The 57,671-nt window shown below is 39.0% G+C and carries 65 protein-coding genes and 1 riboswitch (1 of these 66 cut by a window edge); of the genes, 53 read left to right on the top strand and 12 right to left on the bottom strand.

Annotated features, from left to right (window positions below; translation table 11 throughout):
- From rpsC to truA, 26 genes are all read left to right on the top strand, one after another.
- Positions 1 to 620: the 3' portion of a 30S ribosomal protein S3 gene (gene rpsC, locus LI954_RS07220; protein ID WP_202069146.1), read on the top strand. 37 nt of this gene lie to the left of the window's left edge; only the last 620 of its 657 coding nucleotides appear in the window; the start codon falls outside the window, past its left edge; its stop codon occupies positions 618 to 620.
- A 2-nt stretch (positions 621 to 622) separates the two neighbouring features.
- Positions 623 to 1,057, top strand: a complete 435-nt coding sequence (rplP, locus tag LI954_RS07215) for a 50S ribosomal protein L16 (protein ID WP_202069147.1) — start codon at positions 623 to 625, stop codon at positions 1,055 to 1,057.
- The gene (gene rpmC, locus LI954_RS07210) at positions 1,047 to 1,235 is read left to right on the top strand and encodes a 50S ribosomal protein L29 (protein WP_202069148.1); all 189 of its coding nucleotides are present in this window, start codon (positions 1,047 to 1,049) and stop codon (positions 1,233 to 1,235) included. Before rplP ends, rpmC begins: the two co-directional genes overlap by 11 nt.
- A gap of 23 nt (positions 1,236 to 1,258) precedes the next feature.
- Positions 1,259 to 1,525 (top strand): 30S ribosomal protein S17, encoded by a 267-nt coding sequence (gene rpsQ, locus LI954_RS07205; RefSeq protein ID WP_202069149.1) that lies wholly within the window; start codon positions 1,259 to 1,261, stop codon positions 1,523 to 1,525.
- A gap of 58 nt (positions 1,526 to 1,583) precedes the next feature.
- Positions 1,584 to 1,952, top strand: a complete 369-nt coding sequence (rplN, locus tag LI954_RS07200) for a 50S ribosomal protein L14 (RefSeq protein ID WP_086349668.1) — start codon at positions 1,584 to 1,586, stop codon at positions 1,950 to 1,952.
- 34 nt (positions 1,953 to 1,986) lie between these two features.
- The gene (gene rplX, locus LI954_RS07195) at positions 1,987 to 2,298 is read left to right on the top strand and encodes a 50S ribosomal protein L24 (RefSeq protein WP_202069150.1); all 312 of its coding nucleotides are present in this window, start codon (positions 1,987 to 1,989) and stop codon (positions 2,296 to 2,298) included.
- Positions 2,299 to 2,324: 26 nt separating this feature from the next.
- Positions 2,325 to 2,864, top strand: a complete 540-nt coding sequence (rplE, locus tag LI954_RS07190; RefSeq protein WP_202069151.1) for a 50S ribosomal protein L5 — start codon at positions 2,325 to 2,327, stop codon at positions 2,862 to 2,864.
- A gap of 18 nt (positions 2,865 to 2,882) precedes the next feature.
- Positions 2,883 to 3,068, top strand: a complete 186-nt coding sequence (locus tag LI954_RS07185; protein ID WP_002356214.1) for a type Z 30S ribosomal protein S14 — start codon at positions 2,883 to 2,885, stop codon at positions 3,066 to 3,068.
- A 35-nt stretch (positions 3,069 to 3,103) separates the two neighbouring features.
- Entirely contained in the window at positions 3,104 to 3,502 is a 399-nt protein-coding gene (rpsH, locus tag LI954_RS07180) for a 30S ribosomal protein S8 (protein ID WP_202069152.1), read from the top strand.
- 31 nt (positions 3,503 to 3,533) lie between these two features.
- A complete protein-coding gene (gene rplF / locus LI954_RS07175; RefSeq protein WP_229441614.1) occupies positions 3,534 to 4,070 on the top strand; it encodes a 50S ribosomal protein L6 in 537 nt (178 codons plus the stop codon).
- A gap of 232 nt (positions 4,071 to 4,302) precedes the next feature.
- Positions 4,303 to 4,659 (top strand): 50S ribosomal protein L18, encoded by a 357-nt coding sequence (gene rplR, locus LI954_RS07170; protein WP_202069156.1) that lies wholly within the window; start codon positions 4,303 to 4,305, stop codon positions 4,657 to 4,659.
- A 20-nt stretch (positions 4,660 to 4,679) separates the two neighbouring features.
- Entirely contained in the window at positions 4,680 to 5,180 is a 501-nt protein-coding gene (rpsE, locus tag LI954_RS07165; protein ID WP_086349674.1) for a 30S ribosomal protein S5, read from the top strand.
- Between the two features lie 14 nt (positions 5,181 to 5,194).
- Complete coding sequence (gene rpmD, locus LI954_RS07160; protein WP_202069159.1) at positions 5,195 to 5,374, top strand: 50S ribosomal protein L30; 180 nt, start codon at positions 5,195 to 5,197, stop codon at positions 5,372 to 5,374.
- Positions 5,375 to 5,411: 37 nt separating this feature from the next.
- The gene (rplO, locus tag LI954_RS07155; protein ID WP_202069161.1) at positions 5,412 to 5,852 is read left to right on the top strand and encodes a 50S ribosomal protein L15; all 441 of its coding nucleotides are present in this window, start codon (positions 5,412 to 5,414) and stop codon (positions 5,850 to 5,852) included.
- The gene (gene secY, locus LI954_RS07150; RefSeq protein WP_202069163.1) at positions 5,852 to 7,150 is read left to right on the top strand and encodes a preprotein translocase subunit SecY; all 1,299 of its coding nucleotides are present in this window, start codon (positions 5,852 to 5,854) and stop codon (positions 7,148 to 7,150) included. Before rplO ends, secY begins: the two co-directional genes overlap by 1 nt.
- 201 nt (positions 7,151 to 7,351) lie before the next feature.
- The gene (locus tag LI954_RS07145; protein WP_202069165.1) at positions 7,352 to 8,002 is read left to right on the top strand and encodes an adenylate kinase; all 651 of its coding nucleotides are present in this window, start codon (positions 7,352 to 7,354) and stop codon (positions 8,000 to 8,002) included.
- 201 nt (positions 8,003 to 8,203) lie between these two features.
- Positions 8,204 to 8,422 carry a translation initiation factor IF-1 gene (gene infA / locus LI954_RS07140; protein WP_067395111.1) on the top strand — a complete coding sequence of 73 codons (219 nt, stop codon included), beginning with the start codon at positions 8,204 to 8,206 and terminating at the stop codon, positions 8,420 to 8,422.
- A 32-nt stretch (positions 8,423 to 8,454) separates the two neighbouring features.
- Positions 8,455 to 8,571: a 50S ribosomal protein L36 gene (gene rpmJ, locus LI954_RS07135; protein ID WP_002288710.1), complete on the top strand. Its 117-nt coding sequence runs from the start codon at positions 8,455 to 8,457 to the stop codon at positions 8,569 to 8,571.
- An 18-nt stretch (positions 8,572 to 8,589) separates the two neighbouring features.
- Positions 8,590 to 8,955 carry a 30S ribosomal protein S13 gene (rpsM, locus tag LI954_RS07130; protein WP_202069167.1) on the top strand — a complete coding sequence of 122 codons (366 nt, stop codon included), beginning with the start codon at positions 8,590 to 8,592 and terminating at the stop codon, positions 8,953 to 8,955.
- Between the two features lie 27 nt (positions 8,956 to 8,982).
- Entirely contained in the window at positions 8,983 to 9,372 is a 390-nt protein-coding gene (gene rpsK, locus LI954_RS07125) for a 30S ribosomal protein S11 (protein ID WP_202069169.1), read from the top strand.
- Positions 9,373 to 9,452: 80 nt separating this feature from the next.
- A complete protein-coding gene (locus tag LI954_RS07120) occupies positions 9,453 to 10,391 on the top strand; it encodes a DNA-directed RNA polymerase subunit alpha (protein ID WP_202069171.1) in 939 nt (312 codons plus the stop codon).
- Between the two features lie 27 nt (positions 10,392 to 10,418).
- A complete protein-coding gene (gene rplQ / locus LI954_RS07115) occupies positions 10,419 to 10,799 on the top strand; it encodes a 50S ribosomal protein L17 (RefSeq protein WP_229441613.1) in 381 nt (126 codons plus the stop codon).
- 687 nt (positions 10,800 to 11,486) lie between these two features.
- Positions 11,487 to 12,326 carry an energy-coupling factor ABC transporter ATP-binding protein gene (locus tag LI954_RS07110; RefSeq protein WP_202069173.1) on the top strand — a complete coding sequence of 280 codons (840 nt, stop codon included), beginning with the start codon at positions 11,487 to 11,489 and terminating at the stop codon, positions 12,324 to 12,326.
- Positions 12,302 to 13,165, top strand: a complete 864-nt coding sequence (locus LI954_RS07105) for an energy-coupling factor ABC transporter ATP-binding protein (protein ID WP_229444064.1) — start codon at positions 12,302 to 12,304, stop codon at positions 13,163 to 13,165. Before LI954_RS07110 ends, LI954_RS07105 begins: the two co-directional genes overlap by 25 nt.
- Complete coding sequence (locus LI954_RS07100) at positions 13,162 to 13,959, top strand: energy-coupling factor transporter transmembrane component T family protein (protein WP_202069175.1); 798 nt, start codon at positions 13,162 to 13,164, stop codon at positions 13,957 to 13,959. Before LI954_RS07105 ends, LI954_RS07100 begins: the two co-directional genes overlap by 4 nt.
- A gap of 20 nt (positions 13,960 to 13,979) precedes the next feature.
- Complete coding sequence (truA, locus tag LI954_RS07095) at positions 13,980 to 14,726, top strand: tRNA pseudouridine(38-40) synthase TruA (protein ID WP_202069176.1); 747 nt, start codon at positions 13,980 to 13,982, stop codon at positions 14,724 to 14,726.
- Between the two features lie 829 nt (positions 14,727 to 15,555).
- Here truA and brnQ read toward each other — a convergent pair.
- From brnQ to LI954_RS07080, 3 genes are all read right to left on the bottom strand, one after another.
- Positions 15,556 to 16,908 (bottom strand): branched-chain amino acid transport system II carrier protein, encoded by a 1,353-nt coding sequence (gene brnQ / locus LI954_RS07090; protein ID WP_202069408.1) that lies wholly within the window; start codon positions 16,906 to 16,908, stop codon positions 15,556 to 15,558.
- Positions 16,909 to 17,300: 392 nt separating this feature from the next.
- Positions 17,301 to 17,789 (bottom strand): GNAT family N-acetyltransferase, encoded by a 489-nt coding sequence (locus LI954_RS07085; RefSeq protein ID WP_229441609.1) that lies wholly within the window; start codon positions 17,787 to 17,789, stop codon positions 17,301 to 17,303.
- Positions 17,790 to 17,856: 67 nt separating this feature from the next.
- Positions 17,857 to 18,189, bottom strand: a complete 333-nt coding sequence (locus LI954_RS07080) for a MazG nucleotide pyrophosphohydrolase domain-containing protein (RefSeq protein WP_202069404.1) — start codon at positions 18,187 to 18,189, stop codon at positions 17,857 to 17,859.
- A 130-nt stretch (positions 18,190 to 18,319) separates the two neighbouring features.
- Here LI954_RS07080 and LI954_RS07075 point away from each other — a divergent pair, with 130 nt between their 5' ends.
- On the top strand, positions 18,320 to 18,949 hold the full coding sequence (locus LI954_RS07075) for a histidine phosphatase family protein (RefSeq protein ID WP_229441608.1): 630 nt from the start codon (positions 18,320 to 18,322) through the stop codon (positions 18,947 to 18,949).
- Positions 18,950 to 18,974: 25 nt separating this feature from the next.
- The gene (locus LI954_RS07070) at positions 18,975 to 19,562 is read left to right on the top strand and encodes a TIGR00730 family Rossman fold protein (RefSeq protein ID WP_229444063.1); all 588 of its coding nucleotides are present in this window, start codon (positions 18,975 to 18,977) and stop codon (positions 19,560 to 19,562) included.
- Positions 19,563 to 19,628: 66 nt separating this feature from the next.
- Here LI954_RS07070 and LI954_RS07065 read toward each other — a convergent pair whose 3' ends face one another.
- Together LI954_RS07065 and LI954_RS07060 are read right to left on the bottom strand one after the other, a co-directional pair.
- Entirely contained in the window at positions 19,629 to 20,366 is a 738-nt protein-coding gene (locus LI954_RS07065) for an amino acid ABC transporter ATP-binding protein (RefSeq protein ID WP_202066709.1), read from the bottom strand.
- 11 nt (positions 20,367 to 20,377) lie between these two features.
- A complete protein-coding gene (locus LI954_RS07060; RefSeq protein ID WP_229444077.1) occupies positions 20,378 to 21,937 on the bottom strand; it encodes an ABC transporter permease subunit in 1,560 nt (519 codons plus the stop codon).
- A gap of 141 nt (positions 21,938 to 22,078) precedes the next feature.
- A riboswitch (Lysine riboswitch) is annotated at positions 22,079 to 22,251 on the bottom strand.
- Between the two features lie 271 nt (positions 22,252 to 22,522).
- Between LI954_RS07060 and LI954_RS07055 the strand changes: the two genes are divergently transcribed.
- Positions 22,523 to 23,131, top strand: coding sequence for a YczE/YyaS/YitT family protein (locus LI954_RS07055; RefSeq protein ID WP_229441606.1), 609 nt, complete (start codon positions 22,523 to 22,525; stop codon positions 23,129 to 23,131).
- A gap of 161 nt (positions 23,132 to 23,292) precedes the next feature.
- Positions 23,293 to 24,477 carry a tRNA epoxyqueuosine(34) reductase QueG gene (gene queG / locus LI954_RS07050; protein ID WP_229444062.1) on the top strand — a complete coding sequence of 395 codons (1,185 nt, stop codon included), beginning with the start codon at positions 23,293 to 23,295 and terminating at the stop codon, positions 24,475 to 24,477.
- A gap of 218 nt (positions 24,478 to 24,695) precedes the next feature.
- On the opposite strand, the gene LI954_RS16325 is transcribed toward queG, so the two are convergent.
- Positions 24,696 to 24,869, bottom strand: coding sequence for a transposase (locus LI954_RS16325; RefSeq protein ID WP_420705971.1), 174 nt, complete (start codon positions 24,867 to 24,869; stop codon positions 24,696 to 24,698).
- A gap of 156 nt (positions 24,870 to 25,025) precedes the next feature.
- Positions 25,026 to 25,238, bottom strand: coding sequence for a hypothetical protein (locus LI954_RS07045; protein WP_202066714.1), 213 nt, complete (start codon positions 25,236 to 25,238; stop codon positions 25,026 to 25,028).
- 790 nt (positions 25,239 to 26,028) lie between these two features.
- Here LI954_RS07045 and LI954_RS07040 point away from each other — a divergent pair.
- From LI954_RS07040 to LI954_RS06965, 16 genes are all read left to right on the top strand, one after another.
- Entirely contained in the window at positions 26,029 to 26,598 is a 570-nt protein-coding gene (locus LI954_RS07040) for a LysM peptidoglycan-binding domain-containing protein (protein ID WP_202066715.1), read from the top strand.
- A gap of 727 nt (positions 26,599 to 27,325) precedes the next feature.
- A complete protein-coding gene (locus tag LI954_RS07035; RefSeq protein WP_202066716.1) occupies positions 27,326 to 27,865 on the top strand; it encodes an HdeD family acid-resistance protein in 540 nt (179 codons plus the stop codon).
- Positions 27,866 to 28,782: 917 nt separating this feature from the next.
- Entirely contained in the window at positions 28,783 to 29,799 is a 1,017-nt protein-coding gene (locus LI954_RS07030) for a lipoate--protein ligase (protein ID WP_202066718.1), read from the top strand.
- Between the two features lie 6 nt (positions 29,800 to 29,805).
- Entirely contained in the window at positions 29,806 to 30,540 is a 735-nt protein-coding gene (locus tag LI954_RS07025; protein WP_202066719.1) for a methionine ABC transporter ATP-binding protein, read from the top strand.
- Positions 30,533 to 31,207 (top strand): methionine ABC transporter permease, encoded by a 675-nt coding sequence (locus tag LI954_RS07020; RefSeq protein ID WP_202066720.1) that lies wholly within the window; start codon positions 30,533 to 30,535, stop codon positions 31,205 to 31,207. Before LI954_RS07025 ends, LI954_RS07020 begins: the two co-directional genes overlap by 8 nt.
- A gap of 11 nt (positions 31,208 to 31,218) precedes the next feature.
- A complete protein-coding gene (locus tag LI954_RS07015) occupies positions 31,219 to 32,052 on the top strand; it encodes a MetQ/NlpA family ABC transporter substrate-binding protein (protein WP_202066721.1) in 834 nt (277 codons plus the stop codon).
- 586 nt (positions 32,053 to 32,638) lie between these two features.
- A complete protein-coding gene (locus LI954_RS07010; RefSeq protein WP_229444061.1) occupies positions 32,639 to 34,348 on the top strand; it encodes a glucosaminidase domain-containing protein in 1,710 nt (569 codons plus the stop codon).
- 286 nt (positions 34,349 to 34,634) lie between these two features.
- Complete coding sequence (locus LI954_RS07005; RefSeq protein ID WP_229444060.1) at positions 34,635 to 35,990, top strand: metallophosphoesterase; 1,356 nt, start codon at positions 34,635 to 34,637, stop codon at positions 35,988 to 35,990.
- 202 nt (positions 35,991 to 36,192) lie between these two features.
- Positions 36,193 to 37,308: a hypothetical protein gene (locus tag LI954_RS07000; RefSeq protein ID WP_229444059.1), complete on the top strand. Its 1,116-nt coding sequence runs from the start codon at positions 36,193 to 36,195 to the stop codon at positions 37,306 to 37,308.
- 18 nt (positions 37,309 to 37,326) lie between these two features.
- Entirely contained in the window at positions 37,327 to 38,571 is a 1,245-nt protein-coding gene (locus LI954_RS06995) for a hypothetical protein (RefSeq protein WP_202066725.1), read from the top strand.
- A 213-nt stretch (positions 38,572 to 38,784) separates the two neighbouring features.
- On the top strand, positions 38,785 to 39,465 hold the full coding sequence (locus tag LI954_RS06990; protein WP_202066726.1) for an ABC transporter ATP-binding protein: 681 nt from the start codon (positions 38,785 to 38,787) through the stop codon (positions 39,463 to 39,465).
- Complete coding sequence (locus LI954_RS06985) at positions 39,466 to 40,737, top strand: ABC transporter permease (protein ID WP_229441599.1); 1,272 nt, start codon at positions 39,466 to 39,468, stop codon at positions 40,735 to 40,737.
- Between the two features lie 368 nt (positions 40,738 to 41,105).
- Complete coding sequence (locus LI954_RS06980; RefSeq protein WP_202066728.1) at positions 41,106 to 41,702, top strand: nitroreductase family protein; 597 nt, start codon at positions 41,106 to 41,108, stop codon at positions 41,700 to 41,702.
- 133 nt (positions 41,703 to 41,835) lie between these two features.
- On the top strand, positions 41,836 to 42,012 hold the full coding sequence (locus LI954_RS06975; protein ID WP_202066729.1) for a hypothetical protein: 177 nt from the start codon (positions 41,836 to 41,838) through the stop codon (positions 42,010 to 42,012).
- Positions 42,013 to 42,963: 951 nt separating this feature from the next.
- Complete coding sequence (locus LI954_RS06970) at positions 42,964 to 43,470, top strand: DNA-3-methyladenine glycosylase I (protein WP_229441598.1); 507 nt, start codon at positions 42,964 to 42,966, stop codon at positions 43,468 to 43,470.
- A 193-nt stretch (positions 43,471 to 43,663) separates the two neighbouring features.
- Positions 43,664 to 44,500 carry a hypothetical protein gene (locus LI954_RS06965; RefSeq protein WP_229441597.1) on the top strand — a complete coding sequence of 279 codons (837 nt, stop codon included), beginning with the start codon at positions 43,664 to 43,666 and terminating at the stop codon, positions 44,498 to 44,500.
- Between the two features lie 181 nt (positions 44,501 to 44,681).
- On the opposite strand, the gene LI954_RS06960 is transcribed toward LI954_RS06965, so the two are convergent.
- Complete coding sequence (locus LI954_RS06960) at positions 44,682 to 45,413, bottom strand: MerR family transcriptional regulator (protein ID WP_202066731.1); 732 nt, start codon at positions 45,411 to 45,413, stop codon at positions 44,682 to 44,684.
- A gap of 160 nt (positions 45,414 to 45,573) precedes the next feature.
- On the opposite strand from LI954_RS06960, the gene LI954_RS06955 reads away from it, so the two are divergent.
- Positions 45,574 to 47,796: an ATP-binding cassette domain-containing protein gene (locus LI954_RS06955; RefSeq protein WP_229444058.1), complete on the top strand. Its 2,223-nt coding sequence runs from the start codon at positions 45,574 to 45,576 to the stop codon at positions 47,794 to 47,796.
- A gap of 140 nt (positions 47,797 to 47,936) precedes the next feature.
- On the opposite strand, the gene LI954_RS06950 is transcribed toward LI954_RS06955, so the two are convergent.
- The 4 genes from LI954_RS06950 to LI954_RS06935 all read right to left on the bottom strand — a co-directional run bounded on the left by LI954_RS06950 (position 47,937) and on the right by LI954_RS06935 (position 53,733).
- A complete protein-coding gene (locus LI954_RS06950) occupies positions 47,937 to 49,367 on the bottom strand; it encodes a 6-phospho-beta-glucosidase (protein WP_229444057.1) in 1,431 nt (476 codons plus the stop codon).
- Between the two features lie 193 nt (positions 49,368 to 49,560).
- Positions 49,561 to 50,889: a PTS sugar transporter subunit IIC gene (locus LI954_RS06945; protein WP_229444056.1), complete on the bottom strand. Its 1,329-nt coding sequence runs from the start codon at positions 50,887 to 50,889 to the stop codon at positions 49,561 to 49,563.
- Positions 50,890 to 51,172: 283 nt separating this feature from the next.
- Positions 51,173 to 51,931 carry a MurR/RpiR family transcriptional regulator gene (locus LI954_RS06940; protein WP_229444055.1) on the bottom strand — a complete coding sequence of 253 codons (759 nt, stop codon included), beginning with the start codon at positions 51,929 to 51,931 and terminating at the stop codon, positions 51,173 to 51,175.
- Positions 51,932 to 52,242: 311 nt separating this feature from the next.
- Positions 52,243 to 53,733 (bottom strand): amino acid permease, encoded by a 1,491-nt coding sequence (locus LI954_RS06935; protein ID WP_229441594.1) that lies wholly within the window; start codon positions 53,731 to 53,733, stop codon positions 52,243 to 52,245.
- A gap of 107 nt (positions 53,734 to 53,840) precedes the next feature.
- Here LI954_RS06935 and LI954_RS06930 point away from each other — a divergent pair, with 107 nt between their 5' ends.
- The 6 genes from LI954_RS06930 to LI954_RS06905 form a co-directional block, all read left to right on the top strand.
- Positions 53,841 to 54,275 (top strand): GAF domain-containing protein, encoded by a 435-nt coding sequence (locus tag LI954_RS06930; RefSeq protein ID WP_229441593.1) that lies wholly within the window; start codon positions 53,841 to 53,843, stop codon positions 54,273 to 54,275.
- Position 54,276: 1 nt separating this feature from the next.
- Complete coding sequence (locus LI954_RS06925) at positions 54,277 to 55,317, top strand: sensor histidine kinase (RefSeq protein ID WP_229444054.1); 1,041 nt, start codon at positions 54,277 to 54,279, stop codon at positions 55,315 to 55,317.
- A complete protein-coding gene (locus LI954_RS06920) occupies positions 55,295 to 55,939 on the top strand; it encodes a response regulator (protein WP_202066739.1) in 645 nt (214 codons plus the stop codon). Before LI954_RS06925 ends, LI954_RS06920 begins: the two co-directional genes overlap by 23 nt.
- Positions 55,940 to 55,950: 11 nt before the next feature.
- Complete coding sequence (locus tag LI954_RS06915) at positions 55,951 to 56,694, top strand: sirohydrochlorin chelatase (protein ID WP_229444053.1); 744 nt, start codon at positions 55,951 to 55,953, stop codon at positions 56,692 to 56,694.
- A complete protein-coding gene (locus LI954_RS06910) occupies positions 56,675 to 57,118 on the top strand; it encodes a precorrin-2 dehydrogenase/sirohydrochlorin ferrochelatase family protein (protein ID WP_229444052.1) in 444 nt (147 codons plus the stop codon). The genes LI954_RS06915 and LI954_RS06910 overlap by 20 nt, the downstream gene beginning before the upstream one ends.
- Before the next feature lie 284 nt (positions 57,119 to 57,402).
- Positions 57,403 to 57,671, top strand: a 269-nt coding sequence (locus LI954_RS06905) for a hypothetical protein (RefSeq protein WP_229444051.1), incomplete at its 3' end; no start/stop codon positions are given.

The following is a 57,671-nucleotide window of genomic DNA, read 5'->3' as shown; positions in this document are numbered from 1 at the left end:
GCATCATCCGCGACTGGGATGCAAAATGGTATGCTGAAAAAGAGTATGCTGAATTCTTGCACGAAGATTTGAGAATCCGTAAATTTATCGCAACAAAACTTGCTGATGCCGCTGTGTCTACAATTGAGATTGAGCGCGCTGCAAACCGTGTGAACATTTCAATCCACACAGCTAAACCAGGCATGGTTATTGGTAAAGGCGGATCTGAAGTTGAAAACCTTAGAAAAGAATTGAACAAACTATCTGGTAAAAGAGTTCATATCAACATTATTGAAATCAAAAAACCAGATTTAGACGCTAAATTAGTCGGCGAAGGAATTGCACGTCAGTTAGAAAACCGTGTGGCATTCCGTCGTGCGCAAAAACAAGCAATCCAACGTACAATGCGTTCTGGTGCTAAAGGAATTAAAACCCAAGTATCAGGTCGTTTGAACGGTGCGGATATTGCTCGTTCAGAAGGATATTCAGAAGGAACTGTTCCTCTTCATACATTGCGTGCAGATATTGATTACGCATGGGAAGAAGCAGACACAACTTACGGAAAATTAGGAGTAAAAGTGTGGATCTATCGTGGAGAGATTCTTCCAACGAAAAAAAACACTGAGAAAGGAGGGAAATAAACATGTTAGTACCTAAACGTGTAAAACATCGTCGTGAGTTCAGAGGTAAAATGCGCGGTGAAGCAAAAGGCGGAAAAGAAGTCGTGTTTGGTGAATGGGGATTACAAGCAATTGAATCTCACTGGATTACAAACCGTCAAATCGAAGCTGCCCGTATCGCTATGACTCGTTATATGAAACGTGGCGGGAAAGTGTGGATCAAAATTTTCCCTCACAAATCTTATACAAGTAAAGCGATTGGTGTTCGTATGGGTAAAGGTAAAGGAGCTCCGGAAGGCTGGGTTTCTCCAGTAAAACGTGGGAAAATCATGTTTGAAATCGCCGGTGTACCTGAAGAAGTGGCCCGTGAAGCTCTTCGTCTTGCATCCCACAAATTACCAGTTAAAACTAAAATCGTAAAACGTGAGGAAATGGGTGGTGAATCGAATGAAGGTTAAAGATATCAGAGAATTAACCACTGCCGAAATGCTTGATAAAGAAAAACAGTTCAAAGAAGAATTGTTCAATCTTAGATTCCAATTAGCAACAGGACAATTAGAAAATACTGCACGTATTAAAGAAGTACGTCAATCGATTGCACGCATCAAAACAGTATTGCGTGAACAAGCTAACTAATAGTGGAAGGAGGCCAAACGCGTATGACTGAAGAAAGAAATCAGCGCAAAGTTTATCAGGGACGTGTTGTTTCAGACAAGATGGATAAAACAATCACTGTTGTCGTTGAAACAAAGAAAAACCATCCTGTTTATGGTAAACGTATCAAATATTCTAAGAAATACAAAGCTCATGATGAAAACAACACAGCCAAAGTTGGAGACATCGTAAGAATCATGGAAACTCGTCCATTATCAGCTACAAAACGTTTCCGCTTACTAGAGGTAGTCGAAGAAGCAGTTATTATCTAATAAAACGAGATTTTCCTATATAGATTGAAGTACAAAATCTGAAAGGAGGATACACATCGTGATCCAACAAGAAAGCCGATTAAGAGTTGCTGACAACTCAGGTGCACGTGAAATTCTAACGATCAAAGTCCTTGGTGGTTCTGGTCGTAAAACTGCTAATATTGGTGACGTAATTGTTGCTACGGTTAAACAAGCAACGCCAGGTGGTGTTGTCAAAAAAGGTGAAGTAGTTAAAGCCGTTATCGTTCGTACAAAATCAGGAGCTCGTCGCCCGGACGGTTCTTATATCAAATTTGACGAAAATGCTGCGGTAATTATCCGTGACGATAAAAGTCCGCGCGGTACACGTATCTTCGGACCTGTTGCACGTGAATTACGTGAAAACAACTTTATGAAGATCGTTTCTCTTGCACCAGAAGTATTATAATCGAAACACTTATCAAAGGAGGTGCGAAACAGTAATGTTTGTTAAAAAAGGCGATAAAGTAAAAGTTATCACTGGTAAAGATAAAAACAAAGAAGGCGTTGTATTAGCAGCGTTTCCTAAAAAAGACAAAGTTATCGTTGAAGGTGTCAACATCATGAAAAAACACCAAAAACCAAACCAGGCATCACCACAAGGTGGTATTCTGGAAGTAGAAGCACCGATCCACATTTCGAATGTAATGGTGATCGATCCTTCAAACGGAGAAGCTACTAAAATTGGTTATAAAGAAGTAGACGGTAAAAAAGTACGTGTTTCTAAAAAAACAGGTGAAGTTTTAGATAAATAGAAATTGAGGAAGGAGGGGCTTGTTGAATGAACCGCCTGAAAGAAAAATATATTAAAGAAGTAACACCATCATTGATGGAAAAATTCAATTACAGTTCAATCATGCAAACACCAAAAGTTGACAAGATTGTTATCAACATGGGTGTAGGTGACGCTGTTTCAAACGCAAAAAACCTTGATAAAGCTGTGGAAGAACTAGCTTTAATCTCTGGTCAAAAACCAATTATTACAAAAGCTAAGAAATCAATCGCTGGATTCCGTTTACGTGAAGGAATGCCGATCGGTGCGAAAGTAACACTGCGCGGAGAAAGAATGTATGAATTCTTGGATAAACTGGTATCAGTTTCTCTACCTCGTGTACGTGACTTCCACGGTATCAGTAAAAAAGCCTTTGACGGACGCGGTAATTACACTTTAGGTATTAAAGAACAATTAATCTTCCCGGAAGTTGATTACGATTTAGTAGATAAAGTACGCGGTATGGACATCGTTATTGTGACAACTGCAAACACTGATGAAGAATCTCGTGAGCTATTGGGACAATTGGGAATGCCATTCCAAAAATAATAAAAGGAGGCGAACTACGTGGCTAAAAAATCAATGATTGCTAAAAACAAACGCCCTGCTAAACATTCAACACAGGCTTATACTCGTTGCGAACGTTGCGGACGTCCACATTCAGTTTATCGTAAATTTCATCTTTGCCGTATTTGCTTCCGCGAACTTGCCTATAAAGGACAAATTCCCGGCGTGAAGAAAGCTAGCTGGTAAACAAGTAAACTTGCATAAAGGAGGTAACTAGTTCAATGGTCATGACAGATCCAATTGCAGATTTTCTAACTCGCATTCGTAATGCGAACATGGTTAAACATGAAAGTTTGGAAGTGCCTGCATCAAAAATCAAACGTGATATCGCTGAAATCCTGAAACGTGAAGGATTCATCCGCGATGTAGAATATATTGAAGATGACAAACAAGGCGTGATTCGTGTTTTCCTTAAATATGGAAAGAACGACGAGCGTGTTATCACTAACTTAAAACGTATCTCTAAACCAGGTTTACGTGCTTATGTAAAAGCAGACGAAGTACCAAAAGTACTGAATGGTTTAGGAATCGCAATCATCTCGACTTCTGAAGGTGTCGTAACAGACAAAGAAGCAAGATCAAAAAATATCGGCGGCGAAGTAATCGCCTACGTATGGTAATTTAAAAGAATACACAAGGAGGTGTCTCTAAGTGAGCCGTATTGGTAATAAAGTAGTTGTTCTTCCTGCTGGCGTTGAAGTGAAGCAAGACGGAAACAACATAACTGTAAAAGGACCTAAAGGTGAATTAACTCGTGAATTCTCTTCAGATATTACAATGAATATCGAAGGAGCAGAAGTAACTTTCACTCGTCCAAATGACAGCAAAGAAATGAAAACAATCCACGGAACAACCCGTGCAAACTTCAACAACATGGTTGTTGGCGTAAGTACAGGTTTCGAAAAAGCTTTGGAGCTTATCGGGGTTGGGTACCGTGCACAAGGACAAGGCAACAAATTAACATTAAACGTTGGATACTCTCATCCAGTTGAAATGACTGCTCCTGAAGGTGTAACGTTTGAAGTGCCTACAAATACTCAGGTAATTGTAAGAGGTATTAATAAAGAACACGTTGGCGAATTAGCAGCGAATATCCGCGGCGTTCGTCCTCCAGAACCTTATAAAGGCAAAGGTATCCGCTATGTTGGTGAATATGTACGCCGTAAAGAAGGTAAAACTGGTAAATAATAAAAGATGTGTAGGAAAATCGCTTAGAAGCGAGCAACAAGAGAAATCAACTTTGTTGAAACGAAGTTTCAATCAAGTGATTTGCTTGTGCCGCAGCTTCTATTTTCCGGAACTCGTTACTCTCGGGTTTTAGAGAAAATCGCTTAGACTGATTTTTCAACGGTCATTTATTTACAGTTTCTGGTCTAAAACTGCTGAACAGGCAGTTTATTAAAATTAAGAGGTGACAATTGTGATTACAAAACCAGATAAGAATAAAACACGTCAGAAGAGACACAATCGTGTTCGTAATAAAATCTCTGGTACTGCTGAGTGCCCACGCTTGAACGTTTTCCGTTCTAATAAAAACATCTACGCTCAAATCATTGATGACGTAGCGGGTGTGACGCTAGCAAGTGCCTCTGCCTTGGATAAAGATATTTCAGGTGGAACAAAAGTTGAGCAGGCTGCTGCAGTTGGTAAACTGGTTGCAGAACGTGCTGCTGAAAAAGGTATTAAAGAAGTAGTCTTTGACCGTGGTGGATACCTTTACCATGGCCGCGTGCAGGCTCTAGCAGAAGCTGCACGTGAAAATGGACTGGAATTTTAGGAGAAGGAGGAACACCATTCATGGTTTATATTGATCCAAAGCATTTGGAATTAGAAGACCGCGTTGTTGCAATCAATCGTGTAACAAAAGTTGTTAAAGGCGGACGTCGTCTGCGTTTTGCGGCTTTAGTGGTTGTCGGTGACAAAAACGGGCATGTTGGTTTTGGTACTGGTAAAGCTCAAGAAGTACCGGAAGCAATTCGTAAAGCGATTGAAGATGCGAAGAAGAACTTAATTGAAGTTCCTATGGTTGGTTCTACCATCCCTCATGAAGTAATCGGAGTATTTGGCGGCGGCCGTATTCTAATGAAACCTGCAGTAGAAGGTTCTGGAGTAGCAGCTGGCGGACCAGTTCGTGCCGTATTGGAGTTAGCTGGGGTAGCTGATATCACATCTAAATCACTAGGTTCAAATACGCCAATCAATGTTGTTCGTGCAACAGTTGATGGATTAACTCAATTAAAACGCGCTGAAGAAGTGGCAGCACTTCGCGGCAAATCTGTAGAAGAAATTATCGGTTAAGGAGGACAACAATAATGGCTGAATTAAAAATTACTTTAAGACGCAGTGTTATCGGACGTCCTCAAAACCAACGTGATACAGTAAAAGCGTTGGGATTGAAAAAAATGAACAGTTCGGTTGTTAAACCAGCTAATGAAGCTATCAAAGGTATGGTTAACACGATCTCTCATTTAGTGGACGTAGAAGAAGTTTAATTTACTCAAGTAGATTGTAAGGAGGTGCCAAACCACAATGAAACTTCATGAATTGAAACCCGCTGAAGGTTCCCGTAAAGTACGTAACCGTGTTGGACGTGGTACTTCATCTGGTAATGGTAAAACAGCAGGCCGTGGACAAAAAGGGCAAAAAGCTCGTTCAGGCGGCGGTGTACGTTTAGGATTTGAAGGGGGTCAAACTCCATTGTTCCGTCGTTTACCAAAACGCGGATTTACAAATATTAACCGTAAAGACTATGCAGTAATCAATTTAGATGTGTTAAATCGATTCGAAGATGGAGCTGAAGTAACACCTGTTGTCTTGAAAGAAGCAGGATTCGTTAAAAACGAAAAGGCAGGAATCAAAGTTCTTGCAAGCGGTGAATTAACGAAGAAATTGACTGTTAAAGCAGCAAAATTCTCTAAAGCAGCGCAAGAAGCTATTGAAGCTGCTGGTGGATCTATCGAGGTGATCTAATGCTTAAACTATTAAAGGATGCTTTTAAAGTCAAAGACATTAGATCAAAGATATTCTTTACATTGTTTATCTTATTAATATTTCGTTTAGGGGCTCATATTACTGTGCCGGGTGTTAATGCCAAAGGGTTGCAGGAATTGAGTGGTCTGCCATTTCTAAATATGTTGAATATTGTCAGCGGTAGTGCAATGCAGAATTTCTCCATCTTTGCGATGGGGGTTTCTCCATACATTACTGCATCGATTATTATTCAGCTGCTGCAAATGGACATTGTACCAAAGTTTGTTGAATGGTCGAAACAGGGAGAAGTCGGTCGTAAGAAGCTGAATCAGATGACTCGTTATCTGACAATCGGTTTGGGTATTGCCCAGTCGTTTGCTTTAACTTATGGGTTCAACTCCTTGAGCCAAATAGGAATTGTAAAAAATCCTACGACCTCAACGTATGTTATGATTTCCGTTGTTTTAACTGCGGGTACACTTTTCGTTACCTGGATGGGAGAGCAAATTACAGAAAAGGGAATTGGTAATGGTGTGTCAATGATTATCTTTGCCGGGATTATTTCAGGCTTGCCTGGAGCTGTCAAAGAAATTATTGAAGATTACTTCATTAACATTAATTCATCTGATCTGGTGAACTCTATCATCTTTGTAACAGTATTGGTTATTGCAATTTTACTGATCGTAACTGTTGTTACATTTGTACAGCAGGCAGAAAGAAAAATTCCAATTCAATATACAAAACGTGTATCTGGAGCTCCAACCAGCAGTTATCTGCCATTGAAAGTGAATGCCGCTGGGGTAATCCCGGTTATCTTCGCCAGTTCATTAATTTCAACACCTAATGCAATTTTGCAGGGCTTTGCTTCTAATTATACTGGGGAGACATGGTATGAAATCATGACAGAAATTTTCAACTACAACACAGTACCCGGTGCAGTCATTTATACTGTACTGATCGTTGCTTTTACATTCTTCTATGCATTTGTTCAGGTTAATCCGGAGAAACTTGCGGAAAATCTGCAAAAACAGGGAAGTTATATACCAAGCGTACGACCAGGTAAAGGGACAGAGGATTACGTGTCCGGAGTGTTGATGAGACTGAGTGTCGTTGGTTCTATATTCTTGGGTATCATTGCTTTGCTGCCAATTATTGCGCAAATGCTTTGGAACCTGCCTCAATCAATTGGGTTGGGCGGAACCAGCCTGCTGATTATCATCGGTGTTGCGTTGGAAACAGCGAAGCAACTAGAAGGTTTAATGTTGAAACGTCAATATGTTGGCTTTATCAATAAGTAAGAATCGTGTGTTGAGGATCTTCCTCAGCACCATTCTCACATATTTTCTAGATTGATTCAGCTTACTCAGATTTATCTAGCTTTACAGGTCAGCATTTAGAGAATGACAGATGAGTACTTTAAAGGAAGCAGCTCATTGTTTCTGTTTTTCAACTGTTGCTGTTTTAAACCTGTTCAGCTTTTAAATTTAGGAGGAAAACAAATGAACCTCATTTTAATGGGACTTCCCGGAGCAGGGAAGGGAACGCAGGCAGAAAAGATTATCGACAAATATGGGATTCCTCATATTTCTACTGGTGATATGTTTCGAGCTGCAATGAAGAACGAAACTGCTCTTGGAGTTAAAGCAAAATCGTTTATGGATAAAGGTGAACTGGTTCCGGATGATGTAACAAATGGAATCGTAAAAGAACGTCTTGCTGAACCGGATACAGAAAAAGGCTTTCTGTTGGACGGGTTTCCAAGAACGATTGATCAGGCTAAAGCTTTGGATAAAATGCTTAAAGAGTTAGACAAAAAAATTGATGCTGTAATTGACATCCATGTAGAAGAGAATGTGCTGATCGAACGGTTGGCGGGGCGCTATATGTGTAAAAACTGCGGAGCGACCTATCACAAACTTTTCAACCCTACAAAAGTAGAAGGAACATGTGATCGATGCGGCGGACATGAGTTCTATCAAAGAGAAGATGACAAACCTGAAACGGTGAAAAATCGTTTAGCGGTAAACATCGAAAGCAGTGCGCCGATTTTGGCTTACTACAAAGATAAGAACTTGCTGCACACAATCGATGGAAATCGTGAAATCGCTGATGTATTCTCCGATGTAGAAAAAATTATTGAAGAGAAATAGTCGATCCAGATTTGCCCGCCGGTTTCCGTTGTGTCTGTGCTTAGTAGATTCTCTTGCTAAATAGAATATTTTATGCTAAACTGTATCAGTCCGACTTCTATGCGATTTTTTAGAAGTTAAATTGAAAATTCCAGGTGGGAGCAGCAGTTTCCGCCGTTTTATCGTGTGAAAATGCGAAACAAGTACAAGGAGGTACTGTGCGTGGCAAAAGATGATATGATTGAAATCGAAGGTACAGTCGTCGAAACTTTGCCGAATGCAATGTTTAAAGTCGAATTGGAAAATGGGCATGTTGTATTAGCTCATGTTTCCGGTAAAATCCGTATGCATTATATTCGAATTTTACCCGGGGATAAAGTAACTGTTGAGTTATCACCATATGATTTAACTCGCGGTCGCATCACCTACCGATTTAAATAATTGTACTCCGTAAAATCTCAGGAGGTATTATCATGAAAGTAAGACCATCAGTAAAACCAATGTGTGAACATTGTAAAGTAATTCGTCGTAAAGGACGCGTTATGGTTATTTGCCCGGCAAATCCAAAACATAAACAGCGTCAAGGATAATAGGAGGTGTAACGAATAATGGCTCGTATTGCAGGAGTAGACATTCCTCGTGACAAACGTGTAGTAGTTTCTCTTACTTATATTTTCGGTATTGGTAACACTACTGCGAAACAAGTTTTAGCGAATGCAGGCGTATCAGAAGAAGTTCGTGTTCGTGACTTAACGAATGAACAGACAGATGCGATCCGTGCAGAAATTGACAAATTAAAAGTTGAAGGTGACCTTCGTCGTGAAGTGAACTTGAATATTAAACGTCTGATGGAAATCGGTTCATACCGTGGAATCCGTCACCGTCGTGGATTACCGACTCGTGGACAAAACACGAAAAATAATGCACGTACTCGTAAAGGCCCAGCTCGTACTGTAGCAGGCAAGAAAAAATAATTCCTAAGTGAAGGAGGTTAGAACTTCATGGCAGCAAAGAAAGTTAGTCGTAAACGCCGTGTGAAAAAGAATATAGAAGCTGGAATTGCACATATCCATTCTACATTCAATAATACAATTGTGATGATTACTGATACTCATGGAAATGCGTTAGCATGGTCATCAGCAGGATCTTTAGGCTTCAAAGGAAGCAAAAAATCAACTCCTTTTGCCGCTCAAATGGCTGCAGAAGCTGCAACTAAGGTAGCACAAGAACATGGACTTAAAACTGTCGAAGTAACAGTTAAAGGACCTGGCTCTGGACGTGAAGCAGCAATTCGTTCATTACAAGCAACAGGTTTAGAAGTGACTGCAATTCGTGACGTGACTCCAGTTCCTCATAATGGATGCCGCCCTCCAAAGCGTCGTCGTGTTTAATGAGTGCTGCTCATTTTGAGTTTGAAATTAAAAGGTCATTGAACAAGACACTTTTCGTTTTGAAAGGGGTATAGATAAGAATGATTGAATTTGAAAAACCAAGAATCGAAAAAATTGATGAAGATAGAGATTATGGCAAGTTCGTTGTAGAGCCTCTTGAACGAGGTTATGGGACTACTTTAGGCAATTCTCTACGTCGTATTTTATTATCTTCATTACCTGGGGCCGCAATTACGAATATTCAAATTGACGGTGTTTTACATGAATTCTCCACGGTTAAAGGTGTTAGAGAAGACGTGACACAGATCATTCTGAATATTAAAGGATTAGCGCTTAAGCTCTATGCTGAAGAAGAAAAAACCCTTGAGATCGATATTACAGGACCCGCTGCAGTAACTGCCGGCGATATTATCGTAGACAGTGATGTTGAGATCCTAAATAAAGATTTACCTATCTGTAGTGTTGCTGAAGGAGCTACTTTCCATGCTCGCTTAACAGTGAAACCTGGTCGTGGCTATGTTCAAGCAGACGAAAACAAAAAGGAAGATATGCCGATTGGTGTTCTGCCTGTCGATTCCATCTACACACCAGTACGCCGTGTGAACTACCAGGTAGAAAATACGCGTGTTGGACGTCGTGATGACTTCGATAAACTAACAATGGAAATATGGACAGATGGATCAATCATTCCACAGGAAGCTCTTAGTTTAGCGGCTAAGATTATGACTGAGCATTTAGATATCTTTGTGAATCTGACTGATGAAGCGAAAAACGCTGAAATTATGGTAGAAAAAGAAGAAACACAGAAAGAAAAAATGCTGGAAATGACCATCGAAGAACTAGACCTGTCTGTTCGTTCATATAACTGTTTAAAACGTGCAGGAATTAATACTGTACAAGAGCTTACAAACAAATCTGAACCTGAAATGATCAAAGTACGTAATTTAGGCCGTAAATCTCTTGAAGAGGTTAAGCTGAAATTATATGATTTAGGTTTAGGCTTACGTAAAGACGATTAATACTTTTTACGAAGGAGGGAAACCAACGTGGGTTATCGTAAATTAGGACGCACATCTAGCCAACGTAAAGCGATGTTGCGTGACTTAACAACTGACTTAATTATTAACGAACGTATTGTTACGACTGAAGCTCGTGCAAAAGAAGTTCGTTCAACAACTGAAAAAATGATTACTTTAGGTAAACGTGGAGATCTTCATGCACGTCGTCAAGCTGCTGCTTATGTGCGTAATGAAGTTGCCAGTGTTCGTGAAGAAAATGAAGCTATCGTAGTTGAATCAGCTTTACAAAAACTGTTCAATGACTTAGGACCTCGTTACGCAGAACGCCAAGGCGGATACACTCGTATCCTTAAAACTGAACCTAGACGCGGAGATGCTGCGCCAATGGTAATCTTGGAATTTGTTTAATAATCAAACTATACCGTCACTTTATAGATGATTCTGTTAGAGTGTTATGATGTTGGAGGCGACTCCGAGTCTAGCTCGCGCACTACCCGCTGGTATTTCCGGCGGGTAGGCACTCATCATATAGGGTGTTTTTTTGTCTGAAAATGGATGCACAGCTGATTGCTGTTGTGTCTTTTTTTATATCATCAGAAAACTATCTGTTACAGCTGTATCAAATGATTTTCTGACCGCATGGATACAGATCGCCAACAATGCTGGGTTTTTGAATAATTATTGAGCTGACCAATTATAAGGAATACTTTTTCTTCAGCCTGTCAAAGTTTTCACAGATAAAGGTATTAAAGATTATTTGAATCAATATTTTCAGCAATTTTTTCAGTGAGATTCATATATTATTTTTTTTGTTGTTTCACCTGAGTTTCCTTTTTTCTAATCTCCTGTTTTTGATCACTTACATGGTATCATATAAAAATCAGACTACTCTTCCAGTAAATATTTTAGGAGTGCCTTGACTGTTAGAACTCCCAATTAAAGGATTCTTTTGTTATAATGGAAACTATGGAATTAATCGAAAGAAAACATTGAAAGACAATGTTTTTTTGATAGTATTGGTGCGTGTCTGAAAACTCCAGCGTTAAATGCTTTTAGACATGCTCTAATTCGAATAAATAGGCGAAGGAGTCTATCATGGAATCAATCATAGAGTTGAGTAATATAAATTTTAGTTATCAGCTGGAGGATGCTTCTCCTGCACTAAAAGATGTTTCTTTTACTATTCAAAAAGGGGAATGGGTAGCGATTATCGGGCATAATGGGTCAGGAAAATCAACATTGGCTAAAACGATTAATGGTCTGCTGCTGCCTGTATCTGGTCATATTTCTGTTGGCGGAAAGGAACTGAATGAAGCGAATGTCTGGGATATTCGCCGTATGGTGGGAATGGTTTTTCAAAATCCTGATAATCAGTTTGTGGGTTCGACCGTTGAAGACGATGTGGCATTTGGGTTGGAAAATCAGGGGATACCCAGAAACCAGATGGTGGAACGCGTACTTGATGCACTGCAAAGGGTCCGAATGGACAGCTTTGCAACCAGAGAGCCTGCCCGTTTGTCTGGTGGTCAGAAGCAGCGTGTAGCAATTGCCGGAGTTGTTGCCTTACGTCCGGATATTATTATTTTAGATGAAGCAACCAGTATGCTTGATCCAGAGGGCAGAGAAGAAGTTATTTCTACAATTAAGAAGATTAAATCGGAAAGTAATCTAACGGTTATTTCGATTACACATGATATTGATGAAGCTGCAAATGCGAATCGAATCCTTGTAATGAAGCAGGGGGAGCTGGTTAATGAAGGAACCCCTGAAAAAATTTTTTCTATGGGCTCTGATTTGGTTAATATGGGACTGGATCTGCCTTTTCCTGAAAAATTAAAAATTGCATTGAAGGATCGGGGTATTCAAGTTCCGGAAGAGTATCTGACAGAAGAAAGGATGGTGGATTGGCTATGGACATCCGTTTTGAACAAGTAGATTTTACCTATCAGCCGAATACACCATTTGAACAGCATGCATTGTTTGATATCAATTTAACCATAAAGGATGGTTCCTATTCTGCAATTGTCGGGCATACGGGGAGCGGAAAATCGACACTTCTGCAGCATTTAAATGCGTTAGTGAAACCAACAAAAGGAACAGTAACGATAGGCGATCGAGTGATTACCCCAGAAACAGATAATAAGAATCTGAAACCCATTCGGAAAAAGGTTGGTATTGTATTTCAGTTTCCTGAAGCACAGTTGTTTGAAGAAACAGTGGCTAAGGATATTGCTTTTGGTCCGCAAAATTTTGGTGCTTCTGAAGAAGAAGGTCGGAAGCTGGCAGAAGAAATGCTTGGATTAGTTGGAATGGATGAGAGCTATTTGGATCGTTCACCTTTCGAATTATCAGGTGGACAAATGCGGCGTGTAGCAATTGCCGGAGTATTGGCGATGGAACCGGAAGTTCTTGTTTTAGATGAGCCGACCGCCGGCTTAGATCCTCAGGGGCGTAAAGAAATGATGGAGATGTTTCAGCATTTACATGAAAACCGTGGAATGACGATAGTATTGGTGACACATTTGATGGATGATGTTGCCAACTATGCAGATCAGGTCTTTGTAATGGAAAAAGGACAGGTGATTAAAACAGGCAAGCCTTCGGATGTGTTTCAGGATACTCAGTGGCTCAAGAAAAAGCAACTAGGAGTACCAACGGCGGCTGCTTTTGCTGAGAAGCTGTCAGAAAAAGGTTTCTCAACAGATCAATTGCCGTTAACAGCAAATCAACTGGCTGATCAGATTCTGAATGCAAAGGCTGGTGAAGCGCAATGATGAATAAGCTGATTTTTGGACGCTATATACCGGGAGATTCTTTTATTCATAGAATGGACCCCAGAGCAAAACTGCTAGGCAGTTTCTATTTTATAGCAATCATTTTTCTGGCTAATAACTGGCAGACTTATGCGGTATTGGCTGTCTTCACTTTAAGTGCTGCGGCACTATCAAAAATTAATCTCCGCTTCTTCATCAGGGGAATTCGACCATTAATATGGCTGATTCTGTTTACTGTAGCATTGCAGATGCTGTTTACTCAGGGAGGAGCAGTGTACTTCCAATGGTGGATTTTCTCTATTACAGAATTTGGTGTAATTAATGGGTTGTTTATTTTCTGCCGCTTCGTTTTAATCATCTTCATGTCGACTTTACTGACACTTACAACACCGCCGCTGGCTTTATCGGATGCTATTGAGTATCTGCTGCGGCCGTTCAAGGTTATTAAGGTTCCTGTGCATGAAATTTCCCTGATGCTTTCAATTGCGCTGCGTTTTGTGCCCACATTAATGGATGAAACTGAAAAGATTATGAATGCGCAACGGGCTAGAGGGGTTGATTTTGGTGAAGGGAATTTAATTCAGAAAATGAAAGCAATTATACCTCTTTTAATTCCGCTTTTTGTCAGTAGTTTTAATCGAGCAGAGGATCTGGCTACTGCTATGGAGGCACGTGGCTATCAAGGGGGAGAAGGAAGAAGTAAGTATCGGATTCTTGATTGGCAGTTCGGTGATACAATGGTTATGCTGCTGTTCGCAGCATTAACAGCAGCTTTAATTTTTATCAGAAGTTAATTATAGAAGAAGGTGAGTGAATGCCTCGTTATAAAGCAGTAATTGCTTACGATGGAACCAATTTTAATGGGTTTCAGGCTCAGCCTAACGGAAGAACCGTTCAGGAAGAAGTTGAAAAGACGTTGACAAAAATGAACAATGGTCAGGTAATTCAGGTTTTTGGGTCTGGACGAACGGATGCTGGTGTTCATGCACTCGGACAGGTGATTCACTTTGATTATCCAGAAGACAGACCATTGGAACGCATGCGTTTTGGTTTGGATACACAGACACCAGAAGACATCAGTGTAAAGAGCGTGGAAAAGGTATCGGATAATTTTCATGCCCGTTATCATGTGATTGAAAAGACATATCAGTTTCGAGTTGATATAGGTAAGCCGCGCAGTCCGTTTCGCCGTTTTTATGCGAGTTATTTTCCATATCCTCTGGATTTGGAAAAAATACAGCGGGCATTGCCTGATCTGATAGGTACCCACGATTTCACGTCATTTTGTGCTTCCGGAAGCAGTGTAGAGGATAAGGTGCGTACAATTTATGAAGCTAGAATGGAAGTTAATGCAGAAGGCGATGAACTTCTATTTACGTTCCGAGGCGATGGGTTTCTTTATAAAATGATTCGAATACTTGTTGGAACACTACTGAAAATTGGTAATGGACGGATGGATGAAAAAGCAATTCCGGCAATTTTGGAAGCTGAAAACAGAAATCTGGCTGGACCAACGGCACACCCAGAAGGACTTTATCTTAAAGAAGTCGTATATGAATAAAAAGTTTATCTGATGGATTTAATGAATCCCGTCAGATAAACTTTTTGTTTTACATCAGCATATTGTTTTCTTTTTTAAAAGTTGATGAAGCTGGATATAAAGATTTGCAAGATATTTATCTTCAATGAGATATCCATAAAATAAAGCAGAAGACCTGAATGAGTCTTTAATAGCAAGAAGGATAAACTGATAACCAAATCAATCATAGGCAGCAGTGTATTTTTCCAAATAAGGACTTATTTTAAAAGAATCCAGTTGATTCAGGAAATGATACAAACTCTTTATTGTTAAATGGTAATATATAAACAAAAAATAATGTCATAGTCCCCTAAAACCGAATAAATGGTGTTCCAGTCTTTGTATGATTCGAGCATTCGGATAAACCGTAGGCGCAGAAAAACGGATACAGTGTAATGGTTTGTCTCGAGAATCGTTAGACTCGTAGAGACAGCAGTTCTGGAAATAAGTCGAACTATACTAAAAATATGAATAACTTCAGGGAGGTATTCATATATTCCGCTGACTTGTCAGAGTAGATGATGCTGGTTCTTGAGGCAGAACACTTCTTATACGCAGGTTCTATGACCTAATGAATGGTACATATCTTTTTGTGCGACGAGTAAGCGCAGGAGTAGATAAGTAGAATGATCTAGTTTGTCCCTCAAGGTCAACTTGGAAAAGAACCTCAATAAGTGATCGACCTACAAGCCCTTCTGTCCTCTTTAGTATGACAGGAAATAGCGTGTAGGTCGATCGTTTTTTTCTTTTCATTCTGTTTGGTGTGGACGATAGCCCTCATGAGTGTTTGTCACAACCTCATTTATTAAATTTAAATGTTTGCTTTCTCAGGTGTAACTTTGCTCCATATCCAGCCAACAATAAAACCTATAATTGATGGAACAATCCAGCCCATACCGATTGAAAAGAATGGGAGATAGGACCCAGCCCATTCAAGGATGTTTTGGACAAATCCGCTGTCTTTAATAAAACTGGGAGAATTGTTCAATGCATCCAATAAAGCTGCCAGCAAAGTTACGTAAGTGGTCATCTGGTAGACTTCAGGTCGATGATGAAATAGCGGTCCGATAATAACCAGCAGCATCAATGTGATCGCTAAAGGATACAGGAACATCAATACTGGAATAGAAAACTGAATAATGTTTGTCAGCCCTACATTAGCAAACAGGCAGGGAAGAATACTTACTGCAATAATATAAGTTGAATAGCCAGCCTGAGGAAATAATTCAGAAAATGTTTCTGCACAGGCCGTTATCAGTCCGATCGCTGTTTTGAGACAGGCAATAATAATAATTAAAGCCAGAATCAGGCTGCCCCAGCTGCCCAAATAATGATTGGCGATTTGAGCTAAGGCAATGCCTCCATTTTCGCTTAAAGAAAATGCTCCCATACTCATTGCTCCCATATAAGCCAGCAAAGAGTATATGATGCCCATTAAAAGAATACTGACAGCTCCGGATTTAATCGTATCTCTGGCAATTTCATTAGGTTCTTCAATACCCATTCTGCGAATCGTTGTGACAATAATGATTCCAAAAGCTAAAGAGGCCAGTGCATCCAATGTATTGTAGCCTTCTGTAAATCCTTTGAAAAAGGCATGTTGCACATAGGCTTCACTTACAGGGGCTGTACCCGCTGATCCAAGTGGATAGATAAAAGCAAGCAACAGCAGAATGCCCAGTAAAACTAAAAAGAGAGGATTCAGAAATTTTCCGACATAATCCAGTATTTTAGAGGGTTTTCTGGAAAAAAGCCAGGCTGTAAAAAAGAAAAGAGCTGAGAAAAGAGCTAGAAAAACAGGCTGCTGTTGAGGCGCAATGAATGGAGCCAAACCAATTTCAAATGAAGTGGTCGCCAGTCTTGGCAGTGCAAAAAATGGACCAATTGTTAAATAAAGCAGTGTAGTAAAAATAATTGCATAAGGACGGCTGATTCGCTGAGCCAGATCAAAAAGCCCATTACTCTTTGAAATACCGATAGCAATGACTCCCAGAAAAGGCAACCCTATTCCGGTGATTAGGAAGCCCAAGTTAGCCCAAAAGACGGCTGAACCAGCCTCCTGTCCCAGATGAACAGGGAAAATCAAATTACCGGCACCAAAAAATAGGCCGAAAAGCATAGATCCGACGAAAAGATATTCCCGCCAGGAAAGTTTTTTATTCATTTTAAGTCTCCTCTTGATGATAAAATTGTGACAGCTTGTTGCTTAACTCAAGCTGCTAGAAGCATCTTTATTAAAATAACAGACTTAAGAAGACGAGGCAAGACATTGGAATAAGAATTTATTGTCTTTTCATAATAGAGAAACTAGTGTATTTTTCTATAAAAGCAACTGTAAGAATCGTCATGCTCAAGTAAGCGGGCTGCCCGACTCTATTGCTGAATCGAGCCAAACTAGCTGTAAAGTAGTATAAAATTTAACTGAGCTCGCTTCTTTCAAGGAATACTTATTGAAGCTGCTCAGTTTTGTCATTGAAGTATATGAGTTAAAATTTTCTAGCATGGAACATCATTTATAGACTATCTTTTATTGTAATTTATAATTTGGTCAATACACTAAGGCAAAATGAAGGCAAATAAATAGTCATCGCAATAATCCCCGTTGATATAGAATTCATCAACTAAATGTCCCTCTTGAATAAACCCATTTCGTTTATAAAAAGCAATCGCTCGTTTATTTGGTCCCATTACCCGCAGGGATATTTTGTGAATATTATAAACTGGAGCAATTTCTTTTAGATGGGTTAGAAGATGTTTTCCTGCTCCAACGGATTGAAAATCAGGATGAACACCAATCCCAATCATCCATTGATGTTGATGAGAGGGGAGCGGGGTTGGCGGATGAACATCAACAAATCCGATTACTTTTTCTGAAAGAACGGCAACAAAAATCAATTTATCCCCCATCCGTTCTTTATATTGTTCGACATTGTCATAATGGTGGAGAACAGGAGAATTTTCATTGGTCCAAATACTGTTCTCAATATGCATCAAGGCTGTATAGTCCTGCTCTTGCACTTTCCGAATGATTATTGCTTCAGTCATGGCTATCCCTCTCTTGTATTTATTTTTTGACTACTATTTTGTTTTAGGAAAAAGTCCTTCTAGTTGATTATAAATCAATTTTCTCTGTGTGGAATCGGCGAATAAGTTTTTCCTGATGAGACGTTAAAATGTCCTCCAACTGAATATCATATTTATCCGCCAGAATAAAAATATTATCTAAAACATCACCTAACTCTTCTGTCAGCTGCTGCCGCAATACGTGTTGTTCTTTATCCGGCTCATCGGGACGGTCACGACCAATTTCCAAAGCGCGTACTGCCTGCGCCACTTCACCGGTTTCTTCTGATAAAAAATTTACTCGAATAAAAGGATTCAACTCATACCATCCTCTTTTTTTATAAAAGTCGCTAATCCATTTCTGGTAATTTTGTATATTCAATGAAACTCCCCCTTTATCTTCTATTTATCATATCACAAGATTACTTAAGATCCATTCACAATAGAAGGACAGATAAAAAAATAACTGCTATAATCAAAAGCAGCAGAGTGAGAAAGGAACGGATTTTTGTATGACAACATTTTATTTGATTAGACATGGGAAAACAGAGTTGAACAAAAAGACTTGTTTTCAAGGCGGAGGCATTGACTCGCCATTGCTTTCAGAAGGCATTGAACAGGCGGTTAAACTTGGGCAATATCTGTCGAAAACGACTTTTGCAGCAGCAGCTGTCAGCACGCAAAAACGCGCTATGGATACAGCAAACTATATCTTGACAGAAAACCAATACGTGAACGATTTAACTGTACAGTATTATGATGAATTAAAGGAGCTTGGATTTGGTGAGCGTGAGGGAATCGAAGTGGATATTGCTGATCAGCAAACTAACTATTTACGCCAAAGACCAGATCTGTATAATCCTTCTGAGTTTAATGGTGAAACCTATGACTCGCTGATTAAACGAGGAATGAGCATGGTTGAAAGGTTAAGCACAGATTATCCGGACGGCAATGTCCTGATTGTGGCTCATGGGGTTTTACTGCTGGTATTGATCAATTATCTGATGGGTGAAGAGAAAAGAAATTGGCGGAAAAATGGTCCATTGGAAAATACAAGTGTGACGGTGATACACAAAGAACAGGGGAACTGCATTTTAGAAACATTTAACGATGTCTCCTATCTGGAAGAGCAGCTGCCGTAAATAAGCAATCGGGTTAAAAGAATAAATGAAACGGGGAAAAGTATTGAAACGAATAGCAGTATATTGCGGCGCCAATAAAGGAAATAATCCTGTTTATCAGGAACAGGCAGAAAAGCTGGGAAAATGGATGGTTTCTCAGGGGTATGGTCTTGTGTATGGCGGCGGCAATGTTGGGTTAATGGGAATTATTGCTGACATGGTTTTGCAAGAGGGCGGTGAAGTAATTGGCGTGATGCCGACATTTTTGGTGGATAGAGAGATTGCTCATCCTTCTTTGACAGAACTGATTGTTGTGAAGGATATGCATGAACGGAAGAAGAAAATGATGGATGAGGCTGATTGTTACTTAGCTTTGCCCGGAGGACCAGGTACGCTGGAGGAGATTTCCGAAGCAATTTCATGGGCTCGTGTGGGAGAGCATGCGCATCCATGTGTCCTGCTGAATCCGAACGGCTATTACGATTTGCTGGCTGATTTCTTTAATCATATGGTTACGGAAGGCTTTCTGTCACAGGAAGATCGTGAAAATATTCTAATTACAGAATCATTTGATACCATAGAAGAATTTATTAGAAATTATCAGGCGATGAAAGTCAGAAGCTACAAGGAATAACAGGATAAGCATCAAACCAAAAAGCAGCGGTTCATCCCAGAGCCGCTGCTTTCTATAAATATATTATCATTTTGATAATATCCGCTGAAGAAATTCTTTTGTCCGCTCCTCTTTTGGATGGGCAAAAAATTCTTCTGCGGTCCCTTCCTCTGCTATGACCCCTTTATCCATGAAAATGACGCGATCAGAAACATCACGGGCAAACTCCATTTCGTGAGTGACGATCATCATTGTCAGCCCGGTATGAGCCAGGCTTTTTATTGTCTTTAACACTTCTCCTACCATTTCAGGGTCAAGTGCAGAGGTTGGTTCATCAAATAATAAAACATCGGGATTCATGGACAGTGCACGAGCAATTGCGACACGCTGCTTTTGTCCTCCGGAAAGTTGTGCCGGCTTCGCTTTGATAAAACGAGCCATACCGACTTTTTCCAAGTTTTCTTTTGCTATTTGCTCAGCTTCGCTCTTTGAGCGTTTCAAGACAGAGAGTTGTCCGGCCGTACAGTTATCTAAAACGTTTAAGTTATTAAATAAATTAAATTGCTGAAATACCATGCCCAAATGAGTTCTGTATTTAGGCAGATCATAACCAGGTACTAAAACATTTTCTCCCTGATAGATAATTTTTCCTGCTGTTGGTTTCTCCAAAAGATTGACGCAGCGCAGCATTGTCGATTTTCCAGAACCGGATGAGCCGATGATGGTTACGACCTCTCCTTTTTCTACAGTCATGTTGATATCTTTTAACACTTCGTTTTCACCGAAATTCTTTTTTAGATGTTCAATTTTAATAATTGTATTCATGAGCGGTCTCCTTATTTATCTTCACCGGTAATAACAGCTTGCTCTGCTTCTTCAACTGGAATATATGCAGCAGGTCCGTCGATTCGTTTTTCTACCCAGCGTAAAATGCGGGTTATTGTAAATGTCAGTATGAAGTATATTACACAGATGATAGAGAATGTTTGGAAAAACTGATAATTTGCTCCGGCAGCCGAATTTCCCTGGAAGAACAAATCGGATACTGAAATAACACTCAATACAGAAGTATCCTTAATATTAATAACAAATTCATTCCCTGTTGCCGGCATGATATTCCTGATAACCTGAGGCAGTACAATTTTAGTCATCGTCTGACTGTGCGTCATTCCAATCGCCTGTGCAGCTTCAAACTGTCCTTTATCGACAGAGAAGATTCCACCGCGAACGATTTCCGACATATAAGCTCCGGTGTTAATGGAGACAATGAATAAAGCGGCTGCCGTACGATTTAAATCAATACTGAATGCCAAAGCAATTCCATAATAAATAACCATCGCCTGTACCATCATTGGTGTACTGCGGAAGATTTCTATATAGGCAGACAATAACCAGTTACTGACTTTTTGGAGAGCATATTTCCCTTTATTCTCTGACTCTGGAACTGTCCGAATGACACCAATCAATAAACCGATTAGAGTACCGACAACTGTACCGATAAGTGCCAGAAGTAAAGTCGTTCCTGTACCACGAAGGAACAGCACACCATATTGATTTAGAATATTTTTAAAATCAGTCAGCAAACCAGGTTTTGATTGGTTCTCATCTCCGATATTTTCAGCTGCCGGTTGATCAATGATTGCCTGATCCATGATTTTCGTTCGTTCTTCTTGAGAGATGCCTGCTAAAATTTCGTTTATTTTATCAAGATTTGGATCTTCTTTACGCAGTCCAATAGCAATCGTTGTATCTGCAGGATCTGTTTGGAAGCCGTTCTCTTCGCTAAATTCAACCATTTTGATGTCAGGATTAACACTTGCAGCAGTAACACCCTCAGGACGTTCACTGACATAACCGTCAATGACTCCGGAAGCTAAAGCTGTACGCATGGCACCGAAATCTGCCTGTGCCTGTTGTTTCTGGACACCGGGAATTTGATCAATCACTGTGTAGTGGAAGGTATTTAGCTGAGCGGTAATTTTTGCCCCTCTGAAATCTTTAATACTTTTTGCGTCTGCGTATTTACTGTCTTTGCGGGTAACAATCACCAGATTTGATTCATAATAAGGGTCTGAAAAATCAATTTCTTTTTTTCGTTCCGGCGTTGGCGACATGCCTGCAATAACAGCATCTATTTTACCGGACTGTAAAGCAGGAGCTAAGCCGTCCCATTTTGTTTTTACAATCACGAGACGTTTATTCAAGCCTTCTGCAACTTTTTTTGCGATTTGTACATCGTAACCGCCAGCATAAGAATGATCCCCCGGAATTGCGACAGCTCCGTTTGCATCAGTTGTCTGAGTCCAGTTGAATGGTGCATATCCTGCTTCCATGCCGACCCTAAATTCACCGTTTGCGATGCTTGAAGTTCCTTCAGCAGTGACACTCAGCGGCATCCAGACAATCCCTAGTAATAAAGTGAACAATAAGCTGAAGGAAAAAAATTGTTTGTTCTTAATCATTTTATTTATCCTCTCTTTCTACATAACAAAAAACAACCATGCGCATGCTGGTTGTTGAAATCAAAAATTCCTCAACAGAAACATAGCGCAACTTGGCATTACTGCCAAGACAGTCCATCAGCTATTTGCATGATGTCCCAATATATAACAGGGAGGCTGCTATATATTTCGGCGATTGTTCCTAGGCTTGCTTCAAAGTGTCCTCTCACTCCGCAAGATTAATAAAAATCGCGACCTCTACCTCAGTCTGAGGTACTTATTTAGTTGTCTTTCAAGTAGTAACCAGTCTACGTTATCTAAAGAAAAAAGTCAATAGATTGGAAGTAGGTTGAGGGAAGAAAATGTGGTCTGTTTTATAGTGAAGGAATTTGGCTTCGTTCTTCTAACCTGTGGTAAAATGAGAGTACATTGACTAATTCTGTTTTTTGAAGTATAAATAACAAGTTACAGGGTTTTTTTGTAAGGTTTCTAAAATATAAAATATTTGACTATACTATAAGAAAGAAAATGTGAAAGAAAATGACAAAATTAAATCCGGTTTATCGTATTTTTTCTGTGTTTTTTGGAACAACGTTAACAGCATTTGCTATTTTTATATTGTTGAAGAGCGGATATGGAACAGATACCCTAAGTGTTTTTCTTACTGGAGTGCAAAATCATATTCCGTTGGAGTTTGGCTATCTTAGTATGCTGTTCAACTGTCTGGTTATTATTGCAGCCTTTTTCATTAAAAGGGAATTGATTGGTCCTGGGACTATTATCAATGGTTTTGGTATAGGGATCATTCTTAATTTCTTTTTTTCAATTTTTGGTGATTGGGAGCTTTCTTTTTCATTAATCTGGGCAGTAGCAGCAGCTGTACTTTATGGCGTGGGTATTGGCTTCTATGTTTCAGCTCAAATGGGATCGGCAGCCATCGAGTGTCTTTCTTTTATTCTGGAAGCATACAGTAAATTTAGTCTGCGTGTTGTTAGAATAACTCTGGATACCAGTCTGGTGATTGTGGGTATTCTGCTGGGAAGCAAGGATTTTCATGTGGCGACCTTTATTTGTTTGCTGGCAACAGGACCTATTGTAGAGTGGATGCTAAGAAAAAGCATGAAAATTGAAGAGAACCGCAGCGAATGATTTTTGCAGCTTTTTATTTTGAAAAGACAGCTGTGAGAGTAATGGAACGGTCGATCATGGAGAACAAGCTGATAGCCAATTGCGTAACTATTTTCGACAGTTCTGGAAAGTAATTTAAGCCGCACTTTTATTTGGGTAGTGAATCGTGAAGGAGGAGACAGATGAGGGGCTTAAAAGAAAAAATCATTTTGGAGAGTAAGCGTCTGGGAATCGATAAGATTGGTTTTGCCTCTGCAGAACCATTTTCTCATTTGGAAGATTCACTAAAGGAGCAAAAAGAACGAGGTTACACTTCTGGTTTTGAACATCCGGTAATAGAGGAACGAATTTATCCTGAAAAAACATTTCAAAATCCTCAAACAATTATAGCAATTGCACTGGCTTATCCGACAAAAATTAGGGGAAAAGTTCCAAGAGATGAAAAGAGAGGACAGTTTGCCAGAGCCTCATGGGGAATTGATTACCACGATATATTGCGTGAAAAGCTGAATCAGCTGATTGCGTTTATTCGAAAGCAGGCCGACAGCGTAGAGGAGCAGGAGGAATGGCAATTTAAGCCGCAGGTGGATACAGGAGAATTGATTGATGTTGCAGCTGCACAACGAGCCGGTTTGGGATTTATCGGTAGAAATGGGTTGCTCATCACAAAAGAATTTGGTTCTTTTGTTTATCTGGGGGAAATAATAACGAATATTTCATTTGAACCAGATCAGCCAGTTCCTTTTGGCTGCGGAGACTGTACAAGGTGTATTAAAGCCTGTCCGACAGAAGCACTTTTGGGAGATGGCAGAATGAATGCCAAGCGTTGTCTGTCCTACCAAACACAGACAAAAGGAATGATGCCGGAAGAGTATCGAAAAAAGATGCATAATATTATTTACGGCTGTGATATTTGTCAGATGGTCTGTCCTTATAATAGAGGGAAGGATTTTCATTTTCATGAGGAAATGGAACCTCAGCCAGACGAAGTATATCCGAAGCTTCAGCCGCTGCTGTCACTTTCCAACAGAGAATTTAAGGAACAGTTTGGACATCTTGCCGGTTCATGGCGGGGCAAAAAGCCGTTACAGAGAAATGCATTGATTGCTTTGGCTAATTTAGGCGGCAGAGAAGCGTTACCTGAAATTTTGAAGTGTGCGGGGGATGTACGTCCAGTGATTCGTGGTACCGCAGTGTGGGCAATCGGTAAACTTGGAACTAGAGAACCGCAGAAATGGCTTGATATTTTACGGGAGATTGAAGAAAATGAAGATGACAAAGAAGTTTTGGCAGAAGCAGGGAAGGCCATTGAATTTTTAAGGAAATATGCTTTTGGTAGTCAGCAGGTGACTCGGAGGAAAAAATAGCTAAAAGATAAAAAATAAAAAATTGCAGATGAAAGTTAGATTGTTTTTGTCTTTGTGTATATTAAAATAAGATAAATAATTTTATGAAGATAATGGATGGAGAGCATGTCTCGCATTTATTATCTTCTTTATTGTTAATTTATTTTAATTAGACCTGCAGTTAAAAAGATGCGTGTCTTCATACTTAGTGTAGGATTTGAATTTATAAGAGAAATGTTTTAAACGTCTTGATAGAGGTACAGGAGTGCTTCATGCCCATCTGTCTTTAGTTCTTTCATTTCTTGGATTCGGAAGTTGTTAGAGGCTGAATTCAAGTACTCAACAATGTGAAAGCGGTCGACAATTACTTCTGCTATTATAGAACTGTTTTTTGTTTGAAGAGTACAGCGCATAAAAATTTTGTTCTCTGTTTCTGCTCCAATTACAGAGACTGTGAACCCTACCTGGTTATAAAAATTCTTGGCGGTAATATTCTCCGGATGAAGACTTAGCCACAATTTATCATTATCAAATGCTTCACTCAGATGGGTTAGAAGAAGCTGCAGTGCTTATTTTCCGTAACCCTTGCTTTGTTGAACATGGCTGATCATAAATCTCAATAGATTCAAATCTCCGACATCATCCAACTGGTAAGCAAGAAACCCAATCGGTATTTCTTCTTTGTAAATCGCCAGTATGCTCATTGCATCTTCAAATTTTGATTCGGCCAGAGAATAGATATTTGAAGGAAGATATTGGCTCTGTCTTTCTGAAACACTCAATGAAGCAATCGCCTGCCAGTTATTTTTGGTGATTTTCTTTAGTTCAATAGTCAGGAAGATTCCTCATTTCTTTCATCGATTTTCTAATCAAGAATAGTTTCCTACTATTATAGTGGACTTAAACAACATGTAACTAAATAGCAGTTGTTCAAAGAATACATAAATAGAAGGTTCTGCCAAATTTTATAAGGTAGATTGACTTGTGAGAGTGTGTCCAAAAATGATTAACGACAAACCGATAAATATTTAACTGTTGTCAGGAAAAATTGTCAGGAGAAAGTAAACCAGATTTATATTTTCTATCAATTTGATTAATGGAAAGATAACTTTTGCACTTACATATGAGGAGCCTATGAACTTGCCGAAATTACTGGGAAATCTATCTGAAAAAGACAGTTGATGCTTCATTTTTAAAAGGAAAAACAGATAAATTCTTTGAAAAAATGATGAAAATAACATAAAACTTGCTTTTTTATATTACATTTTTGATATATACTACATTTTTTTTGAAAAAAAACTTCATTTATTATTGGAAAAAGATTAGAAAAAGATAAGTGAACACAAATTTTACATGTTCTTTATAAAAAATGGTAGTTTTTTTAAGAGGCTGTTAGATTGCTAAAACCCTTATATAAAGGGAATGCTTAATGCTTCTTTTACAGAGTGTTACGAAAAATAAATACTCGTAATGAATTGTCACGATATTTTCACCTATGAAATACGATGAGATGATAAAGTATGAAACGTCTCATTGAGAGGCAAAAATCATTTTTGCGAAGGAGAATAGATAATGCGATCTATTAAAACAATTCTTTTAGGAACAATCTTAGCAGCAGGCTTTGGAATTTTTGTAGGAACAACAGACGTACATGCAGACACTTTATATACAGTTCAATCAGGGGATTCACTTTCAAAGATTTCCCAACAATTTGGCGGGGATGCTAATTTCATCAATAAAATTGCTGAAGACAACAACATTGATAACATTCACATGATCTATGTAGGTCAGGAGCTGGTAATCAAAACAGGTGAAGGGACGGAAATAGCTGCAGCACCTGCAACAGCAGTACAAGTAGAAACTCAACCAGCAGCACAGCCGGCAGCAACTGAGTCTGCAGCTGCATCAGCATATACAGGAACTTCATCATCAGCAAAAGAATGGATTGCACAAAAAGAATCAAACGGTTCTTATACTGCAACTAACGGAAGATATATTGGAAGATACCAATTAGATTCTTCTTATCTGAACGGAGACTACTCTGCAGAAAACCAGGAACGTGTAGCAGATCAGTATGTTGCACAACGCTATGGCTCTTGGGAAGCAGCACAAGCTTTCTGGTTGGCTAACGGCTGGTATTAATAATTCGCTGGGTACAATGAAAGCAAGAGGGCGTGACAAACACTCATTCCCTCACCAAACAGAATGAAAATAAAAAAGAATTGACCTACAGGCTATTCCCTGTCATACGAAAGAGGACAGAGGCGGCTTGTAGGTCGATTTTTTTTGCAAGTTGACCTTGAGTAACAAACTAGGTCATCCTACTTATTTAGGGACTGTGGCATAAGTATGTCTGAGATCCCTAAAACCGAATAAACGGTTGTATGATTCGAGCATTCGAAGAAGCGTAGAAGCAAGTTCCTACATGCCCCTAGACATGCTTCGAGGATCGGAACGAAGTCCTTCAATTCTCGATACAAACGTGTTTATTTGGAAAAGTGTTGGCAACTCGGCACAGTTTAGACTGACAAGTGCTAGTTCTACTTTGCCGCTGCTTATATCAGTACTTTAGCAGAAGGGTAGCAGAAGGGGATGCGTAGCGGAGCTGCTTCGGGAACAGCGTTTATTCGGTTTTAAGGGTTCAAGTCCCCAGCGTGTTTGAGTAGTGGAAAATGTCTGGTTGAGGACAAGGATATCCATGGTGACGTGGAATCTAAAGGAAGTAATGAAGCGGAGCAAAGGAGCTGCTGTTTTTGACGTTGAACAGCTGTTAATGAGAAAATAAATAGAAATGATAGATTTCGATTCTAAATAGTAGTGTTTAAGCAAAAAAATTTATACAATGAATAAAAAACAGGAGGTGCAGAATGTGGATACACTAATTTATCATTTAAGAAGACACGCTTTATTGCGAGGAATCGTTTATGCATTAGCAGGGTTGGCAATTGTGGTGAATCCGTCTGCAGTATTTAAAATTGCTGTTTATTTAATTTCAGGATATTTGGCATTTATGGGGCTGGTTGATTTGATAGAAGGGATTAAAGTCAAACGGTCTGCAGATGTTTATGACAGCAGTTTTGTTCTTGGTATTATCTTTTTAGTCTTAGCGGGGATCGTTTTAGTATTTTCCAAAGTAATTGTGAGTATTTTTCCGATTTTTCTGGGGCTGCTTCTTGTTATGCTTGGAAGTACACGTTTGATTCAATCATTTAATCTAAGAAAATATACAGATGTTAATTGGGTACTTTTTCTCCTGTATGGCTTATTTTTATTAATCGGTGGTATTCTTTTGATATTTAATCCATTTAAGAGTATTTTGCTGTTGTTTCAATTGTTTGGTGGAATTCTTATTGTTATGGGAATCTCTGAATGTCTGACATTGTTTCAATTGCGCAAAATCGACAACTAGCTATTATTTAACAATGGGGATGTGACGAAAATATGTCATATCCCCTAAAAACTAAATAAACGGTGTTCCAGTCTTTGTGTGATTCGAGCATTCGTAAGAAGTATAGGAGTAAAGCCTTTCCCTTTCGATCCTTGATACATGCAATTTAGAATGTGTATCTACAGTTTTCCTACACTACACTTCGTTTCGATCTCATCACTTTCTAAACGGCAGAGCCGCTAAGAATTGAAGGACTTCGTTTCGAGCTCAACAATTTCTAAATGGCAAAGCCATTAAGAATAGAAGGATTTTGTTCCAATTTTTGATACATAACCATCTAGTTACTGAAAGGTATCCTACAAGCTTTCTTGTCATTTCCGTAAACGCCTTCTTATTGCCTCTGCGATTAATTATTTCTCTTTTTGGAATGAATGATCGCTAATTCATTTGACTATCGCACTTATATCATTTCACTAAAAAATTTGATAAACATTGTCACAAATCACTGCGATTGACCTGTCAGAGTAGACGCTCCATGATACCTACTTGATTCTCCGAGATGAACACTTATGCTCCTGCGTTTACTTGTCGCATGGAGAGGTACTGTATGTTTCTATCCAAGCAGGACTGGCAATTCCTCAGTTGCTTTTGAAGCTGCTTGTTCTTATCATTGAGCATCGTTTATAGAATATCTTTTATTGTAATTTATAATTTGGTCAGAGCATTAGCAGAATTGGCAGCCCAATACAAGCTAAGTTCTGTCATAACTTCGTTTTTTGATACAAAATAATAAGCTGTATTACATTTGTTATCTGTTATATAAATAAGGAATATTATTTACCTGAGGATAAATAAGTGCGTATGTTCATTTATGATGGTATAATTGTGATGTTATCTTTGAAAATATTTATGAATACAGATGTGGAGTTGATCTGAAGGTGTATCATATTCGACTTGAATCCAGAGATATACGTGAAAATCTTGCAGCAGAACACTATCTGTTAAATCATTTCAATTTAAAGGATTCTCTGGTGCTGTTTTATATCCAAACACCGTCTGTCATTATTGGACGTAATCAGAATGCACTGTCAGAAATTGATATGAGTTATGCAGAGAAAAAGAATATTATCATAACAAGAAGGCAGTCGGGCGGCGGTGCGGTATATGATGATCTGGGAAATGTAAGCTTTAGCTTTATAATGGATGCAAAAGACCATGAGTTTGGAGATTTCAAAACATTCACTAAACCCATTCTGAAAGCCCTCCATCGCATGGGAGCAGTAGGAGCAGAAATGAATGGCAGAAATGATCTATTTATAGATGGAAAAAAATTTTCAGGTAATGCAATGTATAAAAAAGGACAGAAGATGTTTATGCATGGAACATTGATGTTTGATGTGGATATGGAAGAGATGGTCTCAGTACTTGATGTTTCTCAGAAAAAAATTGAAGCAAAGGGAACGAAATCGGTGAGAAGTCACGTAACCAATATAAAACCCTATTTATACAAAGCGTATCAGAATCTGACAACTGAAGAATTTCGTGATCAGCTTCTTCTTCAGCTGTTTGAAGTGGAACGGATCGCTGATCTGGAACAATGGAGTTACCGACTTACTCAAAAGGATAAAGATAAGATACAAAATTTGGTTCAGGATATCTATGGGAACGAGCAATGGATATATGGTGAAGCACCAAAATATACCATAGAAAAAGAGGAAAAATTTCCTGGAGGTATGCTTGAACTTAAATTTTCAGTTGAAAAAGAGGTGCTGACGCACTTGAGAATTTATGGAGACTATTTTAATCAGCGGGATACCAAAGAAATTGAGGAGCTGCTGATTGGGAGCTTATATACCAAAGCTGCGATTGAAGAGAGGCTGAAAGAGATATCTTTTGAAGACTATTTTACAAATATAACTCTTCAGAATTTTGTCCAATTATTGACAAGCAGGTGACACCGGATGATTGTATTTGAAAAAGTAAGTAAGCACTATGAACAGAAAAATGAAAAAATAACAGCAGTGAAAAATGTTGATTTGTTTATCCAGCCAAAAGAAATATTCGGCATAATCGGAGAGAGCGGCTCCGGGAAATCAACACTGCTTAAACTTTTGAACACATTGGAAAAGCCTGATAACGGCATGATTACAATTGATGGAAAAGATATCTCTAAAAGAACGAAAGCAGAACAGCGGGAGGATCGCCGAAAGACAGGAATGATATTTCAGCATTTCAATTTGCTGTACAATAAAACAATCGCTGAAAATGTAGCTTTGCCGTTAAAATTGTCAGGAATTGAAAACCCTGAAAAAGTTAACGCAGCACTTCGCTTTGTAAAAATGGAAGAAAAAAGAAATCGTTTTCCAAAACAGCTGAGCGGCGGGGAAAAGCAGCGGGCAGCTGTTGCCCGCGCTTTGGTAAGCGAGCCAACTCTTCTTTTATGTGATGAGCCGACTTCTGCTTTGGACGGTCAGCATGCTTATGAAATATCAAAACTGCTGCAAAAAGTAAATGAAGAGTTCGGTACAACGATTGTCATCGTCAGCCATGAACTGGAGTTGATACGTACGCTATGCAGCCGAGCAGCAGTCATGGAAAAGGGGCAGCTGCTGGAAACAGTAACCATATCCCAGCCTGAAAAGGCACAGACTTTTTCTTCTTACTATGATCGAATAAAGGAGACTCTAAATGAATGAATATTTAACGACACTCTCCTATTATTTACCGGAACTGCTGAAAGCTTTGAGAGAAAGCGGCATAATGATGTTTTACGCTATACTTTCGGCAGTTTTTCTGGGTGTTCCTCTGGGAACGGCTTTATACCTGATTAGTAGAAGAAAAGCAGCTCGTTCAAAAATACTGTCGATCAGTTTGAATAGAGTCATTGATATTGTCCGTTCGTTCCCTTTTCTTTTGCTTGTTATAGCATTGATCCCATTTACGCGTCTTGTTGCAGGAACAGCTTTTGGAACAAAAGCTGCAGCAGTTCCTCTTAGCTTTGTTGCGGCTGCGCTTTCTGCGCGTCTGGTTGAACAGACATTGTTTGAAGTGCCGGAAGAAGTGCTTGAATTGGCAGAAATTCTCGGTGCAGGGAGAAGGCAGTTGATTTTTCATTTTTTATATGTGGAAGCGAGGTCTGGCATCGTGCTGTCGTTAACATCAGTAATAATAAGTATGGTCTCATATTCAACTGTGATGGGGGTAGTCGGTGGCGGAGGAATTGGAGACTTTGCTTTACGGTATGGATATCAAAGATATGAATATGCATTAATGTATACAGCCATTATTTTGATGATAGTCAGTGTCAGTCTGATACAGATTGGCGGAAATTATCTTGCCAAAAGACTGGATAAAAAACATTAGGGGGAATACAAATGAAAAAAGTCTTAAGTATCAGTCTATGTCTTGGAGGTCTTCTTATGCTTGCAGCCGGGTGCAGGAATCAGGCAGAGGATCAATTAGAGGGAAATGTAGAAAAAGAAACCAATATTATTAAAGTAGCTTCTCATATGCCGCCGATGACGGATGTTGTAAAAATAGCCGGTGAAGTCATTGAAAAAGACGGTTATAAAATCGAGCTGGTTCAAGTCAACGATAATATTCAATATAATGAGCTGCTGAATGACAAGGAAATCGATGCCAATTTTGCTCAGCATGAACCTTTCATGGAGAAATTCAATCAGGAAAAAAATGCAGACTTGGTGCTGGTTCAGAAAATTTATAATGCCAAAGTGGGCTTCTATTCTAAAAACTATACATCTGTAGAGGAAATTCCAGATGGAGCGAAAATAGCTTTACCGAGTGATATTTCCAATGAAGGTCGAGCTTTGGCGATTTTAGACGAGCAGGGGTTGATTCAATTGGAAGAAGGCGTTGGATTTGAAGGAACGATTAAAGATATAAGAGAAAATCCTAAGAATTTTGAATGGCTGTCGATAGATTTGCTTAACTTGGCAGAAGCTTATAATGAACAGGATGTCGCACTGGTCTACAACTATCCGACCTATATTGCTAAAGTTGGTTTAACACCAAAAGATGCACTTATCCTGGAAAAGACTATCGATGACCGTTTTGCAATCAGTCTGGTAGCACGAGAAGATAATCAGAATTCAGATGAAATTAAAGCACTGAAAGCTGCGATGACCAGTGATGAAGTCAAAAGCTTTTTGGAAAATGAGCACAGTGAAACATTAACACCTGCTTTTTAAGAGTGAGCTGACAGTAATAAAACAGGGAATTTATTTTTCATTCATGGAAAATAGGTTCCCTGTTTTGGTTAAAAAGACTCAAATCAGGCTAGAGCTGTAAAATGTGGGAAATATCTTTATATAAATAGGAAGAAATATTTCTAAAGAGCTGCACAAAGTGATAAATTAAGTTGAAAGCTTTCTTTTTCTGGTGGGATTATTATTTAAAAAAGAATCGTATTCTATTGTAGATGTGATTTCATAAAGATGTATCATGAGAAAAAGGAAATATAAGCTCCATTTTTAGTATTATAAGCAGAAATATTTCATTTGGGAAATAAGTGGTGAAATGATTCCGGAATAAAAATTAAATAGTTGAGAAAAGATATTTCTAGCTGTAAAATGAGAGTGGGATTAGAAAAGAATCATTATTTCTCTGTTTGTCTTCAAAATTTTAGCAATCTATTAAATTTTTGAGAAGAAAAGGACTTTTTTTTCTGGTATAATATGTTAGAGTGTCCATGGTATACAATTGTTTATTAGTAAAAATCATTACATAAATAGAAAGTAATAAAGAGTGTTAATATGTTGAAAGGAAGAAAAAGAAATGAAAAGGAAAAAAAGTCTAAAAAGAATGTGTCTTGCCAGTGCCGGACTTTTGACTGCTTCTGCAACTTCCACATTCACAAATAGTACGATTATTTCTGCACAAAATAAAACAGAAGATTCAGTCCTTGAAAGCACGGAACAACAGGATGAAATTTTATTTACAACAGAAGTATCCACTGAATATGAAAATTTTGAAGAAAGCTCAACTTCTGAGGCTGCACCGGAAATGCCGGAATCTTCTACTACTGAAAGTATTGTAGACGTGCCGATTGAAACGGAAGAAAGTAGTGAAGAGAGCGTTGTAGAAGAAAGTTCGACAGAGGAAAGCAGCACGACAGAAAGCAGTTCTACTGAAACCTCTGAGTCTGAATCTGAAGAAACAAGCAGTACAACCGAGTCAAGTACAACTGACTCAACAACAGAAGAAAGTACGTCATCTTCTTCAACAAACGAAAGTTCGGGAACAACAACAAGTTCAAGTAAACCCGATACATCAACAAGTACAAGCAAGCCTAATAAGCCGAGCAAACCGAGTGTTTCTACAAATAATAATCGGCCAAGCACATCAACAAACAACCCGTCAACTGTTGGACCGGCACAGTCGATTCCTGTATACAATCAAACGACAACAGGAACAGATTCTGGGATTTCAACCAGTGTTTACTATATTCCAAGAAATCTGACGACACAGGCATTTATTGATGAAATCAGTGAAGATGCCCGGGAGATAGCAGGCAAGAACAATCTCTATGCTTCAGTAATGATTGCTCAGGCAATTTTGGAGAGCGGCTCTGGAAACAGTGCGCTGGCTTCTGCACCTAACTATAATCTTTTTGGGATTAAGGGAAGCTACGAAGGTGAAAGTGTTAATTTTCTGACCCAAGAGGACACGGGCGGCGGCAATATGATCAGTATTCGCGCCAGCTTTAGAAAATATCCGTCATATAAAGAGTCATTAACAGATTACATGAAATTATTAAACGGCGGAGTGAACAGCAATAGCGGTTTTTACAGCGGTACCTGGAAAAGCAATACAAAGGAATATAAAGATGCTACAAAATTCCTTACAGGGCGTTATGCTACAGATACCAGCTACGCATCTAAACTGAACAGTCTGATTGAAGCTTATGATCTGACAGAGTTCGATAAACTGAATACTGAGACTGAAACGCTTGCAAGTCTAAATAATAAAGTAACACAGAAAGACAGCAAGACTGATCTAAAAAAAGAAGATAAAGAAATGGAAGAGAAGCTGGATATTCTTTATCACGTTGTGAAAAAAGGCGACTCTCTGAAATCTATCAGCGAGTTATACAATATCCCTGTCTCTGCTATTTTGGAAAGAAATCAATTTGAACGTCGAATGATTTTTGTAGGTCAGAAATTAGTCATTCCTACTACTGAAGTAAAAGAAGAAAAAACAGTAGTGAAGCAGGAAAAAATTGTTGATCGTTCTATTCGAAGTGTTCAACGTGTTATCAATTCGATGCAGGGAGAACAGGCGAATGCTAAATCTTATAAAATGACTGCTTCCAAAAAGAAAAGCAGCAGTGTCTATGAAGTGAGATCAGGCGATACATTAGCGAAAATTTCTAAAAAGACAGGAATTTCAGTTATTTCACTGAAAGAGTGGAATAGCTTAGATCAGTATTTCTTAACTGAAGGCCAGGAGTTGGTATTGACTCCGCCCTATGCGACGTCTATCTAATTGAATGTTGTCAAGTGGAAGCTGGGACAGATCCGTTATGAGGTTACAGATTGAATCATATCATTCAACTGTAATTTCATGATATGGACCCACAATTACTCGTCAAAAGGAATGGTGAATAAGTATTTTGCCTGTGTTGTGCTGCTTGTCGGTCAGCAGGGTGAATGTGCCATATTCCAGTTTTGGTTATTCAATTATATATGATAGCTTATGTGGCTGGGATTCTTCCCAGCCATTTTTGAACTATTTATATTTAAAATATAATGGTTTGGGTGAGAGAATAGAAATGAAAAAGAAAGCACCAGTGATTTTTATAAGTATTTTTGGTACGGTATTTCTAAGCTTTGTTATATTTGCTTTTAACAATCCAGGGAAAGCAGAACCTGTAGACAAAGTGCTTTTTCAAAAAGATAATCTGGATTTTTGGGTCATTACAGATACTCATTATATTGATGAGGAATTGTATGATTCAGGTGAAGCTTTTCAGCGTATTCAAATGACAACTGCGGGAAAAGATTTAAATTATCAGAAAGAAAGTCTTCAGGCACTTATAACAGATGCTGCAGCTCGAAAGCCGGATGGATTGATAGTTACAGGAGACATTACGCTGAATGGAGAATATGTCAGTGCTCAAAAATTTGCAGAAATACTGTCTCCCTTGAAGGACTCAGGTATAGAGACATTTGTCATCCCAGGCAATCATGATATTTATGATGGATGGGCACGAAGTTTTTTAGGAAAAGAACAAGAAAAGATCGATCAAATTTCTCCAACTGATTTTCAGGAGCTGTTTGCTGAGTCTGGCTATGCTCAGGCCGCTGTTCGGGATGACTCTTCTTTAAGTTATCTGGTTCAGATAAATGATGAGTATGACTTCATGTTTTTAGATACAAATATTTATACAAATGACTCTTCAAATCGTGCTCCGATGACTGCTGGTAAAATTGATTCGAAGACACAGAAGTGGATGTCGGAACAATTAAAAATTAGTTTTGATAAAGGTAAGAAGACACTGGTTTTTATGCATCACAATCTTTTTGAGCATAATGCTGTAGTGAGTAAGGGATACGTATTGAATAATGCTGAGGAGATTGGTAAGCTGCTTCAGGAATTTAAGGTTTCAGTCGTGTTTTCCGGTCACATACATGCACAGGATATTTTGACAAATGAAGCAACGGGAATTACAGAGATTGTAACCGGCTCATTTGCCATCACACCTAATCCAGTTGGAATCATTGAATTGGAAAAAGATAAGCTGACTTATTCAAGAAAAAAAACGGATGTTGATCAATGGGCCAAAAAACAGTCTCTTACTGACGAAAATATACTGGGACACAGTACTTATTTAAAAGAACTGTTTATTAAGGACAGTCGCAGAATGGGATACAGTACATTATTGGAAAATAGTTTTTATGAAGATGAAGCGCTGGACAAAGCGGTGGAACTTGTTAGTAGACTAAATGTGCGGTTCTTTACCGGTGAAGATGATATCTCTGATAAAGAAGCTGAAGAAATTAGAAAATCCGAAGCTTATAAGATTATCTATGAAGAATCCTCATTCTTAAAGGAATATCTAGATTCCATTATTCAGGACACCAATGAGAATGATTTGTTTTTTGAAAAAGAATTTATAAAACCATAACTATATTGACTACAAGTCTGTTTTGACAGTTCAATAAAGAAAAATATTATAAGCAGATGTAATCTACTGCTGATTGATCGCTATAATTTATATAGACCATAAAAAATGATAATTCGTACGATTGAAGTAAAAAGGGGGATAGGATAAAATAGACACATAAATATAAATAATAGTTAACATAAATTAGGAAGGCTGTGAATCCATGTTCTCTTTTTTAAAAAAAGGAAAAAATAAATCCAAAAAAGACTATGATGAGTACTATGATGAAGACGAGTATGACGACGATGATTACGATGATGATGATTATGACGACGATGATTACGATGATGATGATTATGACGATGATGATTACGATGATGATTATGACGACGATGATGACTATGACGATGACGATGACGACGACGATGATGATTATGACGACGACGATGATGATGATTATGACGATGAAGATGACGATTATGACGACGATGAAGATGATTACGATGAAGCTCCGAAACGCTTCTCATTTAAAAAGAAAGAACAGTCTGAACCGGCTGCTCCTAAAAAGAAAAAGCGACCGGCACCAGTTGTTGTCGATGATGATGAATTAGAAGAGCTGCAGGATGAGATTCAGGAATTAAAAGCTGAATTACGAAAAAGTCAACGAGCTCTTACAAAAGCAGAAACAGAAGCGGCTGAACTAAGAGATGAAAATGTTTCCCTTGAAAATGAATTGGCTACAGTTCAGGCTGTACCGAAGGATTATGAAATCCGGATTGTTGAACTGCAGCAGCTGCAGAGAAAATATGATGAATTATCCAGAGAAAATACACGTCAGCTGGATGAACTTGACTTGAATCGCAAGAAAGCAGAACGTTTTTCTCAAAAAGTTCGTCAATATGAGCAGGAGTTACTTTCCAAACAGCAGGAAATTGATAAATTGTCTGAGGATAGAATTGTTATTATGTCAAATGATCCGACGACAACAGATACTTCTACTTATGAAGAATTATCAAGACTGCGTCAGGAGCTTGATTCTGCAAGACGCCGTTTGGCACAGCAAGAGCTTACTACTGAGACACAGTTATCTAAAGAAGATATTGGTGAAGTTCTTCTGGAAGCAAAACGTCAGGCGAAAGAAATTGTTAATCAGGCAAACCATCGCGCTCAGCTAATTAATGAGGAAGTTCAGCGGAAAGCTGTTATTCTAAAACGATTGGAAAAAGCGGAGCGGGAATATACAAATTATTACAATCGAATCAAAAATGTAAAAGAAGAGTCAGAATTGGCGTTCAGTCAGATTATCAATTTAGTTAAAGATGACCAAATGGATTTATAGAGAAGGGAGGAAGATTCAGTGAGTGAGGCATTTGATGTTTTTTTTCACCAAAAAGCAATTCCTGATTATTTAGGAACAACAATTTATGAAAACAGTTCTGCGGATGAGTTGCTGGTTTCATGTGAAGGCATCTATAGCCGAGTAACTGGAAGTAGTTTCTCTCCAATGGAGGAACAAAAGGTAGTTAAACAGTTACAGAATTCACAGAAGAACCGTGACTATCTAGAAATCCAATTTTTTCAGGTTCAGTTAGATGAAGAAGCATTGTTGGATGAATTGAAGGAGCTGTTTCCTCAGTTTCTGTGGACGAAAATGTCGGAAGAAATTGAAGCAGAATTCAGCACGTACGCCTGTGAGTTCATTCCCATTGCCATTCGTGATGAAAGTTACGATACACCGATCTATTTCAATATCATAGAAAGCCTTCAGCAAATGAAGGGTAACTTAAATGAATCCATCAGTGAAATGCTGGAGAAGCATTTAGATGAGATTTTGAATGAAGAAGATGATTCAGGATCGGCTGAAGAGCTGTCATTTCCAGTTAATGTAACTATTGATGAAACACCAGAAGAGGATGATTACGAGTATGAGCCGGTTGCTGCCAGCAGAAAAAGTCGTAAAAGTCGTAAAAATTCTGTTGACCTTCCTGCAGTCAGGAAGTCTTCAGAAAACTCCTTAGCTCGGACAGAAGAGAGTGAAATTGTTTATCTGAAAGAAAGTCTGAAGCGGGAAAAAGCGTCAAAGGAACGTGTGCGGGTAGCAAAAGAAAAATTGGAACACGAGCTGCTCGCTATAGAAAATAGTCTGCTTGTCAGCGGGTTAAAACGTTTTAAGAAGCACAGAAAAATAACTGTGGATGAAGAAGACTGGTACAAACCAGTTAAAATTGACCTGATTCATTATGATGATTTATATAAGAAAGCTAAGTTTATTGAACAGTCATGGAAGTTGAATAAGGAGTTAGTGACAATTACAGAGAAAATGATTGTTACAAAAGACGAACTTACTTATGAGCGCGAACGAGTTGAACGGATCAAGAACAGTGTTTCTGAGATGGATCTTCAGTCAATGATGGAGCAGTGTCATCTGATTAACAATCGCGTACGAATCAATCGCGGCTTCCTGTTCATAAAACCAAGTGTGAAGCTGTATCAGATTGATTATGAACAGCTTGAAAAAATCAGCGGCTTCTTTGATGTTATTCAAACAGAGAATCGTCTGCTGGAACAGATAATTCTTAATCAGGACAATGATAATAAATAAGTAAAGCTCTTGAAAAAGGGGATGTACAGATGAATTCTGGCACAATTCCTTTTTCAGGGCTTTTTTATTATAAAAATACCCATTTCCTATTCCTGTTTTCAATGAACTAAATGATGAGAAATAAATACATCCTCAGTACCATGACAAGTAACAGGTGTTGCTTCAAAATGAAAGATGTGATAAAAAATCAGTAAAAAATGATGGAGGATAATCATGTCTGTAATTGAAGCAAGAGCGTTGAAAAGAAGCTATGGACGAAATGAATCAAAGTTTGAAGCACTGAAGGGAATTGATCTTAAAATCGAACAAGGCGAGTCTATAGCAATTATTGGGAAAAGCGGTTCCGGCAAGTCTACATTAATGCATATTTTGGCATTATTGGATAAACCTACTTCGGGTGAAGTTTTATTGAATGGAAGCAGTGTTAAAAATATCAAGACAAAGGAACTGAACCATATGAGAAATGAAGGCTTTGGCTTTGTTTTTCAGCAGTTTTTTATGAATCCGAAAGATACAGTTTTAAATAATGTAATGCTTCCGTTAAAAATTGCCGGAATATCAGGACGTCAAAGAAAAGAAATGGCAATGAAGGCGTTGAAAGCAGTGGAACTGGAAGATAAGACCAACAATAAAGCAAATAATTTATCGGGAGGACAAAAACAGCGGGTTTGTATTGCACGTGCATTGGTAAATAATCCTCAGATTATTTTTGCTGATGAGCCGACCGGCAACCTCGATTCAACTACAGGGGAAAAAATTGAAAAATTATTATTTGATCTGAATAAAAAATCAGGAATTACACTGATTATAGTGACTCATGATGATGAATTAGCTGCTCGTTGTGATCGTCAAATACGTATTAAAGATGGAGAAATCATAGAAGGGGATGAATAAATGAAAATCAGTGATATTTTAAAATCAGCAGGAGCAAATTTATTAAGAAATAAAGGAAGAACGATTTTAACTGTTGTGGCAATATTTATTGGCGCCTTCACTATCTCTTTAACAACGGGTGTAAATACAGGTGTGAATGATTATATTGATAAACAAGTCAGCAGTGTAGGCGGAGAAAATCAGTTGTTTGTCCAGCCTAAGATGGAAACAGGAATGGAAAGCAGTGACGGCCCGGCTGAATATAATCCAGAACAGGCAAGTGCTGAAATGGAATACCTTTCAAACAGGGATTTGGATAAAGTAAAAGAGAAAAAAGGGATTAAAAAAGCAGAGCCTTTCATGTTCCTGTCAACTGACTATATTCAGGGGACGGGAGATAAAAAATTTGTTTTTTCTGCAGCAACACCGAGTGAGATAACAATAGATTTGGAAGCTGGGAAAGAAGTAACTTCAACTGGGGAAGCTTATGAACTAAATCTTGCTCCTGAATACTTGGAAAGCTTGGGTTATAAAAAAGCACAGGATGCTATAGGCGAAATAGTTAGAATTGCTGTCAGTTCTCAGGCAACAGGTGAGCAGGAAATTTTAGAAGCTAAAATTATCGGTGTTCGAACAACCAGCCTGATTCAAGGTGGGCAATCAATCGTCAGCAAGGCGTTGGGAAACAGAATTGCTGAAATTAATGAGAAAGGGCTGCCCGATGCAATGAAGAACCAGTATACTGCAATTTCAGCAGTGACGGCAGATGGGCTGTCAACAGAGGAAGTCAAAGAGATCCAGAAGAAGCTGGAAGAGGACGGTTATACCGCAACGACTGTTGAAGATGAAATTGGTATGATTCGGGATATTATCAATGCTATCACTGGAGTATTAACAATGTTCGGAGCTATTGCCTTGTTGGCAGCCAGCTTTGGAATTATCAATACTCTGTATATGTCTGTTCAGGAAAGAACGAGAGAAATTGGTTTGATGAAAGCTATGGGATTGAGCAGCGGGAAAGTATTTATGATCTTCAGTGTTGAAGCAGCACTGATCGGATTCCTTGGTTCTGTCTTAGGAATTGCTGGTGCAATGGGGGCAAGTGTGTTTATTAATCAGTTTGCTGCAAAGTCATTTTTAGATGCATTAACTGGGTTTACGCTATTACAATTTTCGCCAATTTCCAGTCTCTCGATTATTGTCATCATTATGGTTATTGCGTTCCTTGCAGGAACACTGCCGGCAAGAAGGGCAGCAAGCTTAGATCCAATTGAGTCACTAAGGTATGAATAAATAAACGGAAACAGTAGTTGGAGAAAAAGAGAGCGGGACAGAAATAAAGTTCTGAACGCTTTTCGTATCTATCCCTGAATAAAGGTCGGTACAAATACTCATGAGGGCTATCACCCTCATGAGTATTTGTACTGACCTCCTTTTAATTTATGAAATTCATCCATTTCTTGCGGATAACCAGATTGATAAAGAGAACGTTTCCCAAGTGAAATTCTTTGATTTTAAGCTTAAATGTATGCGACTTCGAGAAAATAAAAAATAATCAAGCAAAAATAGGCATATCTTTTTACTTACTTTTCGTAAGGGTGTATAGTAATAACAGTAGCAGTAATTATTGATTTGTAATGATGAAAGGATGGAAGTAAATTATGTCAAATTTTGTAAATGGATTAAAGAATCGTCGTTCAATTTATGCTTTAGGAAATAATCTGCCAAAGACAAGAGATGAACTTACTGCACTTGTTAAAGAAGTGGTAAAAGAAAGCCCGACTGCTTTTAACTCTCAAACACAACGGGTGGTATTTTTGTTTGGGGATGCCCATAAAAAACTGTGGGATATAACAGAGAAAGCGTTGAAGCCATTAACTCCTGCTGAAGCATTCCCTAATACTCAGGAGAAACTAAAAAGTTTTACTGCTGCTGCCGGTACTATTTTGTTCTTTGAAGATCAGGATATTGTTAAAAACCTGCAAGAGCAATTTGCATTGTATGCTGAAAATTTCCCTGTCTGGTCTGAACAAGCAAGCGGTCTGACTCAGGCTAATGTCTGGACCGCATTGGCAGAAATTAATATTGGCGCAAACTTGCAGCATTATAACCCAGTAATTGATGAAGCTGTTGCGAAAGAATGGAACATTCCAGACAGCTGGAAGTTAAGAGGCCAACTGGTATTTGGTTCAATCGAAGAACCTGCTGGTGAAAAAGAGTATATGAGTGATGAAAACCGATTTATGGAATTCAGCTAAGTAAATAGTAAATTTTTGGAACACTGGTATCATAGCGTCTATCGCTTGGGATATCAGTGTTTTTTTCAAGCAGCGGAGTAATTTTTTTTAAGTTCTATACTAAAGTATAGTAAAAAGGCAGAGAAGGGCGAATATGCTGATTGTAATAGATGCTCGAAATTGTAATTTAGATCTGGCTGGTAAAAAGTATGCAGCACCTAATGAAGCGTTTATAAAAAGATTAAAGCTTAAAATACATGAGTCCATAAATAAAGAGAGTCCTGTCCTGTATACAAGAGATATTTCTGTTGAACAAAAAAGGGAAAAATGAGGATAGCTGGTGCAATAGTAGGCGATTTAAAGGAAGTTTTACAGATCAAAGCTCGGAACCAAGTCCCGTACAGCTTACTTCTAAAGGAAGCGGTGTAAATGCAGTAATATGGACAGACGGCAGAGCTGACCACAGTTTATATCTTTTTGGTATCAAAGGAAGCCGGTTGTGTTATAGGACAAATTTATTCGATTATCGGCGACAGCTTCTTTGCTTGATAGAAGAGGAGATGAGTAGTAATGCTATGGGCCAAAGGACGATCCGAATTTTTGAACCACTACTGTGGAAAAAGACTATAACCATTAGTAATGCTCTTTGGTAGAAGCTTATCTGGAAGATTGGGTGATTCCAATTGCCATTTTATAGGCGAGAGAGCGGCTGGGAAATTCATCTGATTCTGAAAAGAAAAAATTTGAAAAAGAGGTGTATCCTAAAAAAACAGAATAAGTACAACGATGAAAAAATCAATCAGGCTCTTTTGAATGATAATGTTAGGGTTTATTTTAAAGAAGATAGCTGACAGGTTCAGATTAAGGGAGTGAAAAGAGCTTCTGACTTATTTTCAACAAAAAGAAGCGGGTGAGCGATTCAAAGAGATACCAAGAATAAAGAATCAAAAGTAGTTACTTATAAAAAGACAGATCAGCTATATTCTGATTAAAGGGTACCTAAAAAATACATGAATATGGTTATTAGATATGCTGAGGAAAACGTATTGGCAGATTTGTTCCTGTTTAGGAAACTGAAAAAACAGATGAAGCTCGTATTCAATCTATTTGAAGTCTATTAAAAATGTTTCCTCAGTTTTTGCGTACATTATTATACTAGGTGAAAATAATGAATATGATACAATAATAAAAACTGAAAGTCGGAGAAAAAAATTCAATATTTGTGATGTATAAAATATCCAACTATGTTGGAACATGTTGGATTTAAGAGGAGGCAGGAGTAATGAAAAAATATCAATGGTACAGCGATCAATGGGGAAAGCCGGGGAAAAATGATCAGGAGCTCTTTTTATTATTAACAGTGGGTGTCTTTCAAGCGGGCTTGAGCTGGCAGGCCGCGGCTGGGAAAAAAGATGTGCTGATGCGAAATTTTTGTGAGATGGATTTTCGACAGGTTGCTGCTTTCTTTCCAGATGATGTTGAGCGTATTGCAAAAGATCCTGATATGATCCGGAATCCAAGAAAGATAAAGGCAGTGATACAAAATGCACGTGCAATCGTCAGACTGCTGGAGGAGTACGACAGCTTTTCAGAGTATTTGTGGGATTTTGTTGGCGGAGTTCCTGTTGTAAAAAACTATAAATCAGAGGAAGAGATTCCTAATGTACTTCCAGAGGCAACAACGATTGCAAAGGACATGAAGAAAAGAGGTTTTTCCTTTGTAGGACCGGTAGTAACCTGTATGTTTTTGAAGGCTGCAGGAATAATAAAGGATGAAGCAGCTGTATAGATGTAAAGACTGGGTATAAAATGCAGAAGTACAAATATTTCTTGTGTTCATACCTTTTTATTTTCCTCTCGTATTTACAGATTGTTTCCGATAGAATTTAACGATTTTTGTAATGAATATCGAAACATTTATTCACTTTACAGCTTTTAATGGTATGATTAAATTATCTTGTTGTAAAGGAGAGGGATTTGAAATGAAGAAAAGTGTAAAAACAGTATTATTATCTTTACTGGGAGGAGCAGCAATTCTTGCACTTGGACTAATCTTGGGGCAAAGCACAACGGCAAATGAACGGAAGGTGTATATTCCGGATGATAATCTTAGGTCAGAGATTGTTGAACAAGTGAAATGGAATCCTGAAACTGGGGAAGAAGAGCCCGTTGAAAATGAGCTTCCAACAGTTAGCCAAATGGAGCGGCTGGAACAATTGAGTGCCAGTAATGTAAGTTCTTTGGAAGGACTTCAATTTGCTAAAAATGTGACGAGTTTATCATATACAGCAAGTACCGATTTATATGTGGTTGATTTTCGCCCGATTAGCGGGATGGATAGCTTAGAGCAATTTTTCTGTTATTCTTTTGAACCGGGAAGAAGTACTCCGGTAGACATTACGCCCTTTGGAGAACTGAAAAATTTAAAGACACTTCACTTAGGTTATTATGGTTCTGTTTTTGATTTCAGTCCGCTTTCTGATTTAGAGAATTTAGAAAGGGTAACTGCTGTTGGTTATGGAAGGGTTGAATTTCCTGCAGTGTATGTTGATAGAACGACTAAAACATTTAATATGAGACATCCAGTTACTTACTCTACTCAGTTTGATGGTACATGTGGAGTTGAAGCAACTCTATGGGAGGCTGATGAAGAGGCTGGGGCTATTGGAGAAGCACAGCTAACATTGGAAGATCAGAAAATAACTATAAGCAATATCGAAGAAGAAACAACAACGATTCAATTTACTTTCAGCGCCAGCTCTCAGGACGGAAATTTTGATGCCGTGACAAATTGTGTCGTACCGATTATTTGGGAATAGATATTGATTTTAGACAAGCGGCTCACTGTTAAAAGCAGTCCCAAAATTTTTTAAGTATAAAACGGAAAGCGAAGGACTCCTAAGAGACTTTGCTTTTCGTTTTGTTGTACTTTCTAAAAGTTCGTTGTCTATCATTTGGTTTAAAAAGAAACTACCTCTTACTATTAACCTCTCTTAGGTCCTAGAATTCCATTCCGGGAAAATCAATAAAGTACTCGGGGGTTAAAAAGGTAATCAGCTGATACAAATAGTTTTGAGCGATGAATTGACGCTCCAGTCCCTTATTCAGTGCCTGAAGGGACTGCTCTGCCAATTTGATCAGCTCTGCTGGTGTATCAGCATTGAATGTATTCAGTATTTCTCTGACTGTGTCCAGTGACCAGATTGATGATCGAATCAGCCGGATGATCAGAAGTCTTCTTAATGCTTGTTCATCAAATTGTCGATAATTACTTTCAACATCTCTGGGTATTTGGATGAGCCCTTCTTTAGACCAGTGACGGATCGTTGTTTCAGTAACAGACAACCGTTCGGCTGCTTCCCCAATGCTGATCCAGCCTTTTTTAGGCATGTGTGTAATCACATGACTTTCTTCTTCATGAAGCAATGCCAAAGTCTGCTCAGTAATATGCTTTTGTTGATGCAATTTAAACTGTGCATCATTAATCAGCCAAAATAATTGAATATATTTTCTTTTTTCAACAAGAGCTGTCATTTCTTTAGTCATTTGATAACCATAAGCAAGAGTACATGTTCGAACGGCTTTCAAGAAGTGCAAGCTTGTTTCTGTATAGATACGATAGCCGCTTGCAGAACGATCAGGTTTAGGAAACAGTCCGTATTTTTCATAATGTCGCAGCAGACTGGTGCTTATATTTAGTTTTTTTGCAATATCAATTGGACGATAATTCATTATAAACTCCTCTCTATGCTAAACTTTTAGTATAAGTATATTATAATAAAGGGCTTTTTAAAACAAAACTTTAGAATTTGCATTAAAGTGTTATGATAGAGTTGCTGCTATAAAAAGCAGAGTGTAGCATTGAAAATAAACAATTGAAGGAGGACGCGATATGATAGAATATCTGCGAATTACCGGTGCAAGAGAAAATAACTTGAAGAATGTGGATGTCGTTATCCCGAAGAGAAAAATAACTGTTTTTACAGGAGTATCTGGTTCAGGAAAGTCATCGATTGTATTTGAGACAATTGCAAGCGAATCGCAAAGACAGCTGAATGAGACCTTCAGTGCATTTGTTCGCTCTTTTTTACCAAAATACAAGGAGCCCAATGTAGATTCCATTGAGAATTTATCGACTTCGGTTGTAATTGATCAAAAAAGACTGGGTGGGAATTCCCGCTCAACGCTGGGAACAATTACGGATATCAATTCTTTATTGAGAGTATTATTTTCAAGAGTAGGTCAGCCAAGTATTGGAACAGCTAATCATTTTTCCTTTAATGACAAAGAAGGGATGTGCAGGGAATGTCAGGGGCTCGGAAGGAAAGTGGAAGTGGATGAAAACAAGCTTTTGGACCGGGAACAGTCATTGGCAGAAGGAGCCATTATTTTTCCACCATTTAAAAACACAGAATGGTATATGAAAAGTTATCTTGATTCGGGATTGTTCGATGTAAATAAAAAGATTAAAGAATATACTTCGGAGGAACTGGAGCTTCTGTTGTATGGTCAGGATCTTAAAGTTAAAATTGATGGTGTGAATTCCAGCTATGAAGGTCTTGTCATCAAGTTTAATCGTCTCTATCTTATGAAAGAAGGGGAATTGACTGCACGAGCACAGAAAGTTTTAAATGAATATACACATGAAACGATTTGTTATGTATGTGAAGGAAAAAGATTATCACAGAAAGCGTTACAGGTTCAAGTAGCCGGATATTCTATTGCTGATCTGACTGCTTTTCAGCTAAATGAACTGCAGTCAGTACTTGAAACATTCGAGTTGCCGCAGGCGCTGCCTATTTTACGCGGTCTACAGGAAAAAGTCGGAAATTTGGTTGATATTGGGTTAGGCTATTTAAGTCTGGATCGGGAGACAGCGACGTTATCTGGAGGAGAATCTCAACGAGTGAAAATGGTAAAGCATTTGAACAATAGTCTGGTTGACTTGCTGTATATATTTGATGAGCCGAGTATTGGTTTGCATCCAAGAGATGTTCATCGGCTGAATGAGCTGCTGATTAAGCTCAGGGATAAGGGAAACACAGTCATTGTGATAGAGCATGATCCGGATGTGATTAAGATTGCTGATCAGGTCATAGAAGTGGGACCTCATGCAGGAAAGCATGGAGGAGAAATTATGTTCACTGGAAGTTATGGTGAGTTGCTGAACTCAAATACTCTGACAGGAACTTTTCTGAAAAATCAGGTGCCTATCAATCAGGAGCCGAGGGAGGCTGTTGATTTTTATCAGGGGAGGACCTCTTCTAGGCATAATCTGAAAAATATTTCATTAAATATACCCAAAAAAACATTGAGTCTGATCACAGGAGTCGCCGGATCAGGGAAAAGCACATTGGTTAGAGAATCTTTTCTTGCTCAATTTCCAGAAGCTATTGTCATTGACCAAGCTGCTGCGCAGACAAATTCCCGCTCGAATCCTGCTACATATATTGGGATTATGGATGCCATAAGAAAATTGTTTGGTCAGGTAAACAGTGTCTCTCCTTCATTATTCAGCTACAATTCCACAGGAGCTTGTGAGAACTGTAAAGGGCAGGGATACATTGAAACGAATCTTGCATTTATGGATGCTGTAAAGTTGGAGTGCCCAGTCTGTGAAGGTAAAAGATTTAAGCAGGAAGTGCTGAGCTACCGATATCAGGACCTTACGATTAATGAAGTACTTGCTTTGACAGTAGAAGAAAGCTTGAATTTTTTCAATACTGCTGGGATAGTTAAAAAGCTGAAGGCAATGTCGCAGGTAGGGTTGGATTATTTAGCGATTGGTCAGCCGATGAGCACCTTATCTGGAGGAGAATGCCAGCGGATGAAGCTGGCAAGTGAGTTTTACAAACAAGGTAGTATTTATATTTTAGATGAACCTTCGACTGGGCTGCATCTTTCGGATATCGAACAAATTATGAAAATTATGAACCATCTCGTGGACCAAGGAAATACAGTAGTTGTGATTGAACACCATGTAGATATTATTCGACAGGCAGACTGGATTGTAGATATAGGACCTGATGGAGGGGATCGGGGCGGACAGATTGTTTTTGAAGGGAAACCCGCGGATATTAGTGAAACTAGTTCACTGACAGGAAAATACTTGTAAATAAAAAAGATACTGAATAATAAATAGTCAAAATTTGGAAAAGAAGAAACATGAGATTTCATAAACAAGCTCATGTTTCTTCTTTTTTGAACGGAATCTAATTTTATCTATTCTTTTAGTTGAGATAATAAAGCTGAGATTTATAGTTTTTCACCATTGGATTTAATAACTTCCTGATACCAGTCGAATGATTTTTTCTTATACCGATTCATTGAGCCGCTGCCATCATTATTTTTATCAACATAAATGAAACCATAACGCTTTTTCATTTCACCGGTCCCTGCTGAAACAAGATCAATAAAGCCCCACGGCGTATAGCCGATCAGATCAACTCCATCGTATGCCACAGCTTCTTTCATCGCTTCAATATGTGCTTTAAGATAATCAATACGATACTGATCATTCACAGTTTGAGCAGGTAGAAGTTCGTCTATTGCGCCAAAGCCGTTTTCAACGATAAATAAAGGCAATTCATATCGGTCATTAAGCCAGTTCATGGCATAACGGAGACCTTGAGGATCAATTTGCCACCCCCAGTCAGATGCTTCGACATAAGGATTTCTGACCAGATCTTTTGATTCGTTGTAATCAAATGCAGGGGCTTTATTTTCTCCCTTTACTGCAAACGACATATAGTAGCTGAAACCGATGTAATCTACACAGCCTTCAGCCAAAGTATCCAAGTCTTTGGAGGTGATATCCAGCCGATAGCCTTTGCGATCCAAATAACGTTCGATGGTACTTGGATAATGACCGCGTACATGAACATCTGTAAACCAGTATCTTTTCTGCATGGCACTGACTGAAGCCATCATGTCATCTGGTGAACAGGAATAAGGATAGATGGGAACCATAGCTGTCATACAGCCGATTTGCAGATCAGGTTTGATTTGGTGCCCTATTTTTACGGCTTCTGCACTGGCAACTAATTCATAGTGGGCAGCCTGATACATGATTTCTTCCCGATTATCTTTTTCCGTATATTTGATTCCTGAATTTGTAAATGGAAAAAAGTCTTCTTCAAAATTTGTTTGGTTGTTGATTTCATTGAATGTCATCCAGTAGGTTACTTTATCTTTGTAACGTTCAAAGCAGACCTCAGCAAACCGGGTAAAAAAATCAATCAGCTTACGACTGCGCCAGCCGCCGTATTCTGTTACCAAATGATAAGGCATTTCGAAATGAGAGAGGGTAATGATCGGTTCAATTCCATAGTTCAAACATTCATCAAATAAGTCATCATAAAATTGCAGACCTTCTTCATTTGGTGTTTCTTCATCGCCGTTTGGAAAAATTCTGCTCCAGGCAATGGAGGTTCGAAAGCAGTTCAAGCCAAGCTCAGCAAACAGTTTCACATCTTCCTTGTAGCGGTGATAAAAATCAATTGCCTCATGGTTTGGATAATTTTCACCTGGAATAACACCATCTGTAATTTTTCTGGGTGTCCCATGTGCACCGACTGTCAATACATCTGCGACGCTGATGCCTTTCCCCCCCTGATCCCAGCCGCCTTCCAGCTGATGGGCGGCGACTGCGCCGCCCCATAGAAAGTTCTTTTTTAAAATTGACATAATCATCGTCCTTTTCAATCGTTAGTGTATGATAATAGAAAATCTGGAACAGAAGCGCTTGTGTGAGATTATCTGCGCCGAAAACTGCAGGCAGGAAAAATTCTTCTGCGATAAGTCAGTGTATGAGCGGCTTCTGTCCCAGCATTTATCTGTATCTAGAAGGGCAGTTACAACCTCTTCCTGTGCTTAAGAATTATTGTGCTTCAATTTTTTCTAAAATACTTTCTTCAATGGGTTGATTTGTTTCCTGAGCATAGTTAATTGCATCCATCTTTCTTGCAAACGGCAGGTAGATGAAGAAGCCAAGTACCAGGACAAACGCCTGCAGTAATGCTGTCCGCCAGCCGCCGACAAGTAAGCCGGAAAGAATGGCTGGTGTTGTCCATGGAACCTGAACAGCTGTGAAAAGCGGTACCAACCCGGTATACAAGGCAAAGTACGTAATGATAGAAGAAATAACAGGTGTTAAAATGAACGGAATCATCATGATTGGGTTCATAACAATTGGTGTTGCAAAAGTAATAGGCTCATTGATACCGAAAATTGCCGGCGCGAGTGATAGACGACCAAGCTGTTTGAACTGAGCTGATTTTGCAAAGAATACCATGAAGACAACTAATCCAATCGTCATACCGGCACCTGTAACAGTCTGGAACTGATCCATAAACTGTTTTGTCACGATATGTCCGCCATTTTCAATGGTCAGTGCTTTACCGGCCTTCAGGATTTCCGTGTTTTCCAAGGAGTTTGCCTGTAAAATCGGCTCCATGATCCCACCAACGATAGTTGAACCATGGACACCAAAAAACCAGAAAAATGGAACAAGGAAACCGATAATCAATGCTCCGCCAAGCGTATCTGTTACCCCTTGAAGCGGTGACTGCAGAATGTCGTAAATAAAGTCAAAGAATGTTGTGCTGAATACTTTATCAAAGAAAATATAAATCAGCATTGCACCAGTGATTAATGCTGCAGCAGGAATCAGTGCTGTAAATGAGTTTGCCACATTTTCAGGAACCTGTTCAGGCAGCTTGATTCGGATGTCATGACGTAGGAACCAGCTGTATACCCAGCCGACAACTAAACCAACAATAATGGAGGTGATCATTCCCTGACCGCCAGTCCAGGTTTTGTCAATAATATTGCCAATGGTCGCGCCGCTTTCTGCATCGGTCACTTCAGCAGCCATAAACAGAATAAAGATGACTAAACCGATCATACCGGCAGGAAGACCTTCAAAGCCTTCCGCTTTAACATAGGAATAAGCAATACCGATAACGGCAAAAATAGCCATAATAGCAAAAGATGCACCAAATGCCTGATTAAAATAGACGCCCAAACCAGATTCAGTTACCCAGTTCGCTGCCGGTTCATAAGGGATATTGGCAAGAAGCAGGAAAATAGAACCGACGATCGTAAATGGCATGGTGTACAGCATACCGTTTCTTAAAGCAGTAATTGGTTTTGTGTTAACAAATTTTAGTACGGGTGGAAGGATTTTGTCGTTCATCCATTCATTCATTCTAATTCATCTCCTCTAAAAATTAATCATGTAGAAAAATAAGTTCGTAGTGTGTATTCAGAAATAAAATACCCCGATTGACTGAATACGTTTACAAGATAACTATAAGAGATCAGATGAAAAAAATATATAGATTTTCTTCTTTGAGAAACATGTTCCGTCCAAAAAAACAAAGCAGACTTAAAACGCCGGTAAACCAACATTTTAATATCTGCTTTTCATAAGCTCTGAAACAAGAAATCAAATAGTTAAGGGATGAAACTGTTCATTTTAACCAGGATAGTTATTTATCCGCAGCTTGTGCTGAAAGCTGTTTTCCAGCCTGATGAGCAAGCAGCTCAATTAAAGCAATAACCGGAATTTGAGTGGTCAGATTAATATATGGATCTGCATAAGCAGATTTTTTGTCCGGCATATAATAGGAAATATTGTAATCTGCCAGTCGCGCAATTGTTGATGTTTCATCATTAGTAATACTTAAAATGTGTGCATTGGATTTTTTGAAATCCAATACCATTTTAATCAGTTCAGAGGTTTCACCGGAAACAGACAAAACCACAACCAGTGTACTCTCAAATCCCCTTGGTGGAATAGGTGTAAATGGATCGCCTACGCTATAGGCGTTGATTCCAATATTGGCAAAATACCGGCTGCCGTAGCCGCCTAAAACACCGCTGGTACCCAAACCAATAAAGACAACATGACGGGCGTTTAAAATAAGGTCAACTGCCGGTTTGAAGGTTTCCTGGTAAGTCTCGCGATTGATTTTTTTGAGAAACGAATCTACATGTACTGCAGAAGCATAATAATCTTCAAATTCACTTGGTTCGTTGTTTGCTTTCTTTACAGCAAATTTTAATTCAGAAAACCCTTCGAAGTCCATTTTGGTACAAAATCTTAAAATAGTTGAGGTTGAAACATGGCATTTTGCTGAAAGTTCGCGAATAGTCAGTTTAGGAATCTGTTCCAGATGTTCAATGATATATTGATAGACAATCAATTCCAAATCATTTAATGATTGAATTTTTTCCAAATCAAACAAAGCAGTTCCCCTCCCTATATAACGTCCTTTTCAGTTTACAATACAAAAGGAAAAACGTATAGCGATAGTTAATAGAGAAAACTAAAAATAATATAAAAAAGCGGTATTTCAATTAGTAAAAGAATTGAAATACCGCTTTTTGAAAATTAACAATTTTAAGTTCATCATGGGTATATCTTAAAAAATCTGCATAAATGGGACCTACAAAATAAAATTTCTCAGATGCATTTTTTTGAGAGAAAAATGCATCTGCAAGTCAGACATTTCCAATGGAAGCCTGTTACATACTGAAAGTTGAAGACCTGTTTTCTCTATTCAGCTAGTTTCTTATTGAAGAAGCGTTGATAGAGAATGGAACCAATCAGAGAAAAAATCAATGGGCCCATTGCCAAACTGAGTGTCTGGCTGTAATTTTTTTCCATTAGCGGAACATACAACTGAGAAAGAATGGACAGAGTGATGGTCAGTACTACGCTTCGGCTGATAATAATGGGCAGCAGTTTCGGATGTACGTGCAGTATATCTGATTGTTTTGCATATCTTTTTTTGAAAGCCGGATAAGCAAGAGCAACAAGCAGATAAGGCAGTGCTCTTGAAATGTTCGTCATCATGGTCAGTTGATTGTAAAGCACGGAGACGTAAGAATTCCCCCATGTGACGGCCAGAATAAATAAACTGATTAGAAGACCTTGAATAAATAGGGCATTTGTCGGCATTTCCTGACTGTTTTTCTTTCGCATCCATAGAGGCCAGTAATGATCGGGGGTTCCTTCAACCAAAACCCGCAAAGGCAGATAAAAAATTGAAGAAAGCAGTCCAATATAAGATAGGAGCAGAGTTAGAGCAGTCAGACGACTAAAAAGCTGTCCTGTCCAAACTGCTGTTTCAGAAGATCCACCTAAAGCATTGGCCAACTGCTGCCCTGAAGTATTCATCAGGCTGTACATTAGATTTCCTAAATGGAGAGTTGGGTCCTGTTGGAGCTTTTGCCAGTCCATTGCGCCGCTCCACAAAAAAATACCTGTAAAATAGCAAAGAACAATCAGTACGCTGCTGATAATAACAAGACGGGGAAATTTTTTCTTCTCACTCCCAGTTTTATCTACCATACTGGCAATAGTATCCAGACCGCCAAAAGCAGTAATGGCAAAAATCATAAAGCTGAGTTTGGAAAGAACAGACCCTCCTTGAGCAGAAACAGACTTTTGTGCACTGGTCTGCAGGTGGGGAATAATTTGATCAGGCTGCAAAAGCTGAAGAAGTAAATTACTGCTGAAGCTGATGAAAACCAGCAGGCACATCAAGGTGCTGCTGATGACTAAAAGTCTGGTGATTGGCTTGAAGCCGCGGCTGCTGAGTGCCAATGTGCAGCAAACTGCAAATATGGAAAGCAGACCAATCAGCTGTGTTGTGCTGAAAAATGAGACAGGGCTCGCTTCCTTTGTAAGATCTTTCCCGACAAATAGAAGCGACAGAGGTATCCACAGTTTCATAAATAAACTGATCATCCAGACAAAATAGCTGCAGTACCATAAAAAAGCAGCAATAAATGCGGTTTTCTCGGATAAACAATCAGACAGCCAGTGATACAAGCCGCCGGAATCATTTTTATAAACGGATGTAAATTCTGATATAATAAGAGCATATGGGATAAAATAAAAAACAGCTGCCCAAATAAAATAAGGCAGGGCACTCATACCCATAAGGAAGAATGCAGTTGTCAGACTGGAAAAAGAAAAAACTGTGGTTGTGATAATCATCACTAATCGTTTGGAACTGAGAATTTGTCTGTATTTAGTCATAGAAAGGTTTCCTTTATTTTTATAGATAGGTTTAATGATTTCAGCATAAAAAAGTTTAGTGAATAAAACAAGTACTTTAAAAAAAAATAGGGAATAGGAGTATGAAAATGTCTGTTCAGATACAAGCGGAGATTGATAACATGAGGAAGCAGCTGCATGTTGATTTTATCGGAATTGCTTTGTCAAAAGTAAATGAAGGGACAAACAGCCGAACGATTCATTGGGCATATGTTTCAGGAAATACCAATGAAAATTACAGGAGAATCCGCCTTCAGGTTGGTAAGGGCATCGCAGGAATCGTGTGGCGAACGGGTCGAAGCTATCAGGCTTCAGAGCTGCAGAGGAATCCAAAAAATCTGTTGGAGTTGCCGATTGCCAGAATGGAAAAGCTTGAAACTGCAGTTGCAGCACCAATTCTCAAAAATGGAAGAGTACAGGGGGTTTTACTGTTTGGTTCTCGGACCCCTAATGTGATGGAAATGGATCAATTAAAAAGTGTCGAAGATAAAGCAGAAGAGCTGATACCATTGTTGGAGGAATAGGATGGAAAAGAAAATATTTGAAGACATATTCTTGTCAGCTGCGGATGGATTGTATTTACTTTTTCGCTCAGGTGAAATCAAAAGAAATAAAGCAGCTGTTGAATTGGAGAAGCAGATGAAGGTTCCACTGCAAAAAATTATTGAGATTGCAAATGGAAAAGGCTGTATGCTGCATACTACGATGGAAAACTGTCTGAACTGTGAAGTGAAGGAAAACTGGACCAAAGAAGTGTTCCCGCTTATTTTGGAAACAAAAGACGGTCGTCAGGAGCATTTCAGCGGCAGTTTGACTGAGGTATCTGATGAGGTCGAGCTGTTGAGTCTCAGACGCGCAGATGCTCAGGACAAGCTGCGTCAGGTAATTGAAAATAAGCGTTTAATTGAATATGTCAATCAGGCGCATGAAACCGAAAGAAAAGCAATTTCTCAGGAACTTCATGATGGTCTGGCACAAAGTATATACAGTCTGATGCTGGATGTCAGACAGTTGAAACGTCTAAATCAGAAAGAGGAGCAGCTGTATAAGATCAGTGAAATTGATAAGGATTTTGTAGAGCTGTTACGTGAAGTGAAGCAGCTTGCCATTGACCTTCGACCAACAGCACTGGATGATCTGGGGTTGATTCCGGCAATTGAAGCTTTGCTGCAGCGGTTGATGGAAACTACGGGTGTGATGATTCATTTTATTCCAGTTTTGGGACAGCAGCGTTTTTCAGATAAGGTCGAGACCGTGACATACAGAGTCTTGCAGGAAAGTCTAATGAACAGCATTAAGTATGCAGAAGTTGATGAAATCTGGGTTACGCTGCATGACCGGGAGAACCTGCTTCATTTGGAGGTTAGGGACCATGGGAAAGGCTTCTCAATTGCGGGCATTAGGAAAGAAACATCTGGGGGCCTGGGGCTGCTGCATATGCGGGAACGTGCCGAATCTGTTGGCGGAATATTAAACATACAAAGTGAAATAGAGAAAGGAACAACAGTTGTGCTGATGCTGCCTATCAAACAGGGAGGAACCTATGAATATAATAATAGCAGATGATCATGCGGTGGTTCGAAGCGGATTGCGCCTCCTGTTGGAATCAGATCCGGAAATTCAGGTTGTCGGGGATGCAGCAGACGGCACAGAAACATTTTTATTGCTGGATCAGCATCCAGTTGATATTGTGTTGATGGATGTTCGGATGCCGCCGGGAGAAAATGGATTGCAGACAACCCAGCGGATCAGTGAGCGCTTTCCAAAAATAAAAGTAGTGATTCTGAGTATGCATGACGAAGAAGAATATTTAAGAAAAGCGCTGGAGTATGGAGCATGGGGATATATTTTGAAAAGCTCCTCAGATGAAGCGCTGTTGGCGGCTCTTCGAAAAGTCATGACAGGAGAGCATGTCATTGATCCCATATTTAACATTGCGGACCCTCAGAAGTGGCTGAGCGAACCTGCGAAAGAGCAGGAGCAGTTATATGAGCGATTGTCCAAGAGAGAGCGGGAGGTATTACCGTTAGTTTCTTTGGGGTACAGCAATAAGGAGATTGCAGAGCGCTTGTTTATCTCTGTAAAAACAGTGGAAGTGCATAAGTCTAATTTAATGAAAAAACTGAAGGTTGAAACTTTTTCTGAGTTGTTGCAGTATAGTATAAAGCATCAGCTGATTGATTTGTGAGGTGAAGGGGAATGAATGGGATAGTATATGTGTTTCATGGTAGTCAGAAAGAAGAAAAGAATAAAGCAGCGATGGATTTTGTTCAGCAGCTGAAGAATCGGCTGAATGAGGTGGCTCTTCAAGAGGCAGCGTTTCTTGAAAATCATCCATGGACAATTCAGCGGCAGATTGAACAGTTGATTGAAAAGGGGGCAGACCGAATAGTGATCGTTCCTGTTTTGCTGTTTGCTGCCAGACATGCGTTAGTGGATATTCCGATGGAAACAAAAAAAGTTCAGAAAAAATATCCGGGAATTGACATTGAGCAGACAGAAACCTTTGGAGATAAAGAAGGCAGCCGTCAGATTTTATTGGAACGCTTTATTCAGGCGAGAGCAGAGTGCAAGCCCAAAGATACTGCAGGTGTCCTTCTAGCTCACGGGACAAAAAGAACAGAAGAACCTCAAAAGATATTGGAAGAGATTGCCGGGGAACTGCAAGAAAAGACAGAATTGCCTGTTGCAGCCATGAGTCTAAAAGGACAGGAAGATTATATTGAGCAAATTTACGGATTATTGCAAAAATATTCTCAGTTGATTATTGTTCCGTTCTTTTTATTTGACGGACATCTGATTCATCTGCTGAAGGAACGTCTGACCAAAGAGTTTCCGAATCATACTTTCATAATTACACCGACACTGGAATTTGATCACAGGATTCTTGATGATTTGGAAAAAATTGTTCGTGAGGCGCTTTATGTACCCAATAATGATTGATCTGACGAATAAAAAGATTGTTGTAATCGGCGGTGGAACTATTGCTTTAAGGAAAGTAGAGCACTTGCTTGCAGCTGGGGGCAGACCAACTGTCATTGCCCTGGAAATTAAAGAAGAATTCCAACTACTGGAAGAGATTGAGCTGATTAAAGCTTCTTATCAAAAAGAACAGCTAAAGGAAGCACAGTTGATTTTTGCATGTACTGATTCAAAGGCGGTTAACCAAAGGATCGTTGATGATGCAGAGGATTGGCAATGGGTGAATGATTGTAGTCAAAAGAAAAATAGTGATTTTTTTAACATGGCAGTGATTGAAAATGAAGAAGTTCTTATTGCGTTATCCAGCTCTGGAAAATCTCCTGCGAACATTAAGCAAGTAAAAAATCATTTGAAGGAATTTTTAGAGAAGGAAAGCAAACAATAAGACAAAGCTATGTGAAATGATTCTTAATCTTAGGGGCATTTTGCTCAAAAAATAAAGGAAAAGGTTGAAGTTGTGACAAAGCTTCTCCATGTAACGAGAAACCGCAGGAGCAAATGTCTTTATGCGACGAGAAACCGCAGGAGCAAATGTCTTTATGCGACGAGAAATCGCAGGAGCAAATGTCTTTATGCGACGAGTAATCGCAGGAGCAATCTTTTTGTGCGACGAGTAACCGCAGGAGCAAATGTCTTTATGCGACGAGTAATCGCAGGAGCAATCTTTTTGTGCGACGAGTAACCGCAGGAGCAAATGTCTTTATGCGACGAGTAACCGCAGGAGCAAATGTCTTTATGCGACGAGAAATCGCAGGAGCAAATGTCTTTATGCGACGAGAAATCGCAGGAGCAAATGTCTTTATGCGACGAGTAACCGCAGGAGCAAATGTCTTTATGCGACGAGTAACCGCAGGAGCAAATGTCTTTATGCGACGAGTAACCGCAGGAGCAAATGTCTTTATGCGACGAGTAACCGCAGGAGCAAATGTCTTTATGCG

Source organism: Enterococcus sp. CWB-B31, from assembly GCF_020567645.1.
In the GTDB taxonomy this organism is placed as follows: domain Bacteria; phylum Bacillota; class Bacilli; order Lactobacillales; family Enterococcaceae; genus Enterococcus_L.
Note: the sequence above shows the minus strand (reverse complement) of the source record. Positions and strands in the feature narration are given on the sequence as shown.

Bases quoted from the DNA above. Each gene is read 5' to 3' on its own strand.
- LI954_RS07065 (WP_202066709.1), bottom strand. From the start codon at position 20,366: ATGAATACAATTATTAAAATTGAACATCTAAAAAAGAATTTCGGTGAA.
- rpsM (WP_202069167.1), top strand. From the start codon at position 8,590: ATGGCTCGTATTGCAGGAGTAGACATTCCTCGTGACAAACGTGTAGTA.
- rpsE (WP_086349674.1), top strand. From the start codon at position 4,680: ATGGTTTATATTGATCCAAAGCATTTGGAATTAGAAGACCGCGTTGTT.
- LI954_RS07075 (WP_229441608.1), top strand. From the start codon at position 18,320: ATGACAACATTTTATTTGATTAGACATGGGAAAACAGAGTTGAACAAA.
- LI954_RS06985 (WP_229441599.1), top strand. From the start codon at position 39,466: ATGAAAATCAGTGATATTTTAAAATCAGCAGGAGCAAATTTATTAAGA.
- LI954_RS07055 (WP_229441606.1), top strand. From the start codon at position 22,523: ATGACAAAATTAAATCCGGTTTATCGTATTTTTTCTGTGTTTTTTGGA.
- truA (WP_202069176.1), top strand. From the start codon at position 13,980: ATGCCTCGTTATAAAGCAGTAATTGCTTACGATGGAACCAATTTTAAT.
- LI954_RS06960 (WP_202066731.1), bottom strand. From the start codon at position 45,413: ATGAATTATCGTCCAATTGATATTGCAAAAAAACTAAATATAAGCACC.
- LI954_RS06910 (WP_229444052.1), top strand. From the start codon at position 56,675: ATGTACCCAATAATGATTGATCTGACGAATAAAAAGATTGTTGTAATC.
- LI954_RS07015 (WP_202066721.1), top strand. From the start codon at position 31,219: ATGAAAAAAGTCTTAAGTATCAGTCTATGTCTTGGAGGTCTTCTTATG.
- rpsQ (WP_202069149.1), top strand. From the start codon at position 1,259: ATGACTGAAGAAAGAAATCAGCGCAAAGTTTATCAGGGACGTGTTGTT.
- LI954_RS06970 (WP_229441598.1), top strand. From the start codon at position 42,964: ATGAAAAAATATCAATGGTACAGCGATCAATGGGGAAAGCCGGGGAAA.
- LI954_RS07100 (WP_202069175.1), top strand. From the start codon at position 13,162: ATGATGAATAAGCTGATTTTTGGACGCTATATACCGGGAGATTCTTTT.
- rplP (WP_202069147.1), top strand. From the start codon at position 623: ATGTTAGTACCTAAACGTGTAAAACATCGTCGTGAGTTCAGAGGTAAA.
- LI954_RS07000 (WP_229444059.1), top strand. From the start codon at position 36,193: ATGTTCTCTTTTTTAAAAAAAGGAAAAAATAAATCCAAAAAAGACTAT.
- rpmJ (WP_002288710.1), top strand. From the start codon at position 8,455: ATGAAAGTAAGACCATCAGTAAAACCAATGTGTGAACATTGTAAAGTA.
- LI954_RS06955 (WP_229444058.1), top strand. From the start codon at position 45,574: ATGATAGAATATCTGCGAATTACCGGTGCAAGAGAAAATAACTTGAAG.
- rpmC (WP_202069148.1), top strand. From the start codon at position 1,047: ATGAAGGTTAAAGATATCAGAGAATTAACCACTGCCGAAATGCTTGAT.
- LI954_RS07110 (WP_202069173.1), top strand. From the start codon at position 11,487: ATGGAATCAATCATAGAGTTGAGTAATATAAATTTTAGTTATCAGCTG.
- LI954_RS07005 (WP_229444060.1), top strand. From the start codon at position 34,635: ATGAAAAAGAAAGCACCAGTGATTTTTATAAGTATTTTTGGTACGGTA.
- rplX (WP_202069150.1), top strand. From the start codon at position 1,987: ATGTTTGTTAAAAAAGGCGATAAAGTAAAAGTTATCACTGGTAAAGAT.
- LI954_RS06945 (WP_229444056.1), bottom strand. From the start codon at position 50,889: ATGAATGAATGGATGAACGACAAAATCCTTCCACCCGTACTAAAATTT.
- LI954_RS07010 (WP_229444061.1), top strand. From the start codon at position 32,639: ATGAAAAGGAAAAAAAGTCTAAAAAGAATGTGTCTTGCCAGTGCCGGA.
- LI954_RS06975 (WP_202066729.1), top strand. From the start codon at position 41,836: ATGCTGATTGTAATAGATGCTCGAAATTGTAATTTAGATCTGGCTGGT.
- LI954_RS07085 (WP_229441609.1), bottom strand. From the start codon at position 17,789: ATGACTGAAGCAATAATCATTCGGAAAGTGCAAGAGCAGGACTATACA.
- LI954_RS07060 (WP_229444077.1), bottom strand. From the start codon at position 21,937: ATGCCGCTGAGTGTCACTGCTGAAGGAACTTCAAGCATCGCAAACGGT.
- LI954_RS06935 (WP_229441594.1), bottom strand. From the start codon at position 53,733: ATGACTAAATACAGACAAATTCTCAGTTCCAAACGATTAGTGATGATT.
- LI954_RS06980 (WP_202066728.1), top strand. From the start codon at position 41,106: ATGTCAAATTTTGTAAATGGATTAAAGAATCGTCGTTCAATTTATGCT.
- rplO (WP_202069161.1), top strand. From the start codon at position 5,412: ATGAAACTTCATGAATTGAAACCCGCTGAAGGTTCCCGTAAAGTACGT.
- LI954_RS07145 (WP_202069165.1), top strand. From the start codon at position 7,352: ATGAACCTCATTTTAATGGGACTTCCCGGAGCAGGGAAGGGAACGCAG.
- LI954_RS06990 (WP_202066726.1), top strand. From the start codon at position 38,785: ATGTCTGTAATTGAAGCAAGAGCGTTGAAAAGAAGCTATGGACGAAAT.
- LI954_RS07020 (WP_202066720.1), top strand. From the start codon at position 30,533: ATGAATGAATATTTAACGACACTCTCCTATTATTTACCGGAACTGCTG.
- rpsH (WP_202069152.1), top strand. From the start codon at position 3,104: ATGGTCATGACAGATCCAATTGCAGATTTTCTAACTCGCATTCGTAAT.
- rpmD (WP_202069159.1), top strand. From the start codon at position 5,195: ATGGCTGAATTAAAAATTACTTTAAGACGCAGTGTTATCGGACGTCCT.
- LI954_RS06950 (WP_229444057.1), bottom strand. From the start codon at position 49,367: ATGTCAATTTTAAAAAAGAACTTTCTATGGGGCGGCGCAGTCGCCGCC.
- rpsK (WP_202069169.1), top strand. From the start codon at position 8,983: ATGGCAGCAAAGAAAGTTAGTCGTAAACGCCGTGTGAAAAAGAATATA.
- LI954_RS06915 (WP_229444053.1), top strand. From the start codon at position 55,951: ATGAATGGGATAGTATATGTGTTTCATGGTAGTCAGAAAGAAGAAAAG.
- secY (WP_202069163.1), top strand. From the start codon at position 5,852: ATGCTTAAACTATTAAAGGATGCTTTTAAAGTCAAAGACATTAGATCA.
- queG (WP_229444062.1), top strand. From the start codon at position 23,293: ATGAGGGGCTTAAAAGAAAAAATCATTTTGGAGAGTAAGCGTCTGGGA.
- LI954_RS07070 (WP_229444063.1), top strand. From the start codon at position 18,975: ATGAAACGGGGAAAAGTATTGAAACGAATAGCAGTATATTGCGGCGCC.
- LI954_RS06925 (WP_229444054.1), top strand. From the start codon at position 54,277: ATGGAAAAGAAAATATTTGAAGACATATTCTTGTCAGCTGCGGATGGA.
- LI954_RS07105 (WP_229444064.1), top strand. From the start codon at position 12,302: ATGGACATCCGTTTTGAACAAGTAGATTTTACCTATCAGCCGAATACA.
- LI954_RS16325 (WP_420705971.1), bottom strand. From the start codon at position 24,869: ATGCGCTGTACTCTTCAAACAAAAAACAGTTCTATAATAGCAGAAGTA.
- LI954_RS06930 (WP_229441593.1), top strand. From the start codon at position 53,841: ATGTCTGTTCAGATACAAGCGGAGATTGATAACATGAGGAAGCAGCTG.
- LI954_RS07040 (WP_202066715.1), top strand. From the start codon at position 26,029: ATGCGATCTATTAAAACAATTCTTTTAGGAACAATCTTAGCAGCAGGC.
- LI954_RS07025 (WP_202066719.1), top strand. From the start codon at position 29,806: ATGATTGTATTTGAAAAAGTAAGTAAGCACTATGAACAGAAAAATGAA.
- LI954_RS07120 (WP_202069171.1), top strand. From the start codon at position 9,453: ATGATTGAATTTGAAAAACCAAGAATCGAAAAAATTGATGAAGATAGA.
- brnQ (WP_202069408.1), bottom strand. From the start codon at position 16,908: ATGAATAAAAAACTTTCCTGGCGGGAATATCTTTTCGTCGGATCTATG.
- LI954_RS06965 (WP_229441597.1), top strand. From the start codon at position 43,664: ATGAAGAAAAGTGTAAAAACAGTATTATTATCTTTACTGGGAGGAGCA.
- LI954_RS06920 (WP_202066739.1), top strand. From the start codon at position 55,295: ATGAATATAATAATAGCAGATGATCATGCGGTGGTTCGAAGCGGATTG.
- rplE (WP_202069151.1), top strand. From the start codon at position 2,325: ATGAACCGCCTGAAAGAAAAATATATTAAAGAAGTAACACCATCATTG.